Genomic DNA, 56,770 nt, shown 5'->3' on the forward strand with positions numbered 1-56,770 from the left:
CCGCGTGGCCCTGCAGATCTCGCCGAGCATCCTGAACTCCGACTTCGCCAACCTCGAGTCCGAGCTGGCGCGCATCGCCGACGCCGACTGGGCGCACGTGGACGTCATGGACAACCACTTCGTGCCGAACCTGACCCTCGGGCTGCCGGTGGTGGAGGCCCTGGCCAAGATCAGCCCGGTGCCGATCGACACGCACCTGATGATCGAGGACCCGGACCGCTGGGCCCCCGGCTACGCAGAGGCTGGCGCGGCCAGCGTCACCTTCCACGCCGAGGCCGCCGCGGCGCCGGTGCGGCTGGCTCGCGAGCTGCGCCGCCTCGGCGCCCGGGCCGGTCTGGCGCTCAAGCCCGCCACCCCCGTCGAGCCGTTCCTGGACCTGCTGCCCGAGCTGGACATGCTGCTGGTGATGACCGTCGAGCCCGGTTTCGGCGGCCAGACCTTCCTGGACGTCACGCTGCCCAAGATCCGGCGCGCCCGGCGGGCGATCCGGGACAGCGGGCTGGACGTCTGGCTGCAGGTGGACGGCGGCGTCACCACCGAGACCATCGAGCGGGCGGCGGACGCCGGTGCCGACGTGTTCGTCGCCGGGTCGGCCGTCTACGGGGCGCCCGACGCGGCGGCGCAGATCGCCCTGCTGCGCGAGCGTGCCGCGGCTCACACCCACTGATCTTTCGCCAGCGGGGGATAGGGCTAGACTCACCGCAGCACACGCGTGCTCCGGGGTCGGTGAAATTCCGAGCCGGCGGTGACAGTCCGCGACCCGACCGCAGCCAGCGGCCGGTTGACCTGGTGGAACTCCAGGACCGACGGTGAGAGTCCGGATGGGAGGAGACACGCGGCGTCGCAGGCGCTTTGCGTCGGTGGCGCCGTCGGCGCGCGAGCCCGAAGCCGGGCCGCACACCGACGTGACGACGAGGGATCACTCTCTCGTGGTCGACCCCGGAGCCCGCCCCGAACGGCGAGGCGAGAGGGGTCCCAGGTGAGTGACATCGACGTCGCGATGGCCCGCGCTCTGCTGCTGGCGCGCCGAGGGCCCTCGAGCGACCCCAACCCGCGGGTCGGCTGCGTCGTCCTGGACGACGCCGGCGAGGTGGTCGGTGAGGGCTGGCACGAAGGCGCCGGCAGCCCGCACGCCGAGGTGGCCGCGCTCGCCCGGGCCGGCACCGCCGCGCACGGCGGCACCGCCGTCGTCACCCTGGAACCGTGCGGGCACACCGGTCGCACCGGTCCGTGCACCGCTGCGCTCATCACGGCCGGCGTGGCACGCGTCGTCTTCGCGCGGCCCGACGCCAACCCGGACGCCGCCGGCGGGGCGCAGCGGCTGCGCGCGGCGGGCATCCACGTCAGCCAGATCGAGGACCTCGGACTGCGCACCGAAGCCGACGCGCTGGTCGCCCGCTGGCAGCAGGCCCAGGACCTCGGCCGCCCGGTCGTCACCTGGAAGTTCGCCTCGACCCTGGACGGGCGAGGCGCCGCCGCCGACGGCACCAGCCAGTGGATCACCGGAGCGCCCGCGCGCCAGGACGTGCACGACCTGCGCGCCGACGCCGACACCATCCTGGTCGGGACCGGCACCGCCTGGACCGACGACCCGCGGCTGACCGTCCGGGACCGCCGCGGCGCCGACCGGCCGCAGCAGCCGCGCCGGGCTGTGATGGGCCTGCGCGGACTGCGGCCCGGCAGCGTGCTCGAGCGGACCGGCGCGACCGTGCTGGACACCCGCTGCCCGCACGAGGCACTGCGGCGGCTTTGGGCGCTGGGCAGCCGGCACGTCTGGCTCGAGGGCGGTGCGACCCTGGCCGCGGTGTTCTGGCAGGCCCGCCTGGTCGACCACGTCGTCGCCTACGTCGCGCCGGCCTTCCTCGGGCTCGGCGCGCCGGCCGTGGCCGACCTCGGCATCGGCTCCATCGACGCCATCGCCCGGCTCCGGCTCGACGACGTCACCCGGCTGGGCGACGACCTGCGCCTGATGCTCACCCCCACCCCCGACCCCACCGAGGGAGCCTGATGTTCACCGGGATCGTCGAGGAGCTCGGGGAGGTCGTCGCGCTGGAGCACGGCGCCGACTCCGCCCGCCTCACCGTGCACGGACCGTTGGTGACCTCGGACGCGCTGCCCGGTGCGTCCATCGCGGTGAACGGCGTCTGCCTGACCGTCGTCGGCGAGCCCACCGACGGCGGTTTCACCGTCGACGTGATGGCGCAGACCTTGCGGCACAGCGCGCTCGGTGACCTGGTGCCCGGTTCGCCGGTGAACCTGGAGCGCGCGATGGCCGCCGACGGGCGGTTCGGCGGGCACGTCGTCCAGGGGCACGTCGACGGCACCGCCGTCGTGGTCCGTCGCGAGCCCGGTGACCGCTGGGAGGTGGTGACCATCTCGCTGCCGCCGCACCTGGCCCGCTACCTGGTGCCGCAGGGGTCGATCACCGTGGACGGCGTCTCGCTGACCGTCAGCGCGCTCGACGACGAGGCCGGCACCTTCTCGGTGTCGCTGATCCCCACCACGCTCGAGCTCACCACGCTCGGACGTCGCGCGGTGGGCGACCCGGTCAACCTCGAGGTCGACGTCCTCGCCAAGTACGTGCACCGCCTGCTCACGAACCGCAACGCGACCCTGGAGACACCGTGGACTTCATGAACGACCTGCTCGCGGCGCACCTGACCATCGCCGGTCACCCCATCGCCTGGAGCGAGATCATCGGCAACGTCTTCGGGCTCGCCTCCGCGATCCTGGGCATGCGCCGCAAGGTGTGGGCCTGGCCGGTCGGGATCATCGGCAACGTCCTGCTGTTCCTGGTGTTCACCGGCGCCGCCTACGGCTCCGAGAGCGGGCACACGCTCTACGGGCAGGCCGGTCGCCAGGTGTTCTTCATCATCACCAGCGTCTACGGCTGGTGGCGCTGGCAGCAGCACAAGGAGCACGACCCGAACGGCGTCGCCGTCGAGCCGCGGTGGGCGACCTGGCGCGAGCGGGCCGTCGTCGGTGTGCTGTGGCTGGCCGGCGTGGCGATCCTGACCCCCATCTTCCGCTCCCTCGGCTCGTACGACCCGGTCTGGGCGGACGCGTGGATCTTCGTCGGCTCGATGGTCGCCACCTACGCGATGGCGCGAGGATGGGTCGACTTCTGGCTCTGCTGGATCGCCGTCGACATCGTCGGGGTGCCGGTGCTGGTGCGGGCGCACTTCTACCCCTCCGCGGTGCTGTACGCCGTGTACGCCGGGTTCGTGATCTGGGGCTTCGTGGTGTGGCTGCGGCTGGCTCGCGCCTCCACGGACGAGGCCGCGGCCGGCGCCGCCGAGAGGGTGCCCTCATGACGGGCGGCGGGCTGGCGCTCGGGCTGGCCACCGTCGAGGCGGCGCTGGACGAGCTGCGCCGCGGCCGTCCGGTCCTCGTCGTCGACGACGCCGACCGGGAGAACGAGGGCGACGTCGTGCTGGCCGCCGAGCACGCCACCGCGCAGTGGCTCGCCTGGACCGTCCGGCACACCTCGGGCTACCTGTGCGCGCCGATGCCGGCGGACTGGGCGGACCGGCTCGCTCTGCCGCCGATGGTCGCCCAGAACGAGGACTCCCTGCGCACCGCGTACACGGTGTCGGTGGACGCTCGCGAGGGCGTCACGACCGGGATCAGTGCGGCCGACCGCGCTCACACGCTGCGGGTGCTCGCGGACCCGGCGACGACGGCCGCGGACCTGGTCCGTCCCGGGCACGTCCTGCCGTTGCGGGCCCGCGCCGGGGGAGTGCTGGAGCGGGCCGGGCACACGGAGGCGGCCGTCGACCTGTGCCGGCTGGCCGGACTGGCACCGGTCGCGGTGATCGGCGAGCTCGTGCAGGAGGACGGCACGATGACCCGGCTCCCCGGCGTCCTCGAGCTCGGACGTCGGCACGACCTGCTGACGATCAGCATCGCCGACCTGGCGAGCTGGCGCCGTGCCCAGGGTGACGAGGGTTCGCCCGCGGCGCCGCACGGTGACGTCCAGCGCGTACGGCGCGTCGCGTCCAGCGTGCTGCCCACCCGGCACGGCGAGCTCACGGTGCACGGCTACCGCGACCTGGTGACCGGTGCCGAGCACGTCGCGCTGGTCAGCGGCGACCCGACGTCGCCCGGCGCCGTCGTCCGGCTGCACTCGGAGTGCCTGACCGGCGACGCGTTCGGGTCGCTGCGCTGCGACTGCGGTGCCCAGCTGGACGCCGCGCTGGGGGAGATCACCCGGCACGGCGGTGCCGTGGTCTACCTGCGCGACCACGAGGGCCGCGGGATCGGTCTGCTGCCCAAGCTCGCGGCCTACGCGCTGCAGGACGCCGGCCGCGACACGGTCGAGGCGAACCTCGAGCTCGGCCTGCCGGCCGACGCCCGCGACTACGCGGCCGGGGCCGCAGTGCTGCGCGACCTCGGTGTCGTCGAGGTGCGGCTGCTGACCAACAACCCGGACAAGGTCGCCGGTCTCGAGCGGGCCGGGATCGTCGTGCGCGAGCGGTTGGCGCTACGGGCCGGCTGGTCCCAGCACAACGCCGCCTACCTCGACACCAAGCGCCAGCGCTTCGGGCACGACCTGCCGTCGCGTTCCGGCCAGCACCGCGAGTCCGCATGAGCGGCCACGGCTCGCCCACGCTCACCGTCGACGGGTCCGGGCTGCGGGTCGCGGTGGTGGCCGCGAGCTGGCACGAGCCGGTGATGGACGGCCTGCTGGACGGCGCCCGCCGAGCCCTGGCTGACTCCGGCGTGGAGCAGTCGCTCACGCTGCGCGTCCCGGGCACCTTCGAGCTGCCGGTCGCAGCATCCCGCCTGGCCGGGGCCGGGTTCGACGCGGTGGTCGCGCTCGGCGTCGTGGTCCGCGGCGGCACTCCGCACTTCGAGTACGTCTGCCAGGCCGCGACGTCCGGGCTCACCGACGTGGCGGTGCGCACCGGCGTCCCGGTCGGCTTCGGAGTGCTCACCTGCGACGACGACAAACAGGCGCTGGACCGCGCCGGTCTTCCCGGCTCGCACGAGGACAAGGGCTACGAGGCGACGGTGGCGGCGATCAGCACGGCGCTCACGTTGCGAGACGTCCGGCTGCCCGAGACGTCGTCGCCCGTCGGCGCCCCGTAGGCTGACCGACCGTGAAGAGCTTCGACGCCCTGTTCGACGAGCTGAGCGAGAAGGCCCGGTCCCGCCCCGCGGGCTCGCGCACTGTCGCCGAGCTCGACGCGGGCGTGCACGCCATCGGCAAGAAGGTCGTCGAGGAGGCGGCCGAGGTGTGGATGGCCGCCGAGCACGAGAGCCCGGAGCGGGCGGCGGAGGAGATCAGCCAGCTGCTGTACCACCTGCAGGTGCTGATGCTCGACCGCGGCCTCACCCTGCAGGATGTGTACGCGCATCTGTGAGCGGCGGCCCCGCCCTCGCCAGAGCCGTTCACCTTCTCGCTAGGAGCCACTGATGCTGCGCATCGCCGTACCGAACAAGGGGTCGCTGTCCGAGGCCGCCACCGACATGCTGCGCGAGAGCGGGTACCGCCAGCGGTCGAGCAGCCACGACCTCGTGCTGTCCGACCCGGACAACGACGTGGAGTTCTTCTACCTGCGACCGCGCGACATCGCGGTGTACGTCGGGTCGGGGACGCTCGACGTGGGGCTGACCGGGCGTGACCTGCTCCTCGACTCCGGCGCCCAGGCGCAGGAGATCCTGCCGCTCGGCTTCGGCCGCTCGACGTTCCGGTTCGCGGCGCCGCCCGGGGTGGCCGGCTCGGTCGCGGACCTGGGCGGTCTGCGGGTCGCGACGTCCTACGCCGGCCTGCTGGAGCGGCACCTGGCCGGGCACGACGTGCAGGCGGACATCGTCCGGCTGGACGGTGCGGTCGAGTCGTCGGTCGGCCTGGGCGTCGCGGACGTCGTCGCGGACGTCGTGCAGACCGGCAGCACGCTCAAGGCGGCCGGGCTGGCGGTCTTCGGCGACCCGATCCTGGAGTCCGAGGCCGTGCTGATCCGGCGCACCGACGCGGAGGACGACCCGGCGGTCGGGGTGCTGACCCGCAGGTTGCAGGGTGTCCTCACGGCCCGCCGCTACGTGATGATGGACTACGACGTCCGCGTCGAGCTGGTCGAGAAGGCCTGCGCGCTGACGCCAGGGCTCGAGTCGCCGACCGTGAGCCCGTTGCACGACAAGGGATGGGTGGCGGTGCGGTCCATGGTCCCGAGAGCGACGACGAACCAGGTGATGGACGACCTGTACGACCTGGGCGCGCGGGCCATCCTGGTCACCGACATCCACGCCTGCCGGCTGTAGGGGCCCATGAGCGCGATCGGCGATCCCTACGCCACGTTCCGGCCCCGCCGGGGACGCCGGGTCGCCTGGGTCGTCGCGGCCATGTCGGTGACGCTGTTCGGCGCCCTGGCCCTGGTCGTCCCGAGCACCGGCTCCGCCGGCTGGTCGGTCGCGGACTCGTTGCTGCTGTGGGGTTTCGGCTGGCTCGTCGCGGTGGCCATGTGGCGGTTCGCCCGGCTCGAGGCCGTCCCCTCCGAGCGCGGCATCGTCGTGCGGAACGTGCTGCTCACCCGGGACCTGACCTGGTCGGAGATCGGCGGGGTGCGGTTCGGCAGCGGGGACGCCTGGGCGTGGCTCGACCTCAAGGACGGCGACGAGGTGGCCGTCATGGCGATCCAGCGCTCGGACGGTGACGACGCGCGCCGGGCCGCCTCCCGGCTCATGGCCCTCGTGCAGGTGAACGCGTGAGCAGCGACGATGCGGACGCCGCTGCCGCCGATCCTGGCGGTGTCGTCGGGATCGTCCTGGCGGCCGGGGCGGGGCGACGCTTCGGCGGCCCGAAGGCGTTGGCCACCCTGGACGGCAGGCGGCTGGTGGACCGCGCCGTCGCCACCCTGCGGGCGGGGGGGTGCGCGGACGTGATCGCGGTCGCCGGTGCCGTCCCGCTGCGCGACGTCGACGCCGAGGTCGCCACGAACGTGAACTGGCCCCGCGGCATGGCGTCGTCGCTGCAGGTCGGGCTCGCCGCGGCTCAGGCCGGACCCTGGTCGACGGCGGTGCTGCTGCTCGTGGACCAGCCGTGGATCGGCCCGCAGGCGGTGCGGCGGCTGATCGCGGCGCGCGCGGCGGGAGCGCGCTGTGCGCAGGCCGAGTACGACGGCGTGCCGGGGCACCCGGTGCTGTTCGCGCGGGAGTGCTGGGCGGACGTCGGCGCGGCGGCCCGGGGCGACCAGGGCGCGCGGGTGTGGCTGCGCACGCACCCGGACGAGGTGAGCGCGGTGGACTGCGCCGGGACCGGCGACCCGCGTGACGTCGACCGGCCGCAGGACCTGCTCGACAGCTGAGCGGGAACGACCTGCGGCCCGGGCGCGTTGAGCAACAGCCGCCGACGCAGGGAGTGCCGTGACCCAGGAAATCGCCACCGAGATCGACCGCCAGCTCGACGTCCTGGTGGGCAAGGGGTACCCGGCCCTGGCCGGGCTCGGCGAAGGGGAGTTCCGCGCGCTGGCCGACCCGGTGCGGGTGGCCGCGGCCGATGTCGTCCCGGCGGCGCCGAGCGAGCAGCAGGTGACGTTCCTGCTGGTCACCACCCGGGACGTCGTCCCGGCCGAGGACGCGATGCCGCTGACGACTCTGCTGGGCAGCACCAAGCCGGGGGTGGTGGACCGCAACCACGGCGACGGTGACCTGGCCGGGTACCTACCCATCGACGCGGTCCGCCTCCCCGCGGCCCGGCTCTACGCGCTGGTGGACGTCGAGCGCGGGGAGGAGTTCTGCGACGTCCGCCCGCAGGACGCCCTGCCGGTGGTGCTCGGCCGCGGCCGCACTCCGCTGACCATCGACGAGGGCGTGGCCCTGGTGACCCAGTTCCCGCAGGTGCTGCAGACGAACAGGTGCTTCATGCTGTCCGGCTCGCGGCGGCACGACAAGCGGGTGCCGGCGCTGTGGATCGGGCAGGGAGCGCCGAAGCTCGGCTGGTGCTGGGACGGCAACCCGCACTCCTGGCTGGGCACCGCGTCGGTCGGCCGGCGCCTGGGGTGAACCGAACGGCGCGCCGACCCGTGTCAGCAGCGAGATGATCAGGACGCAGCAGGCCGGCGGTCGACCAGGAGAGGCGATGGCGCAGACGGACAGCGAGCTCATGCGTGCGCTGCACGACGAGCACGCGGGTGCGCTGTGGGCGTTCGTGGTCCGGCTGACCGGGGACAGGATGCAGGCCCAGGACATCGTGCAGGAGACGCTGCTGCGGGCCTGGAAGCACCCGGAGGTCCTCGACCCGTCGCGGGGCTCGCCGCGCGGCTGGCTGTACACCGTGGCCCGGCGGCTGGTCGTGGACGACTGGCGGACGAAGCGGTCGCGGGTCGAGTCGCTGCCGGGCACGCTGCCGGAACGGGGTCAGGACGACACCGACCAGATGCTGCAGTCCTGGGTGGTCGCCGACGCGCTGCGCCAGCTCAGCCTGGACCACCGGGCCGTACTGGTCGAGTGCTACTTCCGCGGGCGGTCGGTCGCGGACGCGGCGCGGGTGCTGGGTATCCCCGAAGGAACCGTGAAGTCGCGGGCGCACTACGCCTTGCTGCGGTTGCGCGTGGCCCTGCAGGAGATGGGGGTGAGCCGGTGAGCGACAGCTACGAGACGTGGGCCGGGCCGTACGTGCTCGGCGCCCTGTCGCCGAGCGAGCGCGACGAGTTCGCCCGTCACCTGACCGGCTGCCCGCCGTGCAGCGAGGTGGTCGCCGAGCTCGCCGGGCTGCCCGGGCTGCTGTCCCGGGTGCCGGCCTCGGTCGTCGCGGAGCTGTCCGGCGAGTCCGGTCCGGACGGCGAGGAGGTCGTCCCACCGCTGCCGGACACGCTGCTGCCGAACCTGCTGCGCGAGGCCCGCCGGCGCCGGCGGGGCCTGGTCGCGCTGGCCGTCGCGGGTCTGGCCGCGGCCGTGGTCGGCGTCCTCGTCGCGGTCGGGGCGGCGACCGCACCGGACCACCCGAGCAGCCCGACCGCCCCGACCCAGGTCGCCGGCTCGACGATGCAGCCCGCACCCGGGGTCCCGAGCAGCGCCCCGATCAGCGCGACCGTCGCCCTGACCAAGGTCGGCTGGGGGACCCGCCTGGACCTGGCCTGCGAGTACGAGGACTACGGGCGCGGTGACACGGCGTACGCGCTGGTCGTGGTGGACCGCGCGGGTCAGGTGCAGCAGGTCGGCACCTGGAACGCCATCCCCGGCAAGCTCATCCACATGAGCTCGGGCACGGCTCTGGACGCCGCGGACATCGCGGCCGTGCAGGTGCGCACGGTGAGCGGGCGCACGGTGCTGAACCTGGACCACCCGACGGCCGCGGTCACCGGGTGATCCGGGGTCGCTGATCCGGGGTAGCTGATCAGGGGGTTCGGGTGCGTCCCGGCCGCAGCATGAACGCGGCGGCGCCCTGCGGGACCAGCAGCACGAGCAGCATGGCGAACGGCACCTGGTAGCTGCCGGTGGCGTCCCGCAGGGCACCGATCACGGTCGGGCTCAGCGACGCGACGGAGTAGGACACCAGGAAGACCATGGCCGACAGCCGCGCGCTGGCCGCCGGGCTGACCGAGTAGTCGGAGAACAGCACGAGCCCGAGCGCGAAGCCCGACCCGAGTCCCAGGCCGACCAGGCCCACCCAGATCCACGGGGCGGCGTCCGGGGCGACGAGCATGCCGCCCACGCCGAGGGCGACGGCGACCACCGAGCAGAGCAGCATGGGACGCCGGTCCGGCAGCCGGTGCGCCACCACCGGTGCGGCGACGCCCGAGACCACCTGCGTCGCGCTGAACACCGCCAGCAGCAGGCCGGCGTCGGTCGCCGTCCAGCCGTGCGACTCGTAGAAGGGTGCGATCCAGGCCAGCTGACCGTAGAACTGCCAGGACTGCAGGGACATGTAGACGACGACGAGCCAGGCGGTCGTGTACCGCCACGGCAGGGGCAACCGGGTCTCGGCAGGTTCGTCGACGGCTCGGCGGTGCCGGTTGGCTCGGCGGCCGACCGGCCAGCAGAACGCGAGCGCGACCACCGCGAACAGCCCCCAGAACGCGAGCGACTGGGGCCAGGAGCCGAACGCGTCCGCCAGGGGCACGCTCAGCGCGGACGCCGCAGCCGCGCCGCCCATCATGGCGAGCATGTAGCCGGCGGTGACCAGCGCCACGTGCTCGCTGAAGAACTCCTTGATGATGCCCGGCGTGATGGTCCCCCCCACGGCGATGCCGAAGCCGGCCAGCAGGGTGCCCAGGTAGAGCAGCGGGACGTGCTCGCCGCCCAGGCGCAGGGTGCTGCCGACGGCCAGCACCGCCAGGGCGGCGGCGACCGCCGACTCACGGCCCCACCGGTGCGCCATCCGCTGCGCGACCGGCGCGAAGACCCCCATGCACAGCACGGGCAGGGTGGTCAGCGCGCCCGTCCAGGTGCGGTTGAGGTCGAGGTCGGCGCCGATCCGCTCGACCAGCGGCGGCAGGCTGGTGATGGCCAGGCGCAGGTTGAGCGCGACCAGCAGGACCGTGACCAGCATGAGCACTGAGCCGTGGAGGGCGTCGCGGTGCTGGGCGTCGGGGTGCGGGGTTCGGCCCGGACGGGTCGAACCGGCGTCGGCGGGGCGGGTGCTCACTGGTCGACCCTGTCAGGTGGCGTCTCGCCGGCCGAGGTCGGGATGGCGGCCCGGGCGGCGTCCGCGTCCAGCCCGGTCAGCTCGAGCAGGTCGACGACCATGGAGCGCACCTGGGCGAGGACCACGTCGTCGGACAGCGAGGTCCCGACCGGGACCGCGGCGGACTCCCGCGCGACCTGCTGGAGGAGCTCGCGCGAGTCGTCGGGGTCGCGCCGGTCCTCGAGGTCCGCCGCGATGGCCTCGATGACGTCTGCGAGGCGGCCGAGCAGGGTGAGGATGCGTGGGTCCAGCTGCTCGTGGCGGCGCACCACGACGGTGACCCGGCGCAGGAGCACGCGACCGTTGCGGACCGCCCGGTCCAGCATCACGGACAGCGCGGACATGGCCAGCAGGTCGCTGCGGTGCCCGCGGCGCCACGGTGAGGAGCGGGCGATGGACAGCCCGTCGTAGGCGGCGGCCTGGACGTCGGCGAGCTGGCCTTCGCTGTTGCGCGCCCGGGCGAGCGTCGCGTAGGCCAGCTCCTCGTCCTGCTCGCGCACCGCCCGGACCGTGTCGTGGCACCAGGCGGCGAGCTCGCGCAGCACCGAGGCGGCCTCCTGCCGGGGGCGGCGCAGCGGCGAGCCCGGCACCACGGCGGCGGCGACCAGGGCGACGATCCCGCCGCAGACGGCGTCCAGCCAACGGCCCAGCCCGGCGACCGGGCCGGGCGCCAGGGTCGCCACGATGGCGGACTGCACACCGGCCTGGGTGACCAGCAGGGGTCCGGCGTCCAGCAGCAGCGCCAGCGTCATCGCCAGGCCGACCACCACGAAGACCTGGATGGCACCGACGCCGAAGACCTCGACGAACAGGTCCCCGACGAGCACGCCCAGGGCGACCCCGACGGTGACCTCGGCGACCCGCTGCAGCCGCTGCTGGTAGCTCAGGCCGAGCGAGACGATGGCGGCGACCGGCGCGAAGAACGGCTGGCGGTGGCCGAGCGCGTAGCGGGCGAGCAGCCAGGCCACCGCGGCGGCGGTCGCGCACTGCGCGAGGTGCCAGCCGTACCGGCGCAGCAGGGTGACCCGGTCCGACCAGCTGGCCGCCGCGCGCTGCCCTACCCGTGAAGCCACGCCCCCCAGCCTCCCGCGACCTCAGCCGGTGCGCTCGGCCAGCCCCTGCAGGGCCTGGGTGAAGCACTCCTGCGGCGGGCTGACCAGGCCGGCGCCGACCTGTCCGGTCCCCGCGACGCGCCCGGCCATGCCCGTGTTGATCACGGGCAGGATCGACGTCCGGACCACGGCGGTGACGTCGATGCCGGTCGGTGTGCCGCGGAAGCCCAGCACCGGGATCTGGTAGATCGGGTGCTCGCCCAGCGTGATGTCGTACATCCGCCGGGTAGTGGCCAGGGCGTCGTCCGCCTCGCCGCCGACGAACTTCACGATGGCGGGCGCGGCGGCCATCGCGAACCCGCCGATGCCGCCCGTCTCGGTGATGGCCGAGTCGCCGATGTCGGGATTGGCGTCGTCGGGGCCGAAGTCGCCCAGGAACAGCCCCTGCGGGGTGTTCGCCGGGGCGGTGAACCAGTCGTCGCCGGTGCCGGAGACCTGGATGCCGAAGTCGGTGCCGTTGCGGGCCATCGCGACCACGAGGGTCGAGCCGGGGACGTCGCGACCGGCGTCCAGGGCGAGCTTGCAGGCGGGCATGACGAGGTTCAGGAAGAAGTGGTCGTTCCCGTTGCAGAACCGGACCACGTCCGCGACGTCGGACGGCGGGGCGCCCAGGTCCAGCAGCTCGGGCACCAGCTCGCGGACCAGCATCATGGTGCCGGCCCGGTTGCGGTTGTGGCCCTCGTCGCCCATCTGCAGCATCTGCGCCACGATTGCGCGGATGTCCAGCGGTCCCGCGCGCTCGACACGGCGGCGGACGGCCTGCTGCAGCAGCGGCCCGAGCACCGCGGACATCCAGCGCAGCCGGTCGATCACGTCGGGCCCGTACGCGCCGTACCGCAGCACCTTGCCGAGGCCCTCGTTCAGCGTGCAGAACGCGGTGCCGCCGTGCACCGGATCACGCAGCACGAAACCCCACTGGGACGGGGAGATGACCCCGGCCATCGGACCGACCGCCGCGTGGTGGTGGCACGAGTCCAGTGAGATGCCTTCTCCCGAAAGAGCCTGTCCCGCAACGAGTCCAGCCTCGGCGTCGGCGGGGTCGCCGGCGAGGCCCTCGAGCACCATCGCGCCGATCAGGGCGCCGCGCAGGGGCCCGGAGGCCCGTTCGAAGTCGATGGGCGGCCCGGCGTGCAGGAACGAGCCAGGGCGCAGGCCCAGCGCCTGGGAAGCCGGGACGACGTCCACCAGCTCGGCGCCGGCCGCGAGCACCCGGGACAGTGCGGTCGCGTTCGCTGTGACGCGCCGCGGGTCGGTCAGCACGGCACCCAGCTGGGCGGGCACCTCGGCGCCGCCCAGCGGGGGCCGCCAGTCGACCCGGTGCACATCGACCGCCTGCGCGCTCAGGGCGTCGGCGAGCAGGTCGACGCCAGCGGTGACCACGGACGTCGGGGCGTCGGTCAGCAGGCCCCGCAGGTCGCTCAGGCCGGTCACGACGCCTCCTCGGGCCGGACGAGCGCCGCGGCGGCCCGGGCTGCGGCAGCGTTGGACAGGTACACGTCGGCGCCGGCCGCCGCCAGCCGCTGCGCCTGGTCGTCGCGGCCCTGCGGGTCGCCGGTCGTCCCGGTCAGCGACACCACGACGGCAAGGGCCCGGCCGGCCGCACCGGCCGCGGCCCGGGCCGCCGCGATCGCCGGGGCCAGCTCGATCGCCGGGTCCGGGTGCGCACCGTGGCCGAGGACGACGTCCAGCAGCACGGCACCGACCCGCGGGTCGGCCGCCTCCCGGGCCAGCCGCTGGTCGCGCAGCGACGGGTCGATCATCGGGTGCGCTCGACCCTGGGTCAGCGCGTCGTCGCCGAAGTCGACCATGGCGTGGGCGGTGCCGGCGTCCCAGCGGCCGTCCCCGCGCACGTCCAGCGCGAGCTCGGTCGACAGCGGGATGTTCGACCGGATCGGGCCCAGCCGCTCCGCGGCCACCAGCATCGCCTCGTCGCACAGGGTGCCGCCGCAGAACAGACCGCGCAGTGCGCGGCCGGGGGAGCGTGGCTGGGCGTCGGGCGCACGCCACACCGGCCACGTGACGCCGGTGACGCCGAGCCGGTCGAGCGTCGCCGTCGCCACCTCGGTGAGGTCGCGGCGTCCGGCACCCAGCGTCGCCCACTCGACGGCGACGTCCAGACCGCCGACGAGCTCCTGCAGGTCGTCCAGCACGCCCGGGTCGGCGGGCTTGCTCACCAGCACGACGAGCTCGGTCGCGTCGTCGCCGGCCAGCGCGGTCAGCGCCTGCCGGGCGGACCGTCCGCCGACCGCCGCGCTCAGGTCGCGCCCCCCGAGGCCCAGGCAGTGCCGGACGCCCACCCCGGCGTGGTCCAGCAGCGCCATCAGGTGCTGGGCGCCGGTGCCGGACGCCGCCACCAGGGAGACCGGCCCCGGCTGGACGACGTTCGCGAACCCGAGGCCCAGCCCGCCGAGCACCGCGGTCCCGCAGTCCGGGCCCATCACCAGCACGTCGTGCTCGGCGGCGGCGTCCTTCAGGGCCACCTCCTGCGGGACGCTCACGTTGTCGCTGAACACCAGGACGCTCGACCCGGCCGTGATCGCGTCCATCGCCTCAGCGACGGCGGACGGGCCGGGCACCGAGACCACGACCACCGGGGCCGGGCTGCGCCGCAGGGCGACGCCGGTGGTGCGGGCCGGTTCGAGCGTGCTGGAACCGACGGTCGACACCGCCGGAGCCAGGGCCGTGACCAGGGCCGCCAGCGCGTCCTGCACCGCGGAGTCGTCGTCCGCCCGGAGCGCGACCACCAGGTCCGCGGGCGCCGTGCCCTCGGGAACGACGAAACCCATGCCGGCGAGGACCTCGACGTTCAGCGGGGTGGCCATCGCGACCTGCGCCGCCTGGACCCCGGGCACGTCCGCCACCCTGCGGCTGACCTGCAGCAGGGTCACGGAGTCGTGGTAGGCCCCGCTGCGGACCTCGACGTGCTCGACTCGCTCCATGCCGGCAGGGCTCATGCGGCCAGCCTGCCCCATCGCACGGACGCGACCAGGTCGGCGCCGGCCAGGGTGGCCGCCCCCGAGCTGGCGCCGAGCGCCCGCACGGCCGCGCGGTTCCCCTCGGTCGGCCGGTGCAGGGCCCGGACGACGACGCGCGTCGCCAACCCACCGGCGGCGTGCCGCAGCAGCTCCGCGGACAGCGGCGTCGTCCGGGCAGCGGCCGCAGCGGTGACGGCCCGGCCCACCTGGTCCAGCACCGCTGCGCCCGGACCCGGCCGGGCCTGCGCGGCCAGCAGCAGGCCGGCCACCGCGTCGTCGGCGGCCGGGGTCGATCCCGGCCCGCGGCCGAGCACACCGCACAGCAGATCGGCCGTGGCGGGCGCGTCGTGCTCGGCGAGCGCGCTGACCGCGGCTCGCAGGGCCCGCCAGGTCACCGCGTCGAGGCCACCGGGGTCCGCCGGACGTGGCGAGGCAGGCCCTGGCTCGCGGGGGAGCACCCGGGCCGGCGACCACCAGCGGCTGACCTGCACCCAGCACGACGGGAGCTGCAGCCCGAAGCTGTTGATCATGACCTCGTCCCCGACCACGACAGCACCGGCCGCGACGACCGTGGCCAACGCGGGGGCCAGCACAGCGCAGGGCAACGACGCGGGGCCGGGATGGAGGTCCAGCACGAGGAGTCGCGGGCCGGGCAACGCCACGGAGACCGCGCCAGAGCCGACCCGCACCACCTGGCCCGTCCCGCCGCCGAACGCGTCGAGCAGGGCGGTGCTGCCCGCACCCGCCACCAAGCCCATGACGCGACGCTACCGAGCACCTAGGCTGCCCCCCATGACGAGAGTTGCCGAAGATCGCCTCATCCTCGGGTCCGGGTTGCCGAGGGACGACGAGCGACCTTCCACGTACGGCATCTCGGTCCGCGAGGCCCTCGACCTCCCGGCGCTCGCCGGGACCCAGGTGCTCGCCGGTGCCACCGGGCTCGGCCGGCACGTCCTGCGGCTCGGCGTCTGGGAGACCCCGGACGTCCTGCCGTTCACCCGCGAGGACGAGCTCCTGGTCACCACCGGGTACCCGCTGCTCGAGCGGCGCGACGAGCTGGCCGACCGGTTCGCAGAGCTCGCCGAGGCCGGCGTGGTGGCCGTCGCGGTGAAGCTCGGCGCCTACGTGGAGTCCCTGCCGGCCGACGTCCTGGAGCGGGCCGACCGCATCGGCCTGCCGGTGCTGGCGCTGCCCGCGGCGGTCTCGCTGGACGACGTGCTCAACCAGGTGCTCAGCGCGGTCCTCGGCCGCCAGGCCGCCCTGCTCGCCCGCAGCGAGGAGATCCACCGCGCCCTCGTCCAGGTCGTCCTGGGCGGCGGAGGACTGCCCGAGGTGGCCAACGCCATCGCCGACGGACTCGGGCTGTCGGTCCTGGTGACCAGCCCGACCGGTCAGGTCCTGGCCGAGGCCGGCCCGCCGACGTCCGCCGACCAGTCCGACGACCAGGTCGAGGTCCCGATCGTGGCGGGCGGGATGTCGCACGGCACCGTCGTGGCGCTGTCCCGCAGTGGGCCCATCGACCCCCCGGACGTGCACGCCCTGGAGCGCGCCGCCGTCGTCTGCGCCCTCGTCGCCGTCAAGCAGCAGGCCGTCAGCGCCGTCGAGGAGCGCTACCAGGCGGACTTCCTGCGCGACGTCCTGCTCGGCCGGTTCGACGACAGCGAAGCCGCGGTCCGGCACGGCGCGTCGCTCGGCTGGCAGCTGGACCGCCCGCTCGTCGTGGTGACGGCCCAGCCGGACAGCGACCCGCGACCGGGCGCGGCACGCGAGCCGGTCACCGACCGGATGGCCAGCGCCTGGCGCGCGCACCTGCGGACCCGGGACCCGCGGGCGGCCGTGTGCGGGTTCGCCTCCGAGGTGGTCGCCCTCGTCGGAGCGCCCGGGGACGGCGACGTCGAGCGGCTCGTCCGCGACCTGACGGCGGCCGTCCGCGAGCCGGGTGCGGCCAGCGGAGGGCGGCGCGGGTTCACCGTGGGCGTGAGCCGGGTGGTGACCGGGATCGCCGGTCTGGCCGTGGCGTACGAGCAGTCGCGCACCTGCGTCCGGGTCTCCCGGCAGGTGCACGGACCCGGTGGAGTCGCGCACTTCGACCGGCTCGGGGTGCACCGGCTGCTCAGCCTGGTGCCCGACAGCCACGAGCTGCGCACCTTCCTCGACGAGACGCTGAAGGAGCTGGCGAAGCCGACCGCCGAGGCGCGGGACCTGCGGCGCACCCTGGAGGCGCTGCTGGACACCAACCTGAACGTCGCCGAGACCGCCCGCCGGCTGCACTTCCACTACAACACGCTGCGCTACCGGATCGGCAAGCTCGAGCGCATCCTCGGACCGTTCACCGAGGACGCCGACCTGCGGCTGGACCTGGCCCTGGCGCTGCGCATCATGCCGATGCGCGGACTCGGCTGACCGATCGTTCGGCGCCGCCTCCCACGCCTGGACCTCACCTCGCGCCATGCTGACCCCACGTGACGCGGGTCACACGGCTCGCGTCGTCCGGTCAAGGGCCGAGAGGACACGCGCATGGCGATCGGATGGACTCTGCACGGCGACGGCAAGACGCTCGCCCCCGGTGAGGTCGTCGCTCCGAACGAACGGTTGTCGTGGGGCCGGACCGTAGGCCTGGGCGCCCAGCACGTCGTCGCCATGTTCGGCGCGACGTTCGTCTTCCCGCTGATCATGGGACTCAACCCCCAGCTCGCGATCCTGATGAGCGGCGTCGCGACGATCTGCTTCCTGCTCATCGTGAACGGCAAGGTGCCCAGCTACCTGGGCACGTCGGCGTCGTTCGTCGGCGGCGTCGCCGCGATCCGCGCCCAGGGCGGGAACTCGGCGCAGGTCACCGGCTCGATCCTGGTGGCGGGCGCGGTCCTGGCCCTGGTCGGCGTGATCATCCACTTCGCGGGTTCCCGGGTCATCTACAAGGTCCTGCCGCCGGCGGTGACCGGCGCCGTCGTCATGCTCATCGGCTTCAACCTGGCGCCCGTCGTGGCCCAGATCTACTGGCCGCAGGACCAGTGGATCGGGCTGATCGTGATGACGGCGGTGATCGCGATGAGCGTCGGTCTGCGCGGGTTCGCCGGGCGCATCTCGATCTTCCTCGGCCTGGTGCTCGGCTTCGTGCTGTCCTGGCTGTTCGACAAGGGCTTCGGGCAGATCACGTCCTACGACGCGAGCGCCGGCAAGGTGACCACGCACTGGCGGGTGAACCTGGACACCGTCGTGTCGTCGAACACGCACTGGTTCGGCTTCCCGCCCAAGTCGGACACGGCGGCCGGCATCGTGGGCTACCACCTGCCCGAGTTCAAGTGGGCGTTCGTGCTCCTGGTCCTTCCGGCGGTCATCGCCCTGATCGCCGAGAACACGGGGCACGTCAAGGCGGTGGCCGAGATGACCCGGACGGACCTGGACCCGGTGATGGGCCGCGCCATCGCCGCCGACGGCTTCGGCACCGTCCTCGCCAGCGCGGTCGGCGGCAGCCCGACGACCACCTACGCAGAGAACATCGGCGTCATGGCGGCGACCCGGGTCTACTCGACGGCTGCGTACTTCGTAGCGGCGGCGGTCGCGATCCTGTTCGGCTTCTCCCCGAAGTTCGGCGCCCTGGTCTCGGCGACGCCCGGCGGTGTGCTCGGCGGGATCACCGTCGTGCTCTACGGGATGATCGGCCTGCTCGGCGCCAAGATCTGGAAGGAGAACAACGTCGACTTCGGGAACCCGATCAACCTGGTCCCGATCGCCGCGGGCATCATCATCGCCATCGGTGACGTGAGCCTGAAGATCACCGACTCGTTCACCCTGTCGGGCATCGCGTTCGGCACGATCGTCACGATCCTCGCCTACCACATGGCCCACGCGCTGGCCCCCGCTCATCTCCGGGAGGCCGCCGACCACGGCCAGTCGATCGACGAGGGCCCGTCGCTGGTGCTGAACGACCCGGGCATGTACGTGGAGGGCGATGACGACGGACGTCACCGCGGGTGATCGGCAACTCCTGACGACGCAGCCCGCTGGTTCACAGGGCAAGATCGGCCCATGAAGCCCGCGCCGTTCACCTACCACCGGCCGGCCGGCCTGGACGAGGCGCTGGACGTCCTCGACCAGGTCGGCTCGGACGGCAAGGTGCTGGCTGGTGGGCAGAGCCTGCTGCCGCTGCTGTCCATGCGGCTGGCCGCGCCCGCGCACCTGGTGGACGTCAACCACCTGCCCGGGCTGGACGTCGTCGAGGTCACGGCGGACGTCGTCCGCTGTGGTGCGCTGGTGCGGCACACCGACCTGCTGCGCCACCCCGCTGCCTTCGACGCCCAGCCGCTGCTGCGGCGGGCGCTGCAGCACGTGGCGCACCCCACCATCCGCAACCGCGGCACGACCGTGGGCAGCATCTGCCACGCCGACCCGGCGGCCGAGATGCCGGCGGTGACCCTGCTCCTGGGCGGAACGCTGGTGGTGCGCTCACGGCGCGGCGAGCGGCGGATCGCGGCAGCGGACCTGTTCGCCGGGCCGTTGGAGACGACGCTGGCCACGGACGAGCTCGCGGTGGCCGTCGAGTGGCCGGTGACGGCGCCGAGGGAGAGCACCGCGATCGTCGAGGTCTCGCGCCGGCACGGCGACTACGCCGTGTGCGGTGTCGCGGCGCAGGTCCGGGTCGACGAGGACGGCACCGTGCGGGCAGCGCGCGCGGTCTACGTCTCGATGGGACTGACCCCGCCGGTGCTCGACCTGACCGGAGCCGTTGCGGGGCAACACGTCGAGCGCGCGGACTGGGCCGGGGCCGCGGCGCTGGCCACCGAGCAGCTGGAGCCCGAGGCGGACATCCACGCCAGCGCCGACTACCGGCGTCACCTGGCCGGTGTGCTGACCCGGCGCGCGTTCGAGGAAGCAGGGTGATCCGGCCGTGAGTGAGCAGCAGGTCCCGATCCGCTTGCGGGTCAACGGGATCCCCCACGACGTGACGGTGCCGGCCCGCCGGTTGCTCAGCGACGCGCTGCGCCAGGACCTCGGGCTCACCGGGACCCACGTGGGCTGCGAGCACGGAGTCTGTGGCGCCTGCACGGTGCTGCTCGACGGGCGTCCCGTCCGGTCCTGCCTGCTGCTGGCGGTGACGGTGGACGGCCGGGACGTCACGACGGTGGAGGGGCTGGCCGCCGAGGACGGCACGCTGCACCCGGTGCAGCAGGCGTTCCAGGACTGCCACGGCCTGCAGTGCGGCTTCTGCACGCCCGGCTTCCTCACCACGATCGCCGCGTTCCTGGAGGAGAACCCCGACCCGACCGAGGACGACGCGCTGGAGGCGATCTCCGGGAACCTGTGCCGCTGCACCGGGTACCAGAACATCAAGGCGTCGGTGCTGCGGGCCGCAGAGCTCAAGCGCGCATCGTCCTCGGACGCCCCGGCGGCACCATGACGACCAAGCTGTTCGGGGAGCGGGTCGCCCGGGTCGAGGACCCACGGCTGCTGACGGGCGGTGGCCGCTACCTGGACGACCTCGGTCGCGGTGCGCTGGCCGCGGCGTTCGTCCGGAGCCCGCACGCGCACGCGAGGGTGCTGGACGTCGACGTGACCGGTGCGCTGGACGTCGAGGGCGTCGTCGCGATCTACACCTGGGAGGACCTGGCCGCGGCCGACGAGGCCGAGGGCACCCGGGTCAGCGAACCGCTACCGCTGCTCATCCCGCACCCGGCGCTGCACGCCGGCCGGACGCCCTACGCGTTGGCGAAGGACGAGGTGAACCACGTCGGCGAGGCGATCGTGATGGTCGTGGCCAGCGACCGCTACGTCGCCGAGGACGCCTGCCAGGCGATTGTCGTCCGGTACGAGTACCTGGACCCGGTGGTCGGGATCGAGGTGTCCCGGCGGGCCGAGCGGTTGGTGCACGACGACGTCCCGGACAACGTGGCAGCGCACCTGCTGCAGCAGACCGTCGGGGACGACGCGCTGCTCGAGGCCACGATGGCTTCGGCCCCGCACGTGCTGGAGCTCGAGCTGGACATCGAGCGCAGCGCCTCGATGCCCATGGAGGGCAAGGGGGTGCTGGCCCGGTGGGACCTGGAGGAGCAGTCCCTTCGGGTGCACACCTCCACCCAGGCGTCGACCTCCGTACGCGCGGCCGTCGCGGCCAAGCTCGCCCTGCCGCTGAACAGGGTGCACTGCATCGCACCCGACGTCGGCGGCGGTTTCGGCGTGAAGATCGTGCACCCGTGGCCGGAGGAGGTGTTGGTGCCGTGGGCGGCGAAGCGGCTCGCGGCGTCCGGGCTGGGCACCGCCGTGAAGTGGACCGAGGACCGGCGCGAGCACTTCATCTCCAGCGCGCACGAACGCGGCCAGCTGCAACAGATCCGGGTCGGGTTCGACGACGACGGCCACCTGCTCGCCCTCGACGTGAAGTTCTGGCACGACAACGGCGCGTACACCCCGTACGGGATCATCGTGCCGATCATCACGTCGACCCAGCTGCTCGGGCCGTACAAACCGAAGGTGTACCGGTGCGAGTTCTGGTCGCTCTACACCAACACCGTCATCGTCACGCCGTACCGCGGCGCCGGCCGGCCGCAGGCGGTCTTCGCGATGGAGCGGACGATGGACGCCATCGCCGCCGAGCTGGGCCTGGACCGCACGGTGGTCCGTGAGCGGAACTTCATCCAGCCCGACGAGATGCCCTACGACCACCACCTGACGTTCCAGGACGGCCGGCCGCTCGTCTACGACTCCGGTGACTTCCCGGCGTCCCTGGCCAAGCTCAAGGCGTTGGTCGGCTGGGACGACTTCGCCGACTACCGCGACCGGCTGCGCCAGGACGGGCGCCGCGTCGGCCTCGGCCTGGCCTGCTACGTCGAGGGCACCGGGGTCGGCCCGTACGAGGGCGCGCACGTGGTCGTCGAGACCAGCGGGCAGGTCAAGGTCGCCACCGGGCTGACCACCCAGGGGCAGGGGCACTACACGGCGTTCGCGCAGATCGTGGCCGACGAGCTCGGGGTGCCGATGGCGGACGTCGAGATCGTCACGGGCGACACCCGGCGGTTCCCGTACGCGGTCGGCACGTTCGCCTCGCGCGCGGCGGTGATGAGCGGTTCCGCGATCGCCGCGGCGTCGCGGATCGTGCGGGCCAAGGCGCTGCGGATCGCCGCCGAGGCGCTCGAGGTCTCCGAGGACGACCTGGAGATCGTCGACGGGGTGGCGCGGGTGAAGGGTGCCCCGGCGACCCGGATGCCGCTGGGCACGATCGCGGTGCTGTCCAACCCCCTGCGGTACGCGTTCGACGACGCGGCCCGCGCCGCGACCCAGTTCGCGGTCGGAGCGGCCAACAAGGTGCCGGTGCCGGACGGCGAGGCGCCGGGCCTGGAGGGCACCGGGTACTACTCGCCGGAGCGGTCCACGTTCGCGAACGGCATGCACGCCGTGGTCGTGGAGACGGACCAGGAGACCGCCGAGATCCGGATCCTGCGCTACTGCGTGGTGCACGACTGCGGCAAGCTGATCAACCCGCTCATCGTCGAGGGGCAGATCCACGGCGGCGTGGCGCAGGGCGTCGGCGGGGCGCTCTACGAGCGGATGGAGTACGACGAGTTCGGTCAGCTGCTCAACGCGTCGTACATGGACTTCCTGATGCCCTACGCGACGGAGGTGCCCCGCACCATCGAGGTCGACCACCTCGAGACGCCGTCCCCGCTGAACCCGCTGGGAATCAAGGGTGCGGGGGAGGCCGGCGTCATCCCCGGCGCTGCCGCGATCGCCGCCGCCATCGAGGACGCCGAGGGGTTCGTGATCACCCGGATGCCGATCAGCCCGAGCGAGCTGTTCGCGCTGCGTCGCGAGCACGACAGCCAGCCACCTGGAGAGGAAACCCTATGAAGGTCAACGGATCCGCCGTCCTGCACGCCGAGCGGCAGCGGGTCTACGACGCGCTCAACGACCCGGCGGTACTCGGCGGGGCGATCCCGGGCTGCCAGTCGCTGGTCGCCCTGGGGGAGGACCGCTACCGGATGAGCGTGACCGCAGGGGTGGCGTCCATCAAGGGCACCTACGACGGTGAGGTGCAGCTCAGCGACCAGCGGGCCCCGGGGTCGTTCACCATGCGTGCCAAGGGATCCGGCGCTCCCGGCACCGTGGACGCGACCTGCCGGGTGACCCTCACCGAGGGGGACGACGGCACGACCACGCTCGAGTACGACGCGGACGCGGTGGTCGGCGGCGTGGTCGGGGGAGTGGGTCAGCGGATGCTGACCGGCGTCGCGAAGAAGATGGCCGGTCAGTTCTTCGGCAACGTGGACGACGTGCTGACCGGCCGAAGGCCGGCGGTGACCACGGAAGCGGCGAGCGAAGCGAGCCGGCCCCTCGCCGGCACGACGCGGCCTGCCCCGGCAGGCCCCGCCCAGTCCCGCACCTCACCCCTGGCCGCCGCGCTCGTCGGCGCGGCGATCGCGCTGGCCGGCGTCGCCCTCGGCTGGGCGATCGCCCGGGGGCGTTGAGGTGCGCGCGTTCACGGCGGCCGCCGTGCAGCTCGCGCCCGACCCGTCGTCGCTGACCCCGGACAGCATCGCCGGCAACTGCGCCCGGGCCGCGGACTGGGTGCGGCGTTGCGCCCAGCAGACGGGGGCCGAGCTGGTGGTGCTGCCCGAGACGGCGTCGACCGGCTTCACCCCGGGCATCGGCCCGGACGCGTTGTGGGACCTGGTCTCCGCCGTCCCGGGGCCGGTGACGGAACCGCTCCAGGAGGCGGCCCAGGCCACGGGCTCGCACGTCGTGTGGGGCACCTACGAGCGCGGACCCGAGCGCGGCACCGTCTACAACGCGTCGGTGCTCATCGGTCCGGACGGCGGCGTGCTCGGCGTCTACCGCAAGACGCAGCCCTTCTGCACCGAGGACGTGGCCCGCGGGGGGTGGGTCACCCCGGGCGACTCGGTGACCGTGACGGACACCGAGCTGGGCCGGATCGGCATGGCCATCTGCTTCGACGGCGACTTCCCCGAGCTGTGGCGGATCCAGGCCGTGCAGGGCGCGGAGGTGATCGTGCGGCCGTCGGCGCTGCTGCGCTCGGCCGACATCGCCGAGCTGACCAGCCGGGCTCGCGCCTACGACAACCACGTCTACGTGGTCGCGGCCAACGCGACCGGCACCGACCCGGCGGGCGTGCACTACTTCGGCAACAGCCACATCGTGGACCCGACCTCGCACACGGTGGCGCGTGCGGCCAGCCACGAGTGCTGGGTCACGGCGCGGCTCGACCCGGCCACGGCGATGGCGTCACTGACGCCGGGGAGCTCGGTGCCCCAGTCGTTCGACCACCTCGCCGAGCGCAACCTGGACGTGATCCGGCGGTACGCCGACGACCTGCAGGCCCCCGCGAGGTCGTCCTTCCCGCACGGCGCACCGCACGCGGCGACGGAGGACCCGGCGGACCGACCGTGACCCCCTCGGCGGCCAGCAGGCGGGTGCGGATCGGCATCGACACCGGCGGCACGTTCACGGACGTGGTCGCGGTGGACGAGGACTCGGGCGAGATCGTGACGACCAAGACGCCGTCCACGCCGGTCGACCCGGCCGAGGGCTTCCTGGCCGGCATCGACAAGGTGCTCGCCGTGATGGGGCTGGACGGCACGGCAGTGAGCGCGGTCAGCCACGGCACCACCGTGGCGACCAACAAGCTGCTCGAGGGCAAGGTGGAGAACCTCGGGTTCATCACCACCGAGGGTTACCGGCACGTGCTGGAGATCGCCCGGCAGTCGGTGCCGGACGGCTACGGCAACTCCTACTTCTGGGTCAAGCCCCCGCGGATCGTGCCGGCCGACCGGGTGCGCACCGTGGGTGGCCGGCTGGCCGTGGACGGCAGCGAGGTCCGCCCCTTCGACGAGGCCGACGCCGTGGCCGCGGCCCGGTTCTTCCGCGACCTCGGGATCTCGACCATCGGGGTCTGCTTCCTGCACTCCTACGCTGACCCGCGGCACGAGCTCGCGATGCGCGACGTGCTCGCCCGCGAGCACCCGGACGCGACGGTGAGCATCTCCAGCGAGGTGCTGCGCGAGTACCGCGAGTACGAGCGCAGCGTGACGACCCTGGTGGACGCCGCGGTGAAACCCAACATCCGCCGCTACGTCGAGAACATCGGACGCCGGCTCGCCGACTACGCCCACGGCGCGAGCGTGCCGTTCTACGTGATGAAGTCCAACGGCGGCGTGCTGTCCGCCGCGGAGGTCGTGCACCAGCCGATCACCACGGTGCTGTCCGGTCCGGCGGCCGGCGCGCTCGGCGCCGCGGTGGTCGCCCGCGCGGCCGGAGTGGACCGGGTGCTGACGTGCGACGGGGGTGGCACGTCGACCGACGTCACGGTCGTGGTGGGCGGCCGGCCCGCGCTCACCACCGAGGGCACGGTCGGGGCCTATCCGAGCAAGATCCCGATGATCGACGTCGTGACCGTGGGTGCCGGCGGAGGGTCCATCGCCTGGGTGACCCCGGAGGGCACCCTCAAGGTCGGCCCTCAGTCGGCCGGCGCCGACCCCGGCCCGGTCTGCTACGGCCGCGGCGGCACGGAGCCCACGATCACCGACGCCCACCTGGTCCTCGGCCGCATCCCGGCCCACCTGCTCGGCGGGGAGGTCCCGCTGGACGCCGACGCCGCCCAGGCAGCGGTGGCCGGGCTGGCTGGTCGACTCGGCCTCGAGCCCGCCGCCTGCGCCAACGGCATCCTGGAGATCTCGGCCTGGAACCAGGCGAACGCCCTGCGGCAGATCTCGGTCAAGCGCGGGCTCGACGTCCGGGACTTCACCCTGGTCACGTTCGGCGGGTCCGGGTCGCTGCTGGCCTGCCGGCTGGTGGACGTGCTCGGTCTGGACGGCGTCCTGGTGCCGCCGGACCCGGGCAACCTGTCGGCGTACGGGCTGCTCACCGTCGACGTCCGCAACGACTACGTGCGGACGGCGGTGGCCCGGCAGACCCGGCTGGACCACCAGCGGATGGACGGCATCGTCACCGAGCTCACCGCGCAGGCCGACGAGGCGCTTGCCCGCGAGGGCTTCGCTCCGGCCGACCGCAGGTTCGAGCGCACCGCTGATGTCCGGTACTACGGCCAGGCCTTCGAGGTCCGAGTCACCGTGCCGGACGGACCGGTCGACGACGCGCTGACCGCGCGGGTCGCCGAGCAGTTCCACGACGAGCACCGCGCGCTCTACGGCTACGACCTGCGCACCGACGTGCGGCAGGAGGTCGAGTGGGTGAACCTGCGGGTCACGGGCGTCGGCCCCATCCGCACCCCGGAGCTGCCCGAGGCGGCACCCGGCACGGGTGCGCAGGTGGCCCGCACGGGCACCCGGCGCGCCGACTTCGGCGACGGCTGGTGCGAGGCCGTGCTCTACGACCGGGCGCGGCTCGGCGCCGGCGACGTGGTGTCCGGCCCCGCCGTGATCGAGGAGTTCGGCTCGACGGTCCCGCTACACCCCGGCTTCCGCGCTGAGGTCGACGCCCACCGGAACCTGCGGATCACCCGGACCGGGGGGAGCCCGTCATGAGCGGCATGCGGCAGCACCCGTTCGGCTACCGGCTCACCGAGGTCCCGGCGTCCGACGTCGACCCCGTTCTGGTCGAGATCGTCGAGGGCTACCTGGCCAGCGTCGAGATGGAGGTCGAGACCGCCATCGCGCGGACCTCTCGCTCACCCATGATCAGGGACGCGCACGACTTCCGGGCCGGCATCCACGACCGGCACCTGCGCAAGCTCACCGGACGCTCGTACTCGGCCCTCGTGCACCCGATCGCCCGGGACTTTCCGCCGGAGACGATGCGGCCCGGCGACGTGTTCTTCCACAACGACGTCTACGAGTCCGAGGGCGGGATCGGGCACCTGCCGGACCTGTGCGTGACCGTGCCGGTGTTCGCCGCCGACGCCGCCGGCGAGCCGTCCGTCGTGGCCTTCGTGCAGGCCTTCGGGCACCACGACGACATCGGCGGTGCGGTGCCGGGTTCCATGCCGTCCAACGCCACCAGCGTGTTCGCCGAGGGTCTGATGGTGCCGCCGATCCGGTTGTGGGACGCGGGGGTGCCGAACGCGGCGGCGCTGCGGATCATGACCCGGAACTCGCGGATGCCCGAGTCGCTGGCCGCGGACCTGGACGCCGAGTGCAGCGCCTGCCTGATGGGGGCCCGGCGGCTGGGCGAGCTGTTCGACCGGTACGGCGTGGACACGGTCGAGGCGACGTTCGACGCGATCCTGGACAACACCACGGCGACGTACCGGCGCGAGATCCTGTCCAAGATCCCGGTGGGGCAGTACGTGTGGGAGGACTACGCCGAGCACGACGGCGTGGAGGAGCCCAGGCTGCACACCCAGCGCATCACGCTGACCCGCACGGCCGCCGACGACCCGGACGGCGAGCGGCTGGTCATCGACTTCACCGGGACCGGACCGCAGGCCCGCGGACCCATCAACCACTGCGGCGACTACGCCGAGGGCACCTTCCTGAAGAAGTGGCTCGCGCCGATCCTGCGCAACCTGGCCGACTCCCCGCAGCGGATGGCCGAGCTCGACGTCAACGAGGGGGTCGTCCCGCTGATCGAGATGCGCTTCCCGGAACCTGGGACGCTGCTGACGCCGATCTTCCCGGCGCCCACCAACGCGCGCACCTTCGTCATCCTGCGGCTGCTCGGTGTCCTGGCCGGGGTCGTCGCCAAGGCGGTGGACGGCCAGATGCCCGCCGACCAGGAGACGATCCGCTACACCGGCGTCTACGGCGATGACCTCGAGGGCAATCCCTACCTGATGCGCGAGGTGCTGGGTGGCGGGTCCGGTGGGCGGCCGCACGGCGACGGGGAGGACACCATCCACGTCGTCCCGGACAGCCGCAACCTGCCGACCGAGTTCACCGAGAGCCGGTTCCCGTTCCGGGTCGAGTCGCTGGGGCTGGCCGTCGACTCCGGCGGGGCCGGCCTGCACCGGGGCGGGCTCGGTTACGACAAGCAGATCCGGATGCTGCGCGACGGGCACTTCATGTCCATCGCGGACCGCTCGATCCTGGCCTGCTGGGGAGTGCGCGGCGGCCAGGCCGGTCAGCCCTTCTCCGTGACGGTGGACGTCGGGGGCCCCAACGAGCGCGAGGTGGACGCCCTGGCCGATGCCGAGCCGGTGCAGGCGGGGGAGCTGATCCGGATCCGGACGACGGGCGGTGGCGGTTGGGGTGACCCGCTGGAGCGGGCCGCGGCGGACGTCGTCCGCGACGTGCGCTGGGGCAAGGTGTCCATCGCGGGCGCCGCCCGTGACTACGGCGTGGTGCTCACCGGATCCGCGGACGACCCCGAGCTCGACGCGGCAGGCACTCAAGCGATGCGGCAGCAGCGCCGGCAGGCGCGACCGGCCGAGGCGCCGTTCTTCGACCGCGGGCCCGGCTACGCACGGCTCAGCGGCGGCGCGACGAGCGCCGAGGTGGACTGGGTGGAGCCGGCTGAGCCCTCTGACGGCTAGGCGTACTGCTTCACGAACCCCAGGGCGGTGTCGGCCACCTCGCGCCAACCGCTGTCGATGGTCAGCGCGTGGCCGCGGTTCGCGATCTCGACGAACTCGGTGACGCCCTCGTTGCGCTTCTGCTTCTTGAAGGCGGCGTTCGAGATCGCGTGCGGGACGGTGTGGTCCTGCTCGCCGCCGATGATCAGCAGGGGGCCGCGGTCGGGGTTCTTGCTCTTGACCTTGGCCTGGGTCCAGGGGTTGAGGTTCGCGCTGGCGGCCTGGAACAGGGGTGCGCCGGGGGCGGGGACGGCGAACGCGTCGTACAGCTCCTTCGCCTCGTCCTCGCTGACCGCGTTCGCGAAGGCGTACCGGAACTGCTCGTAGGTGAGCGGGACGGCACGGTGCTTGTTGGCGGGGTTGGTCAGCACGGGGCTGGAGGCACGCAGCGCCGAGATGGGCAGCGGCAGCACGCCACGGAACGGGGCCGGCGAGATGGACACGGTGGCCGCGGACAGGCCGCGCCCGGCGACCATCTGGGCCAGCAGGCCGCCGAACGAGTGCCCCACGACGGCGGGCTTCTGCTCCAGCAGCGCGATCACGGCCGCGTAGTGGTCGGCGACCTGCCCGACGGTCTTGTTCGCGAACACCTCGGGGTGCGCGTTGGCCTCCTCGACGGTCTCCGGGTCGTCCGGCCAGCCGGGGCTGACGGCGGCGTAGCCGGCCTCCTCGAACACGGCGGCCCAGCGGTCCCAGCTGCTGGGCAGCAGCCAGAGCCCGTGGATGAAGACGACGGGACGGCGGCCGGCGGCGTTGGCGGCCTCGACCTGGTCGAGGGTGGACTGCGGGATCAAGGACTCCGTGGCCATGCGAGCGCTCCCAGGGATTGGTGGGCCGAGCAGCACGTGCGGTCCATAGGGACGCTATCGGCGCGTGCGGACCCTGTGAAGATCATGTGCGGCAGCGTCTCACCGACCGGTACGCACGGGCTCACCCGTGATGATGGGGTGGTGCCGTTCACCGTCTCCCACGTCGTCGCCGTCCTGCCGCTGCGACGTGTGCCGTGGCTGCCGACCTCCGCGCTCGTGATCGGGTCGATGGCGCCGGACAGCCCGTCGATGGTCGGGGCGTTGCGGTGGCGCGACAGCACGCACACGTTGGCAGGCGCCATGACGACCGACGTGGCCATCACGGCCGTCGGCTGCGTGCTCTGGGCCTGGGTGCTGCGGCCCGTGGTGGCCGACCTCGTGCCTGCCCTCGCGGCGCGGTGGCGGCCTTCGGTGCAGCCGCGCCGACCGCTCGTCGTGCAAGGACTGCTCTGGTACCTGGCCGCGGCGATCGGCTGCCTCACCCACGTCGTGTGGGACGCCTTCACCCACCCTGGTGGCGCGGAGGGCGGTTGGATCCCGCTGGACGGCGTGAACGCGCACACCTACGCGCAGCTGCAGCTGCTGTCCAGCGTGCTGGGAATCGTGATCCTGGCGTGGTGGACGGCGCGTTGGTGGCGTGCCCACCCGCCGATCGCCCACTCCGAGCCCGGCACCCCCGCCGTCCGGCACCGGCGCAGCGCCGTGGCCCTGGTCGTGGTGGCCGCCGGCGCGCTCTGGGCAGCGACGGACCGGGCGCTGACCGGCGGACGGGCCGGGCAGCAGGTCCTGGTCGACCTCGGGTTCGGCGCCCTGGCCGGGGCGCTGGTCGGTGCGCTCCTCGTCGCGGTCGTGTACCGGTTGACGCTGTTGCGCGGCCGCTCGACCTAGAGCGTGCCGGTGTCGAGCAGGACGTCGGCCTGTCCGGCGGTGCCCTCGCGCGCGAAGTGCGCGTCCTCCTGGTCGGCCCACTGCCGCCAGTGCGGCCGGTAGCTCTCGCCGTCGCGGTCGATGGCACGCCGGAACCTCACGTCCTCGGGCGCCTGCACCCAGACCAGCACCGACAGGAACGGCCGGCAGACCGCTGCGCCCGCCCCGCACCCCTCCACCACCATCGTCGCGGCGCAGGGAATCTGGTAGGCCTCGCCGTCGGACTCAGTGACCCAGTCGTAGCGGCGCAAGGTCGCCGAGTCGCCCATCGACACTGGTCGCAGCACGCCGTCGACGAGCCGGGTGACGCCGTCCTCCAGGCCGTCCCAGCCCGGGTAGACGTCGTCCAGCCGGACGACCGGGGCGTCGTCCAACGCTGCGCCCAGGCGCCGGGCGAACGACGACTTGCCCGCGCCGCTGCGCCCGTCCACGGCGATCACCCGCGTCGGACCGGTGCGGGCCGGCGCCCCTGGGAGCAGGGCCAGGACGGCCGCGATCGCCGGCTCGACATCCGTGGCGCGCAGCATCGGGACACTGTGCCACGCGCACTACGCTCGCCCGATGGAATCCACGCCGCCCGCAGGGCCTCTGGCCGGGCTCGTCGTCGTCGACCTCACCCGAGCGCTGGCCGGACCGCACGCGGCGATGATGCTGGGCGACCTCGGCGCCCGTGTCATCAAGGTCGAGTCGCCGGGGCACGGTGACGACACCCGCGGGTGGGGACCGCCCTTCGTCACCGGGCCCGATGCCGGGACCGACCCAGCGGCTGAGCGGCAGTCGACGTACTTCCTGTCCTGCAACCGGAACAAGGAGTCCCTGGCGCTCGACCTGAAGTCCGACGACGGCCGGGACACGCTGACCGCGCTCGTCCAGCGGGCCGACGTGCTGTTGGAGAACTTCCGGACCGGCGTGCTGGATCGGCTCGGGTTCAGCACCGAGCGGCTGCTCGAGCTCAACCCTCGCCTGGTCGTGCTGTCCATCAGCGGCTTCGGCCACGACGGCCCGGAGGGTGGCCGGGCCGGCTACGACCAGATCGCGCAGGGCGAGGCGGGCCTGATGTCCCTGACCGGCGCCGGGCCGGACGACCCGCAGCGGGTGGGGGTCCCGATCGGGGACCTCCTCGCCGGCATGTGGGGCGGCTACGGAGTGCTGGCCGCGCTGCTGGAGCGCGAGCGCACAGGGCTCGGCCAGGTCGTCCGGACGTCGTTGCTGGCCGGCATCATCGGCGTGCACGCCTTCCAGGGGACCCGGTACACCGTCGCCGGCGAGGTCGGCCGGGCGGCCGGGAACCACCACCCCTCGATCTGCCCGTACGGCCTGTTCCACTGCCGGGACGGGGCGGTGCAGATCTCGGTCGGCAGCGAGGGCCTGTGGCGGCGGCTCTGCGCGGAGTTCGGCCTCGACCCGACCGCAGCGGGCATGGCGAGCAACCCGGAGCGGGTGCACCATCGCGAGGCAGTCATCGCCGCCATCGAGGCCGCCTTCACTGACCTGGACGCCGACCCGCTGCTCGCTCGGCTGGCCGCGGCGGGCATCCCGGCCGGGCGGGTGCGCACGCTGGACGAGGTGTACGCCTGGGACCAAACCCGCAGCCAAGGGCTGCTGGTCGATGTCGAGCACCCCACCCTGGGCGCGCTGACCCTGCCCGGCCCGCCGCTGCGGTTCTTCGCCGCCGACGGCGAGGAGACGACCAAACGCCAGCACGCGGCGCCGCCCCTGCTCGACGCCGACGCCGAGTCGGTGCGCGCCTGGCTGGTGAGCGAATCCTGACCAAACAACGGCACGGCGCTGGCGAGTGCTCGCCATGACGGGCGCCGCCGGGCTCGCCTAGGTTCACGGTGTGCGAGTACTCGTCGCCCTGGGTGGCAACGCGATGACCGCCGCGGACGGCTCGGCCAGCCCGCAGGCGCAGATCGAGGCCGTCCGCGAGGCCATGGAGCCGGTGGCCGACCTGGTCGCCAGCGGTCACGAGGTCGTCCTCACCCACGGCAACGGGCCGCAGGTGGGCAACCTGCTGGTGAAGAACGAGCTCGCCGCGGCCGTGGTGCCGCCGGTCCCGCTGGACTGGTGCGGCGCCCAGACCCAGGCAACGATCGGCTTCGTCGTCCTCAACGCCCTGGAGGTGGCGTTGCGACGGCGCGGCTTGCGACGACCCGCGGCTGCCCTGGTGACGCGCACGCGCGTCGACGGTGCCGACCCCGGCTTCACGACCCCGACCAAGCCGATCGGCCGCTACCTGACCGTCGACGAGGCACAGGTGCTGGTCGGTCACGGCCAGACCTGGCAGGACCGCGGTGAGCGTGGCTGGCGGCGCGTCGTCGCCTCCCCGGAGCCGCTGGAGATCCTGGACGCCGAACCGGCCCGTGCCCTCGTCGACTCCGGCTACGTGGTGGTGGCCGGCGGCGGCGGTGGCATCCCGTGCATCGTCGAGCCCGACGGCTCGATCCGCGGAGTCGAGGCCGTCATCGACAAGGACCTCTCGGCGGCGCTCCTCGGCCGCGCCCTTCAGGTTGATGTGCTGGTGATCGCCACCGACGTCGAGGCGGTCGCCACCGGATTCGGGTCGCCGAACCAGAGGTCGCTCGGTGCGGTCGACGTCGCCGAGCTGCGGGCGCTGGCCGAGGCGGGGGAGTTCGCCAGTGGCTCCATGGGCCCGAAGGTCGAGGCGGTCTGCCGGTTCGTCGAGTCGGGCGGCTCCCGGGCCGCCATCTGCAACCTGCACCAGATCGCCGCCGCCGCTGCGGGCGAGGCGGGAACCGTCGTCCAGCCAACTGCCGCAACCAGCGAGGAGTAGCTCCATGCCGCAGGCCATCGAGGTCCGCAAGGTGCCCATCGGTTCCGTGAGCGACGCGAGCGGGCTCGCTGAGCTGATCGACGCCGGGGTGATGGACGCCGACCGCGTCGTCGCCGTCATCGGGAAGACCGAGGGCAACGGTGGGGTCAACGACTACACCAGGATCATCGCCGACCGGGCCTTCCGCGAGGTGCTCGTGGACAAGGGCACCCGCTCGGCGGACGAGGTGAGCCAGGTGCCCATCGTCTGGTCGGGCGGGACGGACGGCGTGATCAGTCCGCACGCCACAGTGTTCGCCACGGTGCCGGACGGCGAGCAGGTGCAGACCGACGAGCCCCGGCTCACCGTCGGCTTCGCGATGAGCGAGGTGCTGGCCCCGGAGGACATCGGCCGGGTGGCCATGGTCAGCAAGGTGGCGGACGCCGTCCGCATCGCGATGCAGCGGGCGGGCATCACCGATGTCGCGGACGTGCACTACGTGCAGACCAAGACGCCGCTGCTGACCATCCACACCATCCGCGACGCGAAGTCTCGCGGCGAGAGCGTGTGGACCGAGCACACCCACGAGTCGATGGACCTGTCCAACGGCTGCACGGCGCTCGGCATCGCGGTGGCCCTGGGGGAGATCGAGATGCCCACCGACGCCGACGTCATGCACGACCGGTCGCTGTACTCGTCCGTGGCCTCGTGCTCCTCGGGCGTCGAGCTGGACCAGGCCCAGGTCGTCGTCGTGGGCAATGCCCGCGGAGTGGGTGGGCGCTACCGCATCGGCCACTCGGTCATGCGGGACGCGCTGGACGCCGACGGCATCTGGTCGGCCATCAAGGACGCCGGGCTCGAGCTCCCCGAGCGGGCGCACCACAGCGACCTGGACGGCCGGCTGGTCAACGTGTTCCTCAAGTGCGAGGTCTCCCAGGACGGCGTGGTGCGCGGGCGCCGCAACGCCATGCTGGACGACTCGGACGTGCACTGGCACCGCCAGATCAAGTCGTGCGTCGGCGGGGTCACGGCCGCGGTGACCGGTGACCCGGCTGTCTTCGTGTCGGTCTCGGCGGCGCACCAGGGCCCGGACGGTGGCGGCCCCGTCGCGGCCATCGTCGACCTGGGAGACGAGCCCACCGGCTACCGGCCACCGACCCTGTAGCCGCAGGGTCCGCCATCACGAGGCGTCGGACAGATCTCGGTCTGGTCGGCGGCCGCGGGAAGAGCCACCAGCCGGTGCAGGAGCACCCACTAGGCTGGCGGACGTGAGCCTGGCCGTCCGCGTGATCCCCTGCCTGGACGTCGACGCGGGTCGCGTCGTCAAGGGCGTGAACTTCGAGCAGCTGCGCGATGCCGGGGATCCGGTCGAGCTCGCTCGGCGCTACGACGCCGAGGGTGCCGACGAGCTGACCTTCCTGGACGTGACCGCCTCCAGCGATGACCGCAGCACGACCTACGACGTCGTGTCGCGCACCGCCGAGGAGGTCTTCATCCCACTGACCGTCGGCGGCGGGGTGCGCTCGGTCGCCGACGTCGACCGCCTGCTGCGAGCCGGTGCCGACAAGGTGGGCATCAACACCGCGGCCATCGAGCGGCCGACCCTGATCGCCGAGGTGGCGGACCGGTTCGGCGCCCAGGTGCTGGTGCTCAGCGTCGATGCGCGTCGTACCCGTCCGGGGACCACGACGGACTCCGGTTTCGAGGTCACCACCCGGGGCGGCCGTCAGGGCACAGGGATCGACGCGGTGCACTGGGCGGCCCGCGCCGCTGAGCTGGGCGCGGGGGAGATCCTGCTCAACGCGATGGACGCGGACGGCACCACGCAGGGCTTCGACCTCGAGCTGATCGAGCTGGTGCGCCGGGAGGTGACGGTGCCACTGGTCGCGAGCGGCGGTGCGGGCACGGCGCGGCACTTCGTCGAGGCGGTGGCGTCCGGCGCGGACGCCGTGCTCGCGGCCAGCGTCTTCCACTTCGAGCGGCTGCGCGTGCGCGAGGTGAAGGCCGCCATCAGCGACGCGGGCTACCCGGTCCGCTGACCCACCCTGCGGGGTACGAGCGCCGATCGGCCGAGCCGGGGCCTCAGAACCCGGACGACGACGCGCGGAGCCGCTCGATCGCGTCGTTCGGCCCGTCCAGGTCCACCTGCGCGACGTCCCGCCTCCCGAAGACGAAGAGCAGGAGCTCGGCGGGCGGGCCCTCGACCCGCACGCTCGGGTGCCCGCGCTTGCCCGTCGCCCGGCCGTGGGCCGGCGCGACCAGCTCGACGCCGACGTCGCAACTGCGCAGCGCGAGCTTGCCGGCCAGGCCGCAGGCCTTCCACAGCGCCTGCTCGAAGTCAGGGTGCAGCACTCGGGGCTTCCAGTCGGGCTGGGCCCGGCGCACGTCCTCGTGGTGCACGAAGAACTCGGCGGTGTTGGTGGCCTCGTCCAGGACCCTCCACCGCGCCGGGTTCCACGCGGGGGGACCGCTGCGGACCTGCTCGACGAGCTCGTCCCAGGGCTGCGCGGCCAGCTCGCCCTGGACGGCCGTGGTGTGCGCGGACAGGCCGGGGATGTAGAGACCGGCCTGGGCGTCCGGGCGCCGCTCGCGCAGGACCAGGTGGGCGGCCAGGTCGCTGGAGTTCCAGCCCTCGCACAGGGTCGGTGCGTCCGGGCCGGTCTGCAGGAACGTCTCGCACAGGGCCAGGCGCTCCGTGCGGGCGTGGGTGCTCATGCCCCGATCCTCGCATCCGGACCTGTCGGTCGCTCGTGAGAGGCTGGTGGCCGTCCGATCGCCTACCGGAAGTGAGCCCGTGGAGACCCGCCCCTACACCTTGCGTCGCGGTCTGCACGTGCTCGGCCAGGGCATCCGTCGCGTCCCGGGGATCTTCGCCCTGGCGGTGGTCGGCAGCGCGCTCTACGGCGTCATGACCGCTGGGACGGCGTGGGCTCTCGGCCGCGTGACGAGCGAGGTGATCACGCCGGCGTTCAGCTCGGGGCAGATCGACGTCAGCGAGCTCGCGGCGGGTGCCGGCCTGATGGCCGCCGTGGCGCTGCTGCTGACCACGGGCGTGATCATGCGGCGGATCGCCGCCGGGTTCGCCGTCTACGACCTGGGGGCGATCTACCGCCGCCGGGTTACCGCGCAGTACCTGCGACTGCCGCTGTCCTGGCACGGCCGGCACCCGACCGGGCAGCTGCTGTCCAACGCCAACGCGGACGTCGAGGCGACCTGGCAGGTGTTCGCGCCCTTGCCCATGGCGATCGGCGTGGTCGTGATGCTGGCGGTCGCGGCGGTGTCGATGGTCCTGGCCGACCCGGTGCTCGCCCTGATCGGCTTCTGCGTCTTCCCGCTGGTCTTCCTGGTCAACGTCGTGTTCCAGCGCTGGATGTCCCCGCGGGTGACCCGGGCGCAGCAGCTGCGGGCCGACGTGTCCGACGTGGCGCACGAGAGCTTCGACGGCGCGATGGTCGTCAAGGCCATGGGCCGCGAGCTGGCCGAGACCGAGCGCTTCACCGTCGTGTCGCAGCAGCTGCGGAACGCGAACGTCTCGGTGGGCCGCACCCGCGGCGTCTTCGACCCGATCATCGAGGCCATCCCGAACCTCGGGACGCTCGCGGTGCTAGCCGTCGGCACCGCCCAGGTCGCCTCCGGGGCGACGACGGCGGCCACTGTCGTCCAGGTCGCCTACCTGTTCTCCTTGCTGGGTTTCCCGGTGCGCGCACTCGGCTGGGTTCTCGGCGAGCTGCCGCGCAGCGTCGTCGGCTGGGACCGCGTGCAGTCGGTGCTGGACGCCGAGGGCGGCCTGACCTACGGCGACCGCACCCTGCCCAGGGACGGCGCGGCCGAGCTGGAGCTGCACGGGGTCTCGTTCGCGCACCAGGACGCCGCGGGCGAGCGGGTGCCGGTGCTGCACGACGTGGACCTGTCGGCCGAGCCGGGTCGCACTGTGGCGTTGGTCGGGGCGACGGGCTCTGGCAAGTCCACGTTGACGGCCCTCGTGACGCGGCTCGCCGACCCTGACTCGGGCGAGGTGCGGCTGGACGGGGTGGACGTGCGCCAGGCCGCTGAGGGTCAGGTCGCGGCCAACGTCTCGCTCGTCCCGCAGCAGACGTTCCTGTTCGACGACACCGTGCGGGGCAACATCACGTTGGGCGACCCGGCCCTGGAGGACCCCGACGACCGGCGGGTCTGGGCCGCGCTGCGGCTCGCGCAGGGCGACGGCTTCGTCGCCGCGCTCGGGCACGGCCTGGACACCCACGTCGGCGAGCGCGGCACCACGCTGTCGGGCGGCCAGCGGCAGCGCATCGCCCTGGCTCGCGCACTGGTCCGGCAGCCCCGGCTCCTCGTGCTCGACGACGCGACGAGCGCAGTGGACCCACGGGTCGAGTCCGCGATCCTGGCGGGCCTGCGTCACGCGTCCGAGGGCACCACCGTGCTGGTGGTGGCCTACCGCAAGGCCACGATCTCGTTGGCCGACGAGGTGGTCTTCCTGGTGGACGGGCGGGTCGTCGACCGGGGCACCCACACCGGGCTGACCGCCCGCAACGAGGCGTACCGCAACCTGGTCGACGCCTACGAGCGCGAGGCGGCCGAGCGTGAGCTGCTCGAGGCCGAGGACGAGGAGGTCACGGCATGAGCAGCTCGACCATCGCGGGCCGTGCCGACGGCACCGAGCAGCCCACGGCGCTGCACACGCTGCGTCGCGGCGTGCAGCTGTCCCCGGAGCTCCGCCAGGGGCTGGTGGTGACGCTGCTGCTCGCCGCGGTCGCCACCGTGGGTCGGGTCGTGGTGCCGTTCGCGGTCCAGCAGACCATCGACCGCGGCATCCTGGCGCCCGCGGGCCCGGACGTCGCCAACGTCAGCCGGCTGCTGGCCCTGGCCGCCTGCGTGGTGGTTCTCACCGCGATCGCCGCCTACGCCGTGAACGTGCGTCTCTTCCGGGCCGCCGAGGGTGGCCTGGCCACGCTGCGCGTCGGCGCCTTCCGCCACGTCCACGACCTGTCCGTGCTCACCCAGTCCAGCGAACGCCGGGGCTCGCTCGTCTCCCGGGTCACCAGCGACGTCGACACGATCAGCAACTTCGTGCAGTTCGGCGGCCTGATGCTGATCCTGTCCACGCTGCAGCTGGCCGTGGCGACCGGGCTGATGCTCGCGTACTCGCCCTTGCTGACCGCGGTCGTCTGGGGCTGCTTCCTGCCGGTGTTCTTCCTGGCCAAGCCGATGCAGCGCCGGGTCTCGCAGGCCTACGCCCAGGTGCGGGAGCGGGTCGGCGGGGTGCTGTCGGCGGTGTCGGAGTCGGTCGTCGGCGCCGCCACCATCCGGGCGTACTCGGTGGAGCGGCGGACGGCCGAGCGGGTGGACGCCGCGGTGCAGGCGCACCGGGACGCTGCTGTCGGTGCGCAGGTCCGGGTCGCCGCCAGCTTCTCGCTCGGCGTCCTGGTCAGCGGCCTGGTGAGCGTCGTGGTGGTCGTCGTCGGCACCTGGAGTGGCGTGCACGGGCACCTGACGCTGGGTGAGCTGCTGGCGTTCCTGTTCCTCGTGCAGCTGTTCACCGGCCCGGTGCAGATCGGCACCGAGGTGCTCAACGAGATGCAGAACGCCATCGCCGGCTGGCGCCGGGTGCTGGCCGTCGTGGACACCCCGGCGGACGTCGCGGATCCGGGCGAGGACGGCGCCGTGCTGCCCCGGGGGCCGATCACCGTCCGGTTCGACCACGTCTCCTACGCCTACCCCGGCGGGCCCACGGTGCTGCACGACGTCGACCTCGAGATCGCGCCGCAGAGCCGGATCGCGGTGGTGGGGGAGACGGGCTCCGGCAAGACCACCTTCGCCAAGCTGCTGACCCGGCTGATGGACCCCTCCACCGGCTGCGTCCAGGTGGACGGGGTGGACCTGCGGCAGGTCCGCTTCTCGTCGCTGCGCGATCGCATCGTGCTCGTGCCGCAGGACGGCTTCTTGTTCGACGACACCCTGCTGGCGAACGCCAGGTTCGCCATGCCGCAGGCGACCCGCGAGGACGTCCTGCTGGCGTTCACCGAGCTCGGCTTGGCGGAGTGGCTCGAGGGGATGGCGCACGGTCTGGACACCAAGGTCGGGCAGCGCGGCGAGTCGTTGTCCGCCGGGGAGCGGCAGCTGGTCGCCCTGGCCCGGGCCTACCTGGCCGACCCCGACCTCCTCGTGCTGGACGAGGCGACGTCCGCCGTCGACCCGGCTACGGAGGTGCGGATCCAGCGGGCCCTGGACGGTCTGACCCGAGGCCGGACCTCGATCGCCATCGCGCACCGGTTGTCCACCGCGGAGGCCGCGGACGAGGTGATCGTGGTCGACGCCGGCGTGGTGGTCGAGCGCGGGCCGGCCGCCGAGCTGGTCCAGCAGGGCGGTGTCTACGCGGCGCTGCACGAGAGCTGGGTGTCCCAGCAACGGCTGCACTGACGCCGCCGACCTGAACGGGCTAGGCGTCGACGTCCCACAGATGGTGCTGGAGGTCGTGCACGTAGTAGCGCGTCAACGACGCCACGGTGAAGACCGAGCCGTTGGACCGGCGTCCCTGACGTTTCCACTGGGCACCGGCCACAGCGCCCAGCGTGCTGGCCACGGCCTCCGCGCCGGTGGCCAGGTCGACGCCGACCTGTTCCGGGTCGCGTTCGCCGTACCGGCCCAGCGCGGCCGCCCGGTCCTGGTCCCAGTTCTCGAACTCGGGATCGTCCTCGGCCAGCATCAGGTCGAAGCGGCGACCGAACACCTGGTGCACGTCGAGGACGTGAGCGGCGTACTCCAGCGGCGACCAGGTGGCCTCGTCCGGACGCTGCCGGACGTCCGGGCGCTGCAGCACCCGGAGCCAGGTCGCGGCGTTGGCGCGCACCAGGTCCGGGGCGTCCTCGGCGTCCAGCTCCGCCGCGTCGAACCCGCACTCGGGGCAACGGCGGTCGACGACCCAGGTCCAGTCCTTGGTGTCCGGCGTGATCGGCATGGGCACAATGGTGCCGTGCCCACCCCCGTGCCACCGCAGTCGCCCCTGACCCCTGTCGTGTCAGCCGCGCTGAAGCGCGACCAGGACGGCCTGGTCTGCGCCGTCGTCCAGCAGCACGACACCGGTCAGGTGCTGATGGTCGGCTGGATGGACGACGAGGCTCTGCACCGCACGTTGACCACGGGTCGAGTCACGTTCTGGAGCCGCAGCCGCCAGGAGTACTGGCGCAAGGGCGACACCAGCGGCCACGCCCAGTACGTCCGGGGCGTAGCGCTGGACTGCGACGGTGACGCGCTGCTCGTCCGGGTCGACCAGGTCGGAGCGGCGTGCCACACCGGAACCCGGAGCTGCTTCGACGGGCGCGACCTGGCGGCCGTCGTGGCTGGGCCGGCCCAGTGACGGAGCCCAGCACGGACCCCAGTCCGGACCTGACGTTCGGGACCACCTGGCCCGACCGCGACACGTTCCGGCGGCTGGCCAGGGATCGCCGCGTCATCCCGGTGGTCCGCCGGCTGCTCGCCGACGCGGAGACCCCGCTCGGGGTGTACCGCAAGCTTGCGCAGGACGAGCCGGCCACCTTCCTGCTGGAGTCCGCCGAGCACGGCGGGGTGTGGTCGCGCTACTCGATCGTCGGAGCCCGGTGCTCCGCGACCCTGACCGAGGTGGACGGCGAGGCGTACTGGATCGGCGAGCCACCGGTCGGTGTCCCGACCTCCGGCGACCCGACGGTCGCGCTGGCCCAGACCGTGGCGGCCCTGCGCACCCCCGCGCTGGAGGGGTTGCCGCCGTTGACCGGTGGCCTCGTCGGTGCGCTCACCTACGACGTGGTGCGACGCTGGGAGCGGCTGCCCGACGACAACCGGGACGACCTTGACCTGCCCGAGCTCACGATGATGCTGGCCACGGACCTGGCGGTCCTGGACCACTCCGACGGGTCGCTGCTGCTGGTCGCCAACGCGGTGAACCGGGACGACACCGACGCCCGGGTGGACGAGGCCTGGTCCGACGCGGTGACCCGGTTGGACCGCATGGTCGAGCTGCTCGCGCGTCCCGCGCCCAGCACCGTCGGCGTACCGGGCGACGAGGAGCCGAAGGTGCGCGCGCAGCTCTTCGATGCCGAGTACGCGCAGATGGTCGAGCGGGCCAAGGAGGCCGTCCGCGCCGGGGACGTGTTCCAGGTCGTCCCCTCGCAGCGCTACGAGATCGACTGCCCCGCCGACGCCCTGGAGGTCTACCGCGTCCTGCGGGCGTCCAACCCGAGCCCGTACATGTACCTGTTGCGGCTGCCGACGCCGGACGGTGGCACCTACGACGTCGTCGGGTCCAGTCCAGAGGCGTTGGTCAAGGTCGACGGACGGCGGGTGATGACGCACCCGATCGCCGGGACCCGACCCCGCGGCCTGACCCCCCAGCAGGACGTCGCGCACGCCGAGTCGCTCCTCGCGGACGCCAAGGAGCGGGCCGAGCACCTCATGCTCGTGGACCTGGCCCGCAACGACCTGGCCCGGGTGTGTGATGCCGGCAGCGTGGATGTCCTCGACTTCATGCAGGTCGAGCGGTACAGCCACGTGATGCACCTGGTGTCCACCGTGGTGGGCCGGCTCCGCGAGGACCGCACCGCGTTCGACGCGCTCGTCGCCACCTTCCCGGCCGGCACCCTCAGCGGGGCGCCCAAGGTGCGTGCCATGGAGCTCATCGACGAGATGGAGACGACCCGCCGCGGGCTGTACGGCGGGACGGTCGGCTACCTGGACTTCGCCGGTGACCTGGACATGGCGATCGCCATCCGTACCGCGGTGATCCGCGACCACGTCGCCTACGTGCAGGCCGGCGGGGGCGTCGTCGCCGACTCCGACCCGATGGCCGAGTACGAGGAGTCCGTCAACAAGTCGATGGCGGTGCTGCGCGCCATCGCGGCCGCCGCCGACCTGCGCACGGTCTCGTGACCCGCCGACGCATCGACCGGCCCGCCTCGGCCGCCGTCCTGGCGCTGGTGGGCGGTGCCCTGGGACTGCTGGCGGCCTCCCGTCCCTGGGTGCATGCCGTCGTCATCGACCCCGTCCTGGGGCGCACCGCCGTCAGCGCGTCCGGTCGGCAGGCCGCGGCAGTGGTCCCGGCCGTCGCGCTGGTGGCGTTGGCCGGCGGGATCGCCCTGCTGCTGGCTCGCACGATCGGGCGGCTGGTGGCCGGGCTGCTCCTGGTGGTCGCCGGCGCGGCGCAGGTCGCGGCCGCCGTGGGGATCCTGCGGTCCCCGCGGCCGTCGGTCGAAGAGATCGTCGGGCGGGCCGTGGGCGCGGTGGGCTCCTCGGACGTCCGGGTGACCCTCACCGCCTGGCCCTGGCTGTCCGTCGCCAGCGGGGCCCTCGTCGCCGTCGCCGGCGTCTGGACGGTGCTGCGCGCGCGATCCTGGAGCGAGCCGACCAGCCGGTACGACGCCCCGTCCGCCCGGACGGAGCAGGCCGGTACCGAGGATCCGCCGGACACCTGGGACGCGCTGAGCCGGGGCGAGGACCCCACCCGCTAACCTCGTCCCGGAACGTCAGCTCATCGCACGCACCGCACAGGAGGGCCGGCAGATGGCCGAGCACGCGCACCAGCACGACAGTCACGGCAACACCGTCGCCGCCTGGGCCTGCGTCGGCCTGCTCATGGTCGCCGCGTTCGTCATGTGCCTGGCCGTCGTCCTGGCCTCGGTCGTCGTGTTCGTCATCGGTGCGGTCGTGGCCGTGATCGGTCTCATCGTCGGCAAGCTGCTCTCCCTCGCGGGCTATGGGGCGTCCCGGCCCAGTGACCCCCGGGTCACCAGCGGCGTCCGCTGACGCAGCCGAATGCCCAGAGCCCCGCTGAAGCCCAGAGCCTGCTGAGCCGATGACCGCGGCCGGGCTGCCCCGCCGGACCGCCGCTCCCGCAGCCGTTGCGGGCGGTGTGGCCGCTCTCGCGCTGGCCCTGGCGCTGCGCGACCCGCACGTCGCGGGCTCCTGGGGTCACTGCCCCTTCCTGGCCCTGACCGGACTGCCGTGCCCGTTCTGCGGTGGGCTCCGCGCCGTCTGGGAGCTGGAGCACGGCAGCCTCTCGGCCGCCGCGAGCTCGAACCTGCTGGTCGTGCTGGTCCTGCCCCTGGCTCTCGTCAGCCTCCTCGCCTGGTGGCGGCGTTGCCTCCGTGGTCGGGGCGGCACCGGCTCGCGCCGCTCGGACCGGCTCGTGGGGCCAGCAGCCGTGGCGGGGCTGCTCGTCGTCCTCGGCTTCGGCGTCCTGCGCTGGCTGCCCGCCCTGGGCTGGCTGGCTCCCTGACCTCGATGACCTCGATGACCCCGATGACGCCGATGACCCCGATGACCCCGATGACTCCGCCGCCTCCGGAGGCGGGCTCGCTGATGGGCCTGCGGCTGGTGGCGCGTGTGGTCGACCTGCTGGTGGTGGGCGTGGTCTTCGTCGCGGTGCTGCTCGGGGTGGCATCGGTGGTCAGCGACGGGAACGCCGGCACCGCCGGCCGGATCGTGCTGGCCGTCGTCCTGCTCGGGTTGGTCGCGGCGGCGGCCGCGTACGAGGTCGTTCTGATCGCCTGTTGGGGCGCGACCCTCGGCAAGCGGATGGTGCGCGTCGAGGTGGTCCTCGAGGGCACGGACCAGCATCCGGGCTGGGTCCCGTCGCTCGTGCGGTGGCTGGTCCCGGTGCTGGGGTTCCTGGTCTGCGGCATCGGCCAGTACGTCGTGTACCTGTCGCCGTTCTTCGACGGCAGCGGCCGCGAACGGGGTTGGCACGACCAGGCCTCGCGCACCCAGGTGGTCAGGGTCCTGGCGGACCTTCCTGGCGGACCTTCCTGACGGACCCTCCTGACGGGGCTCGCCACGGGCCGGCGACAGGCCGGTGGCGAGGCCCCCGCCGCACCGCTCTACCATCGAGGGCGCGGGGTACTGACGAACGAGCTGGGGTGAGACGGCTGAGCGTCCTGGACGACATCATCGTCGGCGTGCGCGAGGACCTGGCGGTCCGCGAGCAGACCATCCCGTTGGAGGCGTTGCGCGAGAAGGTCGCGCGGGCCACCCCGGCCAAGGACGCCTACAGCGCGCTGGCCACGGGCGGCGGGGTCAAGGTCATCGCCGAGGTCAAGCGGTCCAGCCCCAGCAAGGGCGCACTGGCGGCGATCGGCGACCCGGCCGGGTTGGCGAGCGACTACGCCTCCGGCGGAGCCTCGTGGATCAGCGTGCTCACCGAGCAGCGTCGCTTCGGCGGCAGCCTCGAGGACCTGGACGCCGTCCGGCTGGCGGTGGAGACCCCGTTGCTGCGCAAGGACTTCGTGGTGACCAGCTACCAGGTCTGGGAGGCCCGGGCCCACGGCGCCGACGCGATCCTGTTGATCGTCGCGGCGCTCGAGCAGGAGGCCCTGGTCTCGTTGCAGGAGCGCGCCTGGTCGCTCGGCATGGCCGTCCTGGTCGAGGTGCACGACGAGGACGAGCTGGTCCGGGCGCGGGCGGCCGGCGCCCGGATCATCGGGGTGAACGCGCGCAACCTGCGCACCCTCGAGGTCGACCGTGGGACCTTCGCCCGCCTCGCGCCGTCCCTGCCGGACTCCGTGGTGCGGGTGGCCGAGTCCGGTGTCCGGGGGCCGCACGACGTCCTCGAGTACGCCCGGCACGGCGCGGACGCGGTCCTGGTCGGCGAGAGCCTGGTCACCGGTGGCACCCCCCGTTCCGCGGTGGCCGACCTGGTCGCGGCGGGTGCCCACCCGGCGCTGCGTCCCAGCCGCTGAGCCGCTGCTTCGACCTGACAGACTGGCGCCCATGACCGCTCCCAGCGTCGACCTGCTCGGCGACGGCAAGTTCGGGCCGTACGGCGGCCGGTTCGTTCCCGAGGCCCTGGTGGCAGCGCTGGACGAGCTGGCCGAGGCGTTCGCCTCCGCGATGGTCGACCCCGAGTTCCGGCGCGAGCTGGACACGCTGCACCGCAGCTACTCCGGGCGACCCAGCCTGCTGACCGAGGCGCCCCGGTTCGCCGCACACGCCGGCGGGGCTCGGATCCTGCTCAAGCGCGAGGACCTCAACCACACCGGCTCGCACAAGATCAACAACGTGCTCGGCCAGGCGCTGCTGACCAAGCGGATGGGCAAGACGCGCATCATCGCCGAGACCGGCGCCGGTCAGCACGGGGTGGCCAGCGCCACCGCAGCCGCCCTGATGGGCCTGGAGTGCCGGGTCTACATGGGCGAGGAGGACACCCGTCGCCAGGCGCTCAACGTGGCCCGGATGAAGCTGCTCGGGGCCGAGGTGGTGCCGGTCACCACGGGGTCACGCACGCTCAAGGACGCCATGAACGAGGCGATGCGCGACTGGGTGACCAACGTCGAGCGCACGCACTACCTGATCGGCACGGTCGCCGGCCCGGCCCCCTTCCCGCGCATGGTCCGCGAGTTCCACCGGGTGATCGGTGACGAGGCGCGCGCCCAGACGCTCGACCTGGTCGGGCGGCTCCCGGATGCGGTGCTGGCGTGCGTCGGCGGGGGGTCGAACGCCATCGGCATCTTCCAGTCCTTCATCGACGACGTCGGCGTCCGCCTGGTCGGGCTCGAGGCCGGTGGGGACGGGGTCGCCACCGGGCGCCATGCGGCGAGCATCACCGGCGGAACCCCGGGCGTGCTGCACGGTGCGCGGTCGTACGTGCTGCAGGACGAGGACGGTCAGACGGTCGAGAGTCACAGCATCTCGGCGGGTCTGGACTACCCCGGGGTCGGGCCCGAGCACGCCTGGCTGCACGACACGGGACGGGCCACGTACGAGCCGGTCGACGACGCCGATGCCATGGAAGCCTTCCGCCTGCTCTGCCGGACGGAGGGGATCATCCCGGCGATCGAGAGCGCGCACGCACTGGCAGGGGCGCTGCGGCTGGGCCGCGAGCTCGGCCCGACCGCCGTGCTGCTGGTCAACCTGTCCGGGCGCGGCGACAAGGACGTCGACACGGCCGCTCGCTGGTTCGGGCTCGTCGAACCGGCGGACCTGGTCGCGGCCGAGGCCCTGAAGGCCTCCGAGCCGGTGACCGAGGCCGAGGGGAGCGGCTGGTGACCGGCGTCGCCGACGTGCTGGCCCGGACCCGGGCGGAGGGGCGGGCCGCGCTCGTGACCTACCTGCCGGTGGGTTACCCCGACGTCGAGACGTCCATCGAGGCCATCCGCACCATGGTGCGGGCGGGCGCGGACGTCGTCGAGGTCGGCGTGCCCTACTCGGACCCGCTGATGGACGGCCCGGTCATCCAGTACGCGGTCGACGTCGCGCTGCGCGGCGGCAGCCGCACCCGGGACGTGTTCAGCGCCGTCCGGGCGGTGGCCGACGAGGGTGCGGCCGCGCTGGTCATGACGTACTGGAACCTGGTGGACCACTACGGGGTCGAGACGTTCGCCGCCGAGCTGGCGCAGGCCGGGGGATCGGGCCTGATCACGCCAGACCTCATCCCGGACGAGGCGCACGAGTGGTTCGCCGCCTCCGAGCGGCACCACCTCGACCGGGTGTTCCTCGTCGCGCCGAGCTCCACGCAGGCGCGGCTGCGCTCGACGACTGCTGCCTGCCGGGGGTTCGTCTACGCCGCCAGCACCATGGGGGTGACCGGAGCGCGGGACGCCGTGGGCAGCGGCGCCCGTGAGCTCGTCGACCGCGTGCGCGCGGTGAGCGACGTGCCCGTGTGCGTGGGCCTGGGCGTCTCGACCGGGGCGCAGGCCGCCCAGGTCGCGTCGTTCGCGGACGGCGTGATCGTCGGGTCCGCGCTCGTGCGTTGCCTCACCGAGGCGCCGGACGTCGCCACCGGGCTGGCCGAGCTGGAGCGGCTGACCGCCGAGCTGGCCGAGGGCGTGCGGGCCGGGTCCCACCAGGGAGCGACCCGGTGAACGCGGCGCTGCCCGCGACCATCCCCAGTCCGGCCCAGGGCGTCTGGCACCTGGGCCCGCTGCCGGTCCGCGCCTACGCCCTGTGCATCCTGATCGGCATCGCGTTGGCCGTCTGGATCGCCACCAAGCGGTGGCGGGACCGGGGCGGCCCCGAGGGCGCGGTCATGGACATCTCCGCCTGGGCGGTGCCCTTCGGCATCATCGGCGCCCGGGTCTACCACGTGGCCACCACCTGGCAGCCGTACTTCGCCTCCGGTGGCCATCCACTGGACGCACTGAAGATCTGGAACGGTGGCCTGGGGATCTGGGGCGCCGTCGCCGGTGGCGCGCTCGGCGCGTGGATCGCCTGCCGCCGCAAGGGCGTCTCGTTCCTCATGTTCGCGGACGCGGCGGCGCCCGGTGTCGCCGTCGCCCAGGCGGCAGGCCGGCTCGGCAACTACTTCAACAACGAGATCTACGGCCGCCAGACCGACCTGCCCTGGGGACTTCGGGTGCACGAGTGGAACGCCGCCACCGGCGAGGCGGTGCGCGACGCCAACGGCCACGCCGTCCTGCTCCCGGGCGCCTACCACCCCACGTTCCTGTACGAGGCGATCTGGTGCCTGCTGGTGGCGGGCGCGCTCGTCCTCCTGGACCGCCGCTACCACCTCGACCGCGGGCGCACGCTGGCCCTGTACGTGATGCTCTACACGGTGGGCCGGTTCGCCATCGAGACGCTGCGCTCGGACACCGCGAACCTCATCCTGGGGCACCGGCTGAACGAGTGGACCTCGGTGATCGTCTTCCTCGGTGGCCTGGTGCTGTTCGTGGTGCAGACCCGGAAGGTCCGCAAGGCGTCTCACGATGCGGACGAGATTCCCGAGGCGCAAGACGTGTAACGCGGCGGAAACGTCCGCTAGAGTTCGAACGAGCCGCGGGCCAACGCCGTCCTCGCGGGGAGCCGCCGGTGATCCCGGCGGTCAGTTGCGCACACGAAACGAGCCGCCGGTCCGGGGCTCGGAACGCGATCGGGACGGTGAACATGGGCTTGAGCAGTTTCTCCGCGCGCCCCGCAGCCACAGGGCTGTACGACGGCCGGCGTGAGCACGACGCCTGCGGCGTCGCCTTCGTGGCGACCATGCGTGGGCACGCCGGGCACGACATCGTCGAGCACGCGCTGACGGCACTGCGGAACCTCGACCACCGCGGGGCCACCGGCGCCGACCCCACCGTCGGCGACGGTGCCGGGATCCTCACCCAGGTGCCGGACGAGTTCCTGCGTGCGAGCGTGGACTTCGAGCTGCCCACGGCCGGCGCGTACGCGGTCGGCCTCGCCTTCCTCCCGCAGGACGACGGTGAGTGCGCGGCGGTCGTGGCCGCGGTCGAGCAGATCGCCGTGGACGAGGGCCTCACGGTCCTGGGTTGGCGCGACGTGCCGGTCGTGCCCGACCTGGTCGGCGAGGTCGCCCGCGACTGCATGCCCGCCTTCCGGCAGCTCTTCGTCACGGCCACCGGCAGCCGGCTCGTCGGCCTGGGCCTGGAGCGGCTCGCCTACGCGCTGCGCAAGCGCTCCGAGCGCGAGCTCGAGGTGTACTTCCCGTCGCTGTCCTCGCGCACCCTGGTCTACAAGGGCATGCTCACCACGGGCCAGCTCGAGCCGTTCTTCCCTGATCTGTCCGACCGGCGCTTCGCCACCGAGCTGGCCCTGGTCCACTCGCGCTTCTCCACCAACACCTTCCCGTCCTGGCCGCTCGCGCACCCGTTCCGGGTCATCGCGCACAACGGCGAGATCAACACGGTGCAGGGCAACCGGAACTGGATGGCCGCGCGCGAGAGCCAGATCCACAGCGACGTCATCCCCGGTGACATCTCTCGGCTGTTCCCCATCTGCAGCCCGCAGGCCAGCGACTCGGCGTCCTTCGACGAGGTGCTCGAGCTGCTGCACCTGGCCGGCCGGTCGCTGCCGCACGCAGTGCTGATGATGATCCCCGAGGCGTGGGAGAACCACACCGAGATGGACGCCGACCGGCGGGCCTTCTACGAGTTCCACTCGGCGTTCATGGAGCCCTGGGACGGCCCGGCGTGCGTCACCTTCACGGACGGCACGTTGATCGGCGCGGTGCTGGACCGAAACGGCCTGCGTCCCGGGCGCTACTGGGTGACCGAGGACGGGTTGGTCGTGCTGGCCAGCGAGGTCGGGGTGCTCGACCTCGACCCGGCCACCGTCGTCCGCAAGGGGCGGCTGCAGCCGGGACGCATGTTCCTGGTGGACACCGAGCGCGGCCGCCTGGTCGGCGACGACGAGGTCAAGGCCGAGCTGGCCGCGCAGAACCCCTACCAGGAGTGGCTGCACGCGGGGCTCATCCACCTGGCCGACCTGCCCGAGCGCGAGCACGTCGTGCACACCCCGGCGTCCGTGGCCCGCCGCCAGCGCACCTTCGGGTACACGGAGGAGGAGCTGCGCGTCCTCGTCTCCCCGATGGCCCGCACGGGTGCCGAGCCGATCGGCTCGATGGGCACCGACTCGCCCGTCGCGGTGCTGTCCCAGCGGCCTCGTCTGCTCTTCGACTACTTCACCCAGCTGTTCGCGCAGGTCACCAACCCGCCCCTGGACGCGATCCGCGAGGAGCTCGTCACCTCGCTGGGCACCGTGATCGGGCCGGAGGTCAACGCGCTGGACGCGACCCCCGCGCACTGTCGCCAGCTCGTGCTGCCCTTCCCGGTGATCGACAATGACGAGCTGGCCAAGATCGTGCACATCAACGCGGACGGCGACCTGCCCGGCTACGCCACGACCGTGATCAAGGGCCTGTACGACGCGGGTGGCGGCGGTGCCGCGCTGCGGATGCGGCTGCACGAGATCTTCGAGGAGGTCTCGCAGGCCATCGAGGAGGGGTCGCGCTTCGTCGTCCTGTCCGACCGCGACTCCGGCCGCGACCTCGCGCCGATCCCGTCGCTGCTGCTCACCTCGGCCGTGCACCACCACCTGATCCGGGCCAAGACCCGCACCCAGGTGGGCCTGCTCGTCGAGGCGGGCGACGTCCGCGAGGTGCACCACGTCGCCCTGCTGATCGGCTACGGCGCGGCCGCGGTCAACCCGTACCTCGCCATGGAGTCCGCGGAGAACCTCGCCCGCACCGGGATGCTCGGCGACATCACCGCGGACGCGGCCGTGCGCAACCTCATCAAGGCGCTCGGCAAGGGCGTCCTGAAGGTGATGAGCAAGATGGGCATCTCCACCGTGGCCTCCTACCGGGGCGCGCAGGTCTTCGAGGCCATCGGCCTGTCCGGCGAGGTCGTCGAGGAGTTCTTCACCGGGACGACGAGCCAGCTCGGCGGCATCGGTCTCGACGTGATCGCCCAGGAGGCCGCGCAGCGGCACACCAGCGCCTACCCGGCCGACGGGGTGCTGCCCGCGCACCGCCGGCTCGAGGTCGGTGGGGAGTACCAGTGGCGGCGCGAGGGCGAGCCACACCTGTTCGACCCGGAGACCGTGTTCCGCCTGCAGCACGCCACCCGGGCGCGGCGGTTCGACGTCTTCCGCCAGTACACCGCGCGGGTCAACGACCAGTCCGAGCGGCTGATGACGCTGCGCGGCCTGCTGGAGCTGCGCCCCGACGGCGACGCCGCCAAGGCCAACCCGGTCGCGGCCATCCCGCTGGAGGAGGTCGAGCCGGTCAGCGAGATCGTCAAGCGGTTCTCGACCGGCGCGATGAGCTACGGCTCGATCAGCCAGGAGGCGCACGAGACCCTGGCGGTGGCCATGAACCGGCTGGGCGCGCGGTCCAACACCGGGGAGGGTGGCGAGGACGACGACCGGCTGCTGGACCCGGTGCGGCGCAGCGCCGTCAAGCAGGTCGCCTCGGGTCGCTTCGGGGTGACCAGCCTCTACCTGACCCACGCCGACGACATCCAGATCAAGATGGCGCAGGGGGCCAAGCCCGGCGAGGGCGGCCAGCTGCCGGCGCACAAGGTGTACCCGTGGGTCGCCCGCACCCGGCACTCCACCCCCGGCGTCGGCCTCATCTCGCCGCCGCCGCACCACGACATCTACTCGATCGAGGACCTCGCCCAGCTCATCCACGACCTCAAGAACGCGAACCCGGCGGCCCGCGTGCACGTCAAGCTCGTCGCCGAGGTCGGGGTCGGGACGGTCGCCGCCGGGGTCAGCAAGGCGCACGCCGACGTGGTGCTCATCTCCGGCCACGACGGCGGCACCGGCGCGTCCCCGCTGACCAGCCTCAAGCACGCCGGCGCCCCCTGGGAGCTCGGCCTCGCCGAGGCGCAGCAGACGCTGCTGCTCAACGGGTTGCGCGACCGGATCGTCGTGCAGGTGGACGGCCAGCTCAAGACCGGGCGGGACGTCGTCATCGCCGCGCTGCTCGGCGGCGAGGAGTTCGGGTTCGCCACGGCGCCACTGGTGGTGAGCGGCTGCATCATGATGCGGGTCTGCCACCTGGACACCTGCCCGGTCGGCATCGCGACCCAGAACCCCGAGCTGCGCGAACGGTTCAGCGGCAAGCCGGAGTTCGTCGAGACCTTCTTCGAGTACATCGCCGAGGAGGTCCGCGAGCTCCTGGCGTCGCTCGGGCTGCGCAGCCTCGAGGAGGCCATCGGCCGGGTGGACCTGCTGGACTCCCGACGTGCCGTCCAGCACTGGAAGGCGTCCGGGCTGGACCTGTCGCCCGTGCTGGCGGCCATCGACCTGCCGGAGGGCGCGTCGCGTCGGCACACCACCAACCAGGACCACGGGCTGGAGAAGGCACTCGACCACACCCTGATCTCGATGAGCTCGGACGCCCTGGAGCGGCGGGAGCCGGTGCGCATCACGGTGCCGGTGCGCAACGTGAACCGCACCGTCGGCACCATGCTCGGCCACGAGGTCACGAAGCGGTACCCGACCGGCCTCGCCGACGACACGATCGACGTCACGCTGACTGGCTCGGCCGGGCAGTCGCTCGGCGCGTTCCTGCCCCGCGGGGTGACCCTGCGGCTCTTCGGGGACACGAACGACTACCTCGGCAAGGGACTGTCCGGCGGACGGCTCGTCGTCCGGCCCGACCGGGCCTCGGTGCTCACCGCCGAGCTCAACGTGGTGGCCGGCAACGTCGTCGCGTACGGCGCCACCGCCGGCGAGATCTTCGTGCGCGGGCTGGCCGGCGAGCGGTTCTGCGTCCGCAACTCGGGCGCGACCGCCGTGGTCGAGGGGGTTGGCGACCACGCCCTGGAGTACATGACCGGCGGCACCGTGGTCATCCTCGGGGGCACCGGGCGCAACGTGGCGGCCGGCATGTCCGGGGGCACGGCCTACGTGCTGGACCTGTTGCCAGAGCGCGTGAACCCGGGCGCGCTGGCCGCCGGCGAGGTCGAGCTCACCGCAGTCTCCGCCGAGACGGACGGCGAGCTGCTGCACGACCTGGTCGCGCGGCACCGGGAGGAAACGGGCTCCGCCGTCGCCAAGGCGCTGCTCGCCGACTGGCCCGCCGCGCTGCCGCGGTTCACCAAGGTGCTGCCGCGCGACTACCGGATCGTCGTCGAGGTCCGCGCCAACGCCCAGGACGAGGGACTCGACCCCGACAGCAGCGAGGTCTGGACCAGGATCACGGAGGCTTCCCGTGGCTGACCCGAGAGGCTTTCTGAGCGCACGCGAGCGCGAGCTGCCCACCCGACGTCCGGTGCCGATCCGGCTGCTGGACTGGCACGAGGTGTACGAGGACCAGCCGGCCGGCCAGCTCAAGCGCCAGGCCGGACGGTGCATGGACTGCGGGATCCCGTTCTGCCACCAGGGGTGCCCGCTCGGGAACCTGATCCCGGAGTGGAACGACCTGACCTGGCGCGAGGACTGGCGCGAGGCGATCGAGCGTCTGCACGCGACGAACAACTTCCCGGAGTTCACCGGGCGGCTGTGCCCGGCTCCCTGCGAGAGCGCGTGCGTGCTCGGCATCAACCAGCCGCCGGTGACCATCAAGCAGATCGAGGTGTCGATCGTCGAGCGGGCCTTCGAGGCCGGCGGGGTGCAGCCGCTGCCGCCGGACCGGCTCACCGGCAAGACGGTCGCCGTGGTCGGCAGCGGGCCGGCCGGGCTCGCGGCCGCCCAGCAGCTGACCCGGGCGGGCCACACGGTGGCGGTCTACGAGCGGGCCGACAAGATCGGCGGCCTGCTGCGCTACGGGATCCCCGAGTTCAAGATGGAGAAGTCGGTGCTGGACCGCCGGCTGGCCCAGATGGAGGCCGAGGGCACCCGGTTCCGCCCGGGCGTCGCCGTCGGTCAGCAGATCACCGGCAAGCAGCTGCGCGACCGGTACGACGCGGTGGTCATCGCGACCGGCGCGACGGTGCCGCGCGACCTGCCGGCGCCGGGCCGCGAGCTCGGCGGGATCCTGCAGGCCATGGACTACCTGCCGCCGGCCAACCGGGCCGCGCTCGGCGAGGAGGCAGAGGGACTGGTCAGCGCCGAGGGCCTGGACGTCGTCATCATCGGTGGCGGCGACACCGGCGCGGACTGCCTGGGGACGGCCCTGCGTCAGCAGCCGCGCAGCGTGACCCAGCTCGAGATCATGCCGCGGCCCCCGGAGGAGCGGGCGTCCGCGCACCCGTGGCCGATGTACCCGATGATCTACCGCGTCGCCAGCGCCCACGAGGAAGGCGGTGAGCGGGTGTACGCGGTGAGCACCAGCGAGTTCGTCGGGGACGCGGACGGCAACGTCAGCGGGCTGCGCCTCCAGGAGGTCGAGATGGTCGAGGGCCGGTTCACCCCGGTCGAGGGCTCGCAGCGCGAGATCCCGGCCCAGCTGGTGCTGCTGGCCATGGGCTTCACCGGCCCCGAGCCGGACGGGGTCGTGGCCCAGCTGGACGTCGAGCTCGACGAGCGCGGCACGATCCGGCGCGACCTCGACTACGCGTCGACGACGCCGGGCGTGTACGTGGCCGGGGACGCCGGTCGGGGCCAGTCCCTGATCGTCTGGGCCATCGCGGAGGGCCGCGCCTGCGCCGCCGCCGTCGACCGCTTCCTGACTGGTGACACGTCCCTGCCCAGCCCGATCCGCCCCACCGACCGACCGCTCACCGTCTGACACGCCGGGGTGCCCCCGGGCAAGCGCTTCCACCACGACGAGGAATAGGCTCCGAACCATGCGCCGAGCGAAGATCGTCTGCACCTTGGGCCCCGCTGTCGACTCCCCGGAGCAGATCCGGGCCCTCGTGGAGGCCGGGATGGACGTGGCCCGGCTCAACCTGAGCCACGGCTCCTACGCCGACCACGAGAAGGTCTACCGGATGGTGCGGGAGGCCAGCGACAGCGTCGGGCGCAGCGTCGCCGTCCTGGTGGACCTGCAGGGGCCGAAGATCCGGCTCGGCAACTTCGCGAGCGGGCCGCAGGTGCTGGAGCCCGGTGACACGTTCACCATCACCACGGAGGACGTGCCGGGCGACAAGGACCTGGTGTCCACGACGTACCAGGGTCTGCCCGGGGACGTGAACCCGGGCGACCGCATCCTCATCGACGACGGCAAGGTCGCGGTCGAGGTGACCGCGGTCGACGGCCCGCGGGTGACCACCACGGTCATCGAGGGCGGCACGGTGTCCAACCACAAGGGGCTGAACCTGCCCGGTGTCGCCGTCAGCGTCCCCGCGATGTCGGAGAAGGACATCGCCGACCTGCGCTGGGGCCTGAAGCTGCGCGCTGACTTCATCGCCCTGTCCTTCGTGCGCAGCGCGGCCGACGCCGAGGACGTCCGCGCGATCATGCAGGAGGAGGGCGTCTCGCTGCCCGTCCTCGCCAAGATCGAGAAGCCGCAGGCCGTGGACAACCTGGCCGAGATCGTCCGGGTCTTCGACGGGATCATGGTGGCCCGGGGCGACCTCGGCGTGGAGCTCCCGCTCGAGCAGGTGCCACTGGTGCAGAAGATCGCGGTGGAGCTGGCTCGCCGCAACGCCAAGCCGGTGATCGTGGCCACCCAGGTGCTCGAGTCCATGATCGAGAACTCCCGCCCGACCCGCGCCGAGGCCTCGGACGCCGCGAACGCGGTCCTGGACGGCGCGGACGCCCTGATGCTGTCGGGGGAGACCAGCGTCGGCAAGCACCCGATCGAGGCCGTGCGGACCATGGCCCGGATCATCGAGAACACCGAGGACCACGGGCTGGAGCGCATCGCCCCCCTGGGTACCAAGCCGCGGACCAAGGGCGGTGCCATCACGTTGGCCGCCAAGACGGTCGGCGAGCAGCTGGACGTCAAGTACCTCGTGACCTTCACCCAGGGCGGCGACTCGGCCCGCCGGATGGCCCGGCTGCGCTCGAAGATCAAGCACCTGGTCTTCACCCCCGAGCCGATCGTGCGCTCCCAGCTGTCCCTGACGTGGGGGTGCGAGACGTTCCTCACGCCGTTCGTCACGCACACCGACGACATGGTCAAGCAGGTCGACACGCTGCTGCTGTCCAACGGCCGCGCCCAGAAGGGCGACCTGGTGGTGATCGTGGCGGGCTCGCCGCCCGGGATCCCGGGGTCCACGAACGCGCTGCGGGTGCACCGGATCGGTGACGCCGAGGACGGCGCCGCGCCGGCCTACCGCAGCTGACGGAGCGCAAAACCAACAGCCCGAACCTGGTCTCAGGTTCGGGCTGTTGTCGACGTCTGCACAACGTCGGGACGACAGGATTTGAACCTGCGACCCCTTGACCCCCAGTCAAGTGCGCTACCAAGCTGCGCCACGTCCCGGTACATCCACCGCCAGGCGGACGCCGGTCATGTTATCGCAACGGCTGCGGGGTCGAGACCGCCACCTCCCCCCGGGCACCCGGGTTGGCACGAAAGCCGCGCGTGACCAACTACCCTTCTGAGGTGACATCCGAGGGCACCCAGGCGCGTGACGCGCGGCAGGACGACGGCGCGAGCGACCGCGTCCTGACCGTGCCCAACGCCTTGTCCGCGCTGCGGCTGGTCGGCGTCCCGGTGTTCCTCTGGCTGATCCTCAGCGAGCAGGACGGCTGGGCCCTCCTGGTGCTCATGCTCTCCGGTGTCACGGACTACCTCGACGGCAAGATCGCGCGCCGGTTCGGGCTGGTGTCGAAGGTCGGTGCCCTGCTCGACCCGCTCGCGGACCGGCTGTACATCCTGACCACCCTCCTCGGGCTGGCCTGGCGCGAGATCATCCCCTGGTGGCTGGTCGCCCTGCTGCTCGGGCGCGAGCTGTTCATGGCTCTGGTCCTGCTGTGGTCGCGCAGCCGCGGGCACGCCACGCTCCCCGTGCACTTCGTCGGCAAGGCCGCCACCTTCAACCTGCTCTACGCGTTCCCGCTGCTGCTGCTCGGTGACGGCGACTCCGGCTGGGCCGAGGCGGCCCGGGCGATCGGCTGGGGCTTCGCCTGGTGGGGCACGGCGCTGTACTGGGTCGCCGGGGTGCTCTATGCCGTGCAGGCCTCGCGCCTGCCGCGTCGCGACCCCAGCGCGGCCTCCGGGTCGAAGGTCCGCGGGTGAGCGAGTACGAGACGGTCGCGGACGCTCCCGCGCCCCAGCGCAAGGACGCCTCGATGTCCCTGCTGGTCGACGTCATGACCCGTACGGTCGACCCCGGCTACGCGGAGGCCGCGCGCCGCCGCGCCGAGCGCGGCGGACAGCAGGAGCCCGGTGCTCGTGGTCGCAGCGTGCTGGCCGTGGTGGCCCTCGTCGTGGTCGGCCTGCTGCTGGCCACCGCCTGGTTGCAGACGCGCGGCACCCGGCCGGCCGGTGTGACGGCCCGCGAGCAGCTCGCCGCCGAGATCGAGCGCCAGGACGCGGCCGCGGGCCGGCTGCAGCGCAGCAACGCCGCCCTGCTCCAGCAGATCCAGGCGGAGCGGAACCGACAGCTCCAGGTCAACGCCCAGAGCGGCCTGGCCGACGAGGTGTCGAACCTCGCGCTGGTCACCGGGGCCGCTGCGGTCAAGGGACCGGGCATCACGGTGACGCTGGACGACGCGGACGCCGCGAAGGGCGGGTCCGCCGACGGCGACCCGAGGACGACGGAGCAGTCGGACGACGGACGCGTCCTCGACCAGGACCTCCAGCTCGTCGTCAACGGCCTGTGGGACGCCGGCGCCGAGGCCATCGCGATCAACGGGCAGCGGCTGACCGCGCTGTCGGCGATCAGGTCCGCCGGTGAGGCGATCCTGGTGGACTACCGCCCGCTGTCACCGCCGTACCTCATCTCGGCGATCGGCAGCCCCGATACGCTGCAGACCCGATTCAGCGACGGGCCAGGGGGGCGCGACGTGCAGTACCTGAAGGACAACT

At 73.1% G+C, this 56,770-nt stretch carries 53 protein-coding genes, 1 tRNA gene and 1 riboswitch (1 of these 55 cut by a window edge); of the genes, 44 read left to right on the forward strand and 10 right to left on the reverse strand.

Annotated features, from left to right (window positions below; all coding sequences use genetic code 11):
- Positions 1–4 precede the first annotated feature (4 nt).
- The 13 genes from rpe to ABEB17_RS11080 all read left to right on the forward strand — a co-directional run bounded on the left by rpe (position 5) and on the right by ABEB17_RS11080 (position 9,309).
- Positions 5–667 (forward strand): ribulose-phosphate 3-epimerase, encoded by a 663-nt coding sequence (gene rpe, locus ABEB17_RS11020; RefSeq protein ID WP_345716743.1) that lies wholly within the window; start codon positions 5–7, stop codon positions 665–667.
- 41 nt (positions 668–708) lie between these two features.
- A riboswitch (FMN riboswitch) is annotated at positions 709–837 on the forward strand.
- Between the two features lie 142 nt (positions 838–979).
- Positions 980–2,008, forward strand: coding sequence for a bifunctional diaminohydroxyphosphoribosylaminopyrimidine deaminase/5-amino-6-(5-phosphoribosylamino)uracil reductase RibD (gene ribD, locus ABEB17_RS11025; protein ID WP_345716744.1), 1,029 nt, complete (start codon positions 980–982; stop codon positions 2,006–2,008).
- Positions 2,008–2,637 (forward strand): riboflavin synthase, encoded by a 630-nt coding sequence (locus tag ABEB17_RS11030; protein ID WP_345716745.1) that lies wholly within the window; start codon positions 2,008–2,010, stop codon positions 2,635–2,637. The genes ribD and ABEB17_RS11030 overlap by 1 nt, the downstream gene beginning before the upstream one ends.
- Positions 2,634–3,314 carry a nicotinamide riboside transporter PnuC gene (gene pnuC, locus ABEB17_RS11035; protein WP_345716746.1) on the forward strand — a complete coding sequence of 227 codons (681 nt, stop codon included), beginning with the start codon at positions 2,634–2,636 and terminating at the stop codon, positions 3,312–3,314. Before ABEB17_RS11030 ends, pnuC begins: the two co-directional genes overlap by 4 nt.
- Positions 3,311–4,591 (forward strand): 3,4-dihydroxy-2-butanone-4-phosphate synthase, encoded by a 1,281-nt coding sequence (gene ribB / locus ABEB17_RS11040; RefSeq protein ID WP_345716747.1) that lies wholly within the window; start codon positions 3,311–3,313, stop codon positions 4,589–4,591. Before pnuC ends, ribB begins: the two co-directional genes overlap by 4 nt.
- On the forward strand, positions 4,588–5,091 hold the full coding sequence (gene ribH, locus ABEB17_RS11045) for a 6,7-dimethyl-8-ribityllumazine synthase (protein ID WP_345716748.1): 504 nt from the start codon (positions 4,588–4,590) through the stop codon (positions 5,089–5,091). Before ribB ends, ribH begins: the two co-directional genes overlap by 4 nt.
- A gap of 11 nt (positions 5,092–5,102) precedes the next feature.
- Positions 5,103–5,366: a phosphoribosyl-ATP diphosphatase gene (locus ABEB17_RS11050; protein WP_345716749.1), complete on the forward strand. Its 264-nt coding sequence runs from the start codon at positions 5,103–5,105 to the stop codon at positions 5,364–5,366.
- 52 nt (positions 5,367–5,418) lie between these two features.
- On the forward strand, positions 5,419–6,264 hold the full coding sequence (gene hisG, locus ABEB17_RS11055) for an ATP phosphoribosyltransferase (protein ID WP_345716750.1): 846 nt from the start codon (positions 5,419–5,421) through the stop codon (positions 6,262–6,264).
- A 6-nt stretch (positions 6,265–6,270) separates the two neighbouring features.
- Complete coding sequence (locus ABEB17_RS11060; protein ID WP_345716751.1) at positions 6,271–6,711, forward strand: PH domain-containing protein; 441 nt, start codon at positions 6,271–6,273, stop codon at positions 6,709–6,711.
- A complete protein-coding gene (locus ABEB17_RS11065; RefSeq protein WP_345716752.1) occupies positions 6,708–7,307 on the forward strand; it encodes a nucleotidyltransferase family protein in 600 nt (199 codons plus the stop codon). The genes ABEB17_RS11060 and ABEB17_RS11065 overlap by 4 nt, the downstream gene beginning before the upstream one ends.
- Before the next feature lie 58 nt (positions 7,308–7,365).
- The gene (locus ABEB17_RS11070) at positions 7,366–8,004 is read left to right on the forward strand and encodes a DUF5701 family protein (protein WP_345716753.1); all 639 of its coding nucleotides are present in this window, start codon (positions 7,366–7,368) and stop codon (positions 8,002–8,004) included.
- Positions 8,005–8,080: 76 nt separating this feature from the next.
- Positions 8,081–8,584 carry a sigma-70 family RNA polymerase sigma factor gene (locus ABEB17_RS11075; RefSeq protein WP_345716754.1) on the forward strand — a complete coding sequence of 168 codons (504 nt, stop codon included), beginning with the start codon at positions 8,081–8,083 and terminating at the stop codon, positions 8,582–8,584.
- Positions 8,581–9,309 (forward strand): anti-sigma factor family protein, encoded by a 729-nt coding sequence (locus ABEB17_RS11080; RefSeq protein ID WP_345716755.1) that lies wholly within the window; start codon positions 8,581–8,583, stop codon positions 9,307–9,309. Before ABEB17_RS11075 ends, ABEB17_RS11080 begins: the two co-directional genes overlap by 4 nt.
- Before the next feature lie 28 nt (positions 9,310–9,337).
- On the opposite strand, the gene ABEB17_RS11085 is transcribed toward ABEB17_RS11080, so the two are convergent.
- The 5 genes from ABEB17_RS11085 to ABEB17_RS11105 are packed head-to-tail and all read right to left on the reverse strand — an operon-like array spanning position 9,338 to position 15,472.
- Positions 9,338–10,588: an MFS transporter gene (locus tag ABEB17_RS11085; RefSeq protein ID WP_345716756.1), complete on the reverse strand. Its 1,251-nt coding sequence runs from the start codon at positions 10,586–10,588 to the stop codon at positions 9,338–9,340.
- Positions 10,585–11,700: an FUSC family protein gene (locus ABEB17_RS11090; protein ID WP_345716757.1), complete on the reverse strand. Its 1,116-nt coding sequence runs from the start codon at positions 11,698–11,700 to the stop codon at positions 10,585–10,587. The genes ABEB17_RS11085 and ABEB17_RS11090 overlap by 4 nt, the downstream gene beginning before the upstream one ends.
- Positions 11,701–11,721: 21 nt before the next feature.
- Entirely contained in the window at positions 11,722–13,170 is a 1,449-nt protein-coding gene (locus tag ABEB17_RS11095) for a YlbE family protein (RefSeq protein ID WP_345716758.1), read from the reverse strand.
- Positions 13,167–14,693, reverse strand: coding sequence for an AllF/FdrA family protein (locus ABEB17_RS11100; RefSeq protein ID WP_345716759.1), 1,527 nt, complete (start codon positions 14,691–14,693; stop codon positions 13,167–13,169). The genes ABEB17_RS11095 and ABEB17_RS11100 overlap by 4 nt, the downstream gene beginning before the upstream one ends.
- Positions 14,690–15,472: an oxamate carbamoyltransferase subunit AllH family protein gene (locus ABEB17_RS11105; RefSeq protein ID WP_345716760.1), complete on the reverse strand. Its 783-nt coding sequence runs from the start codon at positions 15,470–15,472 to the stop codon at positions 14,690–14,692. The genes ABEB17_RS11100 and ABEB17_RS11105 overlap by 4 nt, the downstream gene beginning before the upstream one ends.
- Positions 15,473–15,506: 34 nt before the next feature.
- Between ABEB17_RS11105 and ABEB17_RS11110 the strand changes: the two genes are divergently transcribed.
- The 9 genes from ABEB17_RS11110 to ABEB17_RS11150 all read left to right on the forward strand — a co-directional run bounded on the left by ABEB17_RS11110 (position 15,507) and on the right by ABEB17_RS11150 (position 28,152).
- Positions 15,507–17,117: a PucR family transcriptional regulator gene (locus ABEB17_RS11110; protein WP_345716761.1), complete on the forward strand. Its 1,611-nt coding sequence runs from the start codon at positions 15,507–15,509 to the stop codon at positions 17,115–17,117.
- Between the two features lie 114 nt (positions 17,118–17,231).
- Positions 17,232–18,692 carry a uracil-xanthine permease family protein gene (locus ABEB17_RS11115; RefSeq protein WP_345716762.1) on the forward strand — a complete coding sequence of 487 codons (1,461 nt, stop codon included), beginning with the start codon at positions 17,232–17,234 and terminating at the stop codon, positions 18,690–18,692.
- Positions 18,693–18,743: 51 nt separating this feature from the next.
- On the forward strand, positions 18,744–19,595 hold the full coding sequence (locus tag ABEB17_RS11120; protein WP_345716763.1) for an FAD binding domain-containing protein: 852 nt from the start codon (positions 18,744–18,746) through the stop codon (positions 19,593–19,595).
- 7 nt (positions 19,596–19,602) lie between these two features.
- Positions 19,603–20,112, forward strand: coding sequence for a (2Fe-2S)-binding protein (locus tag ABEB17_RS11125; protein WP_345716764.1), 510 nt, complete (start codon positions 19,603–19,605; stop codon positions 20,110–20,112).
- Positions 20,109–22,556 (forward strand): aerobic carbon-monoxide dehydrogenase large subunit, encoded by a 2,448-nt coding sequence (gene cutA, locus ABEB17_RS11130; protein WP_345716765.1) that lies wholly within the window; start codon positions 20,109–20,111, stop codon positions 22,554–22,556. Before ABEB17_RS11125 ends, cutA begins: the two co-directional genes overlap by 4 nt.
- Positions 22,553–23,173: an SRPBCC family protein gene (locus tag ABEB17_RS11135; protein WP_345716766.1), complete on the forward strand. Its 621-nt coding sequence runs from the start codon at positions 22,553–22,555 to the stop codon at positions 23,171–23,173. The genes cutA and ABEB17_RS11135 overlap by 4 nt, the downstream gene beginning before the upstream one ends.
- 1 nt (position 23,174) lies before the next feature.
- Positions 23,175–24,113 (forward strand): carbon-nitrogen hydrolase family protein, encoded by a 939-nt coding sequence (locus tag ABEB17_RS11140; RefSeq protein ID WP_345716767.1) that lies wholly within the window; start codon positions 23,175–23,177, stop codon positions 24,111–24,113.
- Positions 24,110–26,206, forward strand: a complete 2,097-nt coding sequence (locus ABEB17_RS11145; protein WP_345716768.1) for a hydantoinase/oxoprolinase family protein — start codon at positions 24,110–24,112, stop codon at positions 26,204–26,206. The genes ABEB17_RS11140 and ABEB17_RS11145 overlap by 4 nt, the downstream gene beginning before the upstream one ends.
- Positions 26,203–28,152, forward strand: coding sequence for a hydantoinase B/oxoprolinase family protein (locus ABEB17_RS11150; protein WP_378226941.1), 1,950 nt, complete (start codon positions 26,203–26,205; stop codon positions 28,150–28,152). The genes ABEB17_RS11145 and ABEB17_RS11150 overlap by 4 nt, the downstream gene beginning before the upstream one ends.
- Here the strand turns inward: ABEB17_RS11150 and ABEB17_RS11155 are convergent.
- Positions 28,149–29,000: an alpha/beta hydrolase gene (locus ABEB17_RS11155; protein ID WP_345716769.1), complete on the reverse strand. Its 852-nt coding sequence runs from the start codon at positions 28,998–29,000 to the stop codon at positions 28,149–28,151. The two genes, ABEB17_RS11150 and ABEB17_RS11155, sit on opposite strands and share 4 nt — an antisense overlap.
- Positions 29,001–29,141: 141 nt before the next feature.
- Between ABEB17_RS11155 and ABEB17_RS11160 the strand changes: the two genes are divergently transcribed.
- Positions 29,142–29,888, forward strand: coding sequence for a DUF4184 family protein (locus ABEB17_RS11160; protein WP_345716770.1), 747 nt, complete (start codon positions 29,142–29,144; stop codon positions 29,886–29,888).
- Here ABEB17_RS11160 and ABEB17_RS11165 read toward each other — a convergent pair.
- Positions 29,885–30,454, reverse strand: a complete 570-nt coding sequence (locus ABEB17_RS11165) for a uridine kinase family protein (protein WP_345716771.1) — start codon at positions 30,452–30,454, stop codon at positions 29,885–29,887. The two genes, ABEB17_RS11160 and ABEB17_RS11165, sit on opposite strands and share 4 nt — an antisense overlap.
- Positions 30,455–30,488: 34 nt before the next feature.
- Between ABEB17_RS11165 and ABEB17_RS11170 the strand changes: the two genes are divergently transcribed.
- The 4 genes from ABEB17_RS11170 to hisF all read left to right on the forward strand — a co-directional run bounded on the left by ABEB17_RS11170 (position 30,489) and on the right by hisF (position 34,739).
- The gene (locus ABEB17_RS11170; RefSeq protein ID WP_345716772.1) at positions 30,489–31,697 is read left to right on the forward strand and encodes a CaiB/BaiF CoA transferase family protein; all 1,209 of its coding nucleotides are present in this window, start codon (positions 30,489–30,491) and stop codon (positions 31,695–31,697) included.
- A gap of 70 nt (positions 31,698–31,767) precedes the next feature.
- Entirely contained in the window at positions 31,768–32,721 is a 954-nt protein-coding gene (locus ABEB17_RS11175; RefSeq protein ID WP_345716773.1) for a carbamate kinase, read from the forward strand.
- 4 nt (positions 32,722–32,725) lie between these two features.
- Positions 32,726–33,865: a barbiturase gene (bar, locus tag ABEB17_RS11180; RefSeq protein WP_345716774.1), complete on the forward strand. Its 1,140-nt coding sequence runs from the start codon at positions 32,726–32,728 to the stop codon at positions 33,863–33,865.
- A gap of 103 nt (positions 33,866–33,968) precedes the next feature.
- Complete coding sequence (gene hisF / locus ABEB17_RS11185; RefSeq protein ID WP_345716775.1) at positions 33,969–34,739, forward strand: imidazole glycerol phosphate synthase subunit HisF; 771 nt, start codon at positions 33,969–33,971, stop codon at positions 34,737–34,739.
- A gap of 43 nt (positions 34,740–34,782) precedes the next feature.
- On the opposite strand, the gene ABEB17_RS11190 is transcribed toward hisF, so the two are convergent.
- Positions 34,783–35,415 (reverse strand): TIGR03085 family metal-binding protein, encoded by a 633-nt coding sequence (locus ABEB17_RS11190; protein WP_345716776.1) that lies wholly within the window; start codon positions 35,413–35,415, stop codon positions 34,783–34,785.
- Between ABEB17_RS11190 and ABEB17_RS11195 the strand changes: the two genes are divergently transcribed.
- Positions 35,414–37,321, forward strand: coding sequence for an ABC transporter ATP-binding protein (locus ABEB17_RS11195; protein ID WP_378226942.1), 1,908 nt, complete (start codon positions 35,414–35,416; stop codon positions 37,319–37,321). The genes ABEB17_RS11190 and ABEB17_RS11195 overlap by 2 nt on opposite strands.
- Entirely contained in the window at positions 37,318–39,117 is a 1,800-nt protein-coding gene (locus tag ABEB17_RS11200) for an ABC transporter ATP-binding protein (RefSeq protein WP_345716778.1), read from the forward strand. Before ABEB17_RS11195 ends, ABEB17_RS11200 begins: the two co-directional genes overlap by 4 nt.
- Positions 39,118–39,136: 19 nt before the next feature.
- On the opposite strand, the gene ABEB17_RS11205 is transcribed toward ABEB17_RS11200, so the two are convergent.
- A complete protein-coding gene (locus ABEB17_RS11205; protein ID WP_345716779.1) occupies positions 39,137–39,655 on the reverse strand; it encodes a DinB family protein in 519 nt (172 codons plus the stop codon).
- A gap of 15 nt (positions 39,656–39,670) precedes the next feature.
- Here ABEB17_RS11205 and hisI point away from each other — a divergent pair, with 15 nt between their 5' ends.
- From hisI to pyk, 13 genes are all read left to right on the forward strand, one after another.
- Entirely contained in the window at positions 39,671–40,054 is a 384-nt protein-coding gene (hisI, locus tag ABEB17_RS11210; protein ID WP_345716780.1) for a phosphoribosyl-AMP cyclohydrolase, read from the forward strand.
- Positions 40,051–41,601: an anthranilate synthase component I gene (locus ABEB17_RS11215; protein WP_345716781.1), complete on the forward strand. Its 1,551-nt coding sequence runs from the start codon at positions 40,051–40,053 to the stop codon at positions 41,599–41,601. Before hisI ends, ABEB17_RS11215 begins: the two co-directional genes overlap by 4 nt.
- Positions 41,598–42,179 carry a Trp biosynthesis-associated membrane protein gene (locus ABEB17_RS11220; protein WP_345716782.1) on the forward strand — a complete coding sequence of 194 codons (582 nt, stop codon included), beginning with the start codon at positions 41,598–41,600 and terminating at the stop codon, positions 42,177–42,179. The genes ABEB17_RS11215 and ABEB17_RS11220 overlap by 4 nt, the downstream gene beginning before the upstream one ends.
- Positions 42,180–42,231: 52 nt before the next feature.
- Positions 42,232–42,474, forward strand: a complete 243-nt coding sequence (locus tag ABEB17_RS11225) for an HGxxPAAW family protein (protein WP_345716783.1) — start codon at positions 42,232–42,234, stop codon at positions 42,472–42,474.
- A gap of 49 nt (positions 42,475–42,523) precedes the next feature.
- Positions 42,524–42,946 (forward strand): DUF2752 domain-containing protein, encoded by a 423-nt coding sequence (locus ABEB17_RS11230; RefSeq protein ID WP_345716784.1) that lies wholly within the window; start codon positions 42,524–42,526, stop codon positions 42,944–42,946.
- 5 nt (positions 42,947–42,951) lie between these two features.
- Positions 42,952–43,479: an RDD family protein gene (locus ABEB17_RS11235; RefSeq protein WP_345716785.1), complete on the forward strand. Its 528-nt coding sequence runs from the start codon at positions 42,952–42,954 to the stop codon at positions 43,477–43,479.
- A 116-nt stretch (positions 43,480–43,595) separates the two neighbouring features.
- Positions 43,596–44,405, forward strand: a complete 810-nt coding sequence (trpC, locus tag ABEB17_RS11240) for an indole-3-glycerol phosphate synthase TrpC (RefSeq protein ID WP_345717332.1) — start codon at positions 43,596–43,598, stop codon at positions 44,403–44,405.
- Positions 44,406–44,436: 31 nt separating this feature from the next.
- The gene (trpB, locus tag ABEB17_RS11245; RefSeq protein ID WP_345716786.1) at positions 44,437–45,711 is read left to right on the forward strand and encodes a tryptophan synthase subunit beta; all 1,275 of its coding nucleotides are present in this window, start codon (positions 44,437–44,439) and stop codon (positions 45,709–45,711) included.
- Complete coding sequence (trpA, locus tag ABEB17_RS11250) at positions 45,705–46,526, forward strand: tryptophan synthase subunit alpha (protein WP_378226967.1); 822 nt, start codon at positions 45,705–45,707, stop codon at positions 46,524–46,526. The genes trpB and trpA overlap by 7 nt, the downstream gene beginning before the upstream one ends.
- On the forward strand, positions 46,523–47,404 hold the full coding sequence (gene lgt / locus ABEB17_RS11255) for a prolipoprotein diacylglyceryl transferase (protein ID WP_345716788.1): 882 nt from the start codon (positions 46,523–46,525) through the stop codon (positions 47,402–47,404). The genes trpA and lgt overlap by 4 nt, the downstream gene beginning before the upstream one ends.
- Positions 47,405–47,547: 143 nt before the next feature.
- A complete protein-coding gene (gene gltB, locus ABEB17_RS11260; RefSeq protein WP_345716789.1) occupies positions 47,548–52,128 on the forward strand; it encodes a glutamate synthase large subunit in 4,581 nt (1,526 codons plus the stop codon).
- Positions 52,121–53,578, forward strand: coding sequence for a glutamate synthase subunit beta (locus ABEB17_RS11265; RefSeq protein WP_345716790.1), 1,458 nt, complete (start codon positions 52,121–52,123; stop codon positions 53,576–53,578). The genes gltB and ABEB17_RS11265 overlap by 8 nt, the downstream gene beginning before the upstream one ends.
- A gap of 58 nt (positions 53,579–53,636) precedes the next feature.
- Complete coding sequence (gene pyk / locus ABEB17_RS11270) at positions 53,637–55,079, forward strand: pyruvate kinase (protein ID WP_345716791.1); 1,443 nt, start codon at positions 53,637–53,639, stop codon at positions 55,077–55,079.
- A gap of 66 nt (positions 55,080–55,145) precedes the next feature.
- Here pyk and ABEB17_RS11275 read toward each other — a convergent pair.
- Positions 55,146–55,219: transfer RNA gene (locus ABEB17_RS11275), tRNA-Pro, on the reverse strand.
- Between the two features lie 123 nt (positions 55,220–55,342).
- On the opposite strand from ABEB17_RS11275, the gene clsA reads away from it, so the two are divergent.
- Complete coding sequence (gene clsA, locus ABEB17_RS11280; protein ID WP_345716792.1) at positions 55,343–55,978, forward strand: cardiolipin synthase ClsA; 636 nt, start codon at positions 55,343–55,345, stop codon at positions 55,976–55,978.
- Positions 55,975–56,770, forward strand: partial view of a DUF881 domain-containing protein gene (locus ABEB17_RS11285; RefSeq protein WP_345716793.1) — the 5' portion only. It continues 188 nt past the right edge of the window; only the first 796 of its 984 coding nucleotides appear in the window; its start codon is at positions 55,975–55,977; its stop codon lies off the right edge, out of view. Before clsA ends, ABEB17_RS11285 begins: the two co-directional genes overlap by 4 nt.

The sequence above is a fragment of the Angustibacter luteus genome, assembly GCF_039541115.1.
In the GTDB taxonomy this organism is placed as follows: domain Bacteria; phylum Actinomycetota; class Actinomycetes; order Actinomycetales; family Angustibacteraceae; genus Angustibacter; species Angustibacter luteus.

What these genes read in the sequence shown, in the direction of transcription:
- ABEB17_RS11030 (WP_345716745.1), top strand. Translation starts at nt 2,008, where the DNA reads ATGTTCACCGGGATCGTCGAGGAGCTCGGGGAGGTCGTCGCGCTGGAG.
- pnuC (WP_345716746.1), top strand. Translation starts at nt 2,634, where the DNA reads ATGAACGACCTGCTCGCGGCGCACCTGACCATCGCCGGTCACCCCATC.
- ribB (WP_345716747.1), top strand. Translation starts at nt 3,311, where the DNA reads ATGACGGGCGGCGGGCTGGCGCTCGGGCTGGCCACCGTCGAGGCGGCG.
- ribH (WP_345716748.1), top strand. Translation starts at nt 4,588, where the DNA reads ATGAGCGGCCACGGCTCGCCCACGCTCACCGTCGACGGGTCCGGGCTG.
- hisG (WP_345716750.1), top strand. Translation starts at nt 5,419, where the DNA reads ATGCTGCGCATCGCCGTACCGAACAAGGGGTCGCTGTCCGAGGCCGCC.
- ABEB17_RS11060 (WP_345716751.1), top strand. Translation starts at nt 6,271, where the DNA reads ATGAGCGCGATCGGCGATCCCTACGCCACGTTCCGGCCCCGCCGGGGA.
- ABEB17_RS11075 (WP_345716754.1), top strand. Translation starts at nt 8,081, where the DNA reads ATGGCGCAGACGGACAGCGAGCTCATGCGTGCGCTGCACGACGAGCAC.
- ABEB17_RS11100 (WP_345716759.1), bottom strand. Translation starts at nt 14,693, where the DNA reads ATGAGCCCTGCCGGCATGGAGCGAGTCGAGCACGTCGAGGTCCGCAGC.
- ABEB17_RS11105 (WP_345716760.1), bottom strand. Translation starts at nt 15,472, where the DNA reads ATGGGCTTGGTGGCGGGTGCGGGCAGCACCGCCCTGCTCGACGCGTTC.
- ABEB17_RS11110 (WP_345716761.1), top strand. Translation starts at nt 15,507, where the DNA reads ATGACGAGAGTTGCCGAAGATCGCCTCATCCTCGGGTCCGGGTTGCCG.
- ABEB17_RS11115 (WP_345716762.1), top strand. Translation starts at nt 17,232, where the DNA reads ATGGCGATCGGATGGACTCTGCACGGCGACGGCAAGACGCTCGCCCCC.
- ABEB17_RS11120 (WP_345716763.1), top strand. Translation starts at nt 18,744, where the DNA reads ATGAAGCCCGCGCCGTTCACCTACCACCGGCCGGCCGGCCTGGACGAG.
- cutA (WP_345716765.1), top strand. Translation starts at nt 20,109, where the DNA reads ATGACGACCAAGCTGTTCGGGGAGCGGGTCGCCCGGGTCGAGGACCCA.
- ABEB17_RS11135 (WP_345716766.1), top strand. Translation starts at nt 22,553, where the DNA reads ATGAAGGTCAACGGATCCGCCGTCCTGCACGCCGAGCGGCAGCGGGTC.
- ABEB17_RS11150 (WP_378226941.1), top strand. Translation starts at nt 26,203, where the DNA reads ATGAGCGGCATGCGGCAGCACCCGTTCGGCTACCGGCTCACCGAGGTC.
- ABEB17_RS11155 (WP_345716769.1), bottom strand. Translation starts at nt 29,000, where the DNA reads ATGGCCACGGAGTCCTTGATCCCGCAGTCCACCCTCGACCAGGTCGAG.
- ABEB17_RS11165 (WP_345716771.1), bottom strand. Translation starts at nt 30,454, where the DNA reads ATGCTGCGCGCCACGGATGTCGAGCCGGCGATCGCGGCCGTCCTGGCC.
- ABEB17_RS11170 (WP_345716772.1), top strand. Translation starts at nt 30,489, where the DNA reads ATGGAATCCACGCCGCCCGCAGGGCCTCTGGCCGGGCTCGTCGTCGTC.
- bar (WP_345716774.1), top strand. Translation starts at nt 32,726, where the DNA reads ATGCCGCAGGCCATCGAGGTCCGCAAGGTGCCCATCGGTTCCGTGAGC.
- ABEB17_RS11195 (WP_378226942.1), top strand. Translation starts at nt 35,414, where the DNA reads ATGCCCCGATCCTCGCATCCGGACCTGTCGGTCGCTCGTGAGAGGCTG.
- ABEB17_RS11190 (WP_345716776.1), bottom strand. Translation starts at nt 35,415, where the DNA reads ATGAGCACCCACGCCCGCACGGAGCGCCTGGCCCTGTGCGAGACGTTC.
- ABEB17_RS11200 (WP_345716778.1), top strand. Translation starts at nt 37,318, where the DNA reads ATGAGCAGCTCGACCATCGCGGGCCGTGCCGACGGCACCGAGCAGCCC.
- ABEB17_RS11205 (WP_345716779.1), bottom strand. Translation starts at nt 39,655, where the DNA reads ATGCCGATCACGCCGGACACCAAGGACTGGACCTGGGTCGTCGACCGC.
- ABEB17_RS11225 (WP_345716783.1), top strand. Translation starts at nt 42,232, where the DNA reads ATGGCCGAGCACGCGCACCAGCACGACAGTCACGGCAACACCGTCGCC.
- ABEB17_RS11230 (WP_345716784.1), top strand. Translation starts at nt 42,524, where the DNA reads ATGACCGCGGCCGGGCTGCCCCGCCGGACCGCCGCTCCCGCAGCCGTT.
- ABEB17_RS11235 (WP_345716785.1), top strand. Translation starts at nt 42,952, where the DNA reads ATGACCTCGATGACCCCGATGACGCCGATGACCCCGATGACCCCGATG.
- trpB (WP_345716786.1), top strand. Translation starts at nt 44,437, where the DNA reads ATGACCGCTCCCAGCGTCGACCTGCTCGGCGACGGCAAGTTCGGGCCG.
- gltB (WP_345716789.1), top strand. Translation starts at nt 47,548, where the DNA reads ATGGGCTTGAGCAGTTTCTCCGCGCGCCCCGCAGCCACAGGGCTGTAC.
- pyk (WP_345716791.1), top strand. Translation starts at nt 53,637, where the DNA reads ATGCGCCGAGCGAAGATCGTCTGCACCTTGGGCCCCGCTGTCGACTCC.